The sequence below is a fragment of the Pseudomonas sp. BJa5 genome, from assembly GCF_030272875.2.
Classification (GTDB): Bacteria; Pseudomonadota; Gammaproteobacteria; order Pseudomonadales; family Pseudomonadaceae; genus Aquipseudomonas.
Genome location: NZ_JALRNG020000012.1, coordinates 1 through 54,868, shown reverse-complemented (window position 1 = coordinate 54,868; position 54,868 = coordinate 1). Strand labels below are relative to the sequence as shown.

Annotated in this window: 56 protein-coding genes, 2 tRNA genes and 1 pseudogene (1 of these 59 cut by a window edge); 39 read left to right on the top strand and 20 right to left on the bottom strand. The window is 63.3% G+C overall.

Annotation, left to right across the window (positions count from 1 at the left end; all coding sequences use genetic code 11):
• From pal to M2D63_RS09295, 5 genes are all read left to right on the top strand, one after another.
• On the top strand, positions 1-145 hold the 3' end of the coding sequence (gene pal, locus M2D63_RS09315; RefSeq protein WP_285862582.1) for a peptidoglycan-associated lipoprotein Pal. It extends 353 nt beyond the left edge of the window; 145 of the gene's 498 nt are visible here — the last part of the coding sequence; its start codon lies beyond the left edge, outside the window; the stop codon is at positions 143-145.
• A gap of 6 nt (positions 146-151) precedes the next feature.
• Positions 152-976 (top strand): tol-pal system protein YbgF, encoded by an 825-nt coding sequence (ybgF, locus tag M2D63_RS09310; RefSeq protein WP_285862581.1) that lies wholly within the window; start codon positions 152-154, stop codon positions 974-976.
• Between the two features lie 159 nt (positions 977-1,135).
• Complete coding sequence (queE, locus tag M2D63_RS09305; RefSeq protein ID WP_285862580.1) at positions 1,136-1,783, top strand: 7-carboxy-7-deazaguanine synthase QueE; 648 nt, start codon at positions 1,136-1,138, stop codon at positions 1,781-1,783.
• A gap of 14 nt (positions 1,784-1,797) precedes the next feature.
• Complete coding sequence (gene queC / locus M2D63_RS09300; protein WP_285862579.1) at positions 1,798-2,472, top strand: 7-cyano-7-deazaguanine synthase QueC; 675 nt, start codon at positions 1,798-1,800, stop codon at positions 2,470-2,472.
• 61 nt (positions 2,473-2,533) lie between these two features.
• Positions 2,534-2,609 (top strand) — tRNA-Lys (locus M2D63_RS09295).
• A gap of 227 nt (positions 2,610-2,836) precedes the next feature.
• Here the strand turns inward: M2D63_RS09295 and M2D63_RS09290 are convergent.
• Positions 2,837-5,050 carry a TonB-dependent siderophore receptor gene (locus M2D63_RS09290; RefSeq protein WP_285862578.1) on the bottom strand — a complete coding sequence of 738 codons (2,214 nt, stop codon included), beginning with the start codon at positions 5,048-5,050 and terminating at the stop codon, positions 2,837-2,839.
• A gap of 227 nt (positions 5,051-5,277) precedes the next feature.
• Between M2D63_RS09290 and M2D63_RS09285 the strand changes: the two genes are divergently transcribed.
• Positions 5,278-5,964: a peptidoglycan DD-metalloendopeptidase family protein gene (locus tag M2D63_RS09285; protein WP_285862577.1), complete on the top strand. Its 687-nt coding sequence runs from the start codon at positions 5,278-5,280 to the stop codon at positions 5,962-5,964.
• Position 5,965: 1 nt separating this feature from the next.
• Here M2D63_RS09285 and M2D63_RS09280 read toward each other — a convergent pair whose 3' ends face one another.
• The 5 genes from M2D63_RS09280 to M2D63_RS09260 all read right to left on the bottom strand — a co-directional run bounded on the left by M2D63_RS09280 (position 5,966) and on the right by M2D63_RS09260 (position 11,695).
• Entirely contained in the window at positions 5,966-7,366 is a 1,401-nt protein-coding gene (locus M2D63_RS09280; protein ID WP_285862576.1) for a DUF1254 domain-containing protein, read from the bottom strand.
• Between the two features lie 18 nt (positions 7,367-7,384).
• Complete coding sequence (locus tag M2D63_RS09275; RefSeq protein WP_285862575.1) at positions 7,385-7,780, bottom strand: hypothetical protein; 396 nt, start codon at positions 7,778-7,780, stop codon at positions 7,385-7,387.
• A gap of 108 nt (positions 7,781-7,888) precedes the next feature.
• Positions 7,889-9,184, bottom strand: a complete 1,296-nt coding sequence (locus M2D63_RS09270; protein ID WP_405309552.1) for an NAD(P)/FAD-dependent oxidoreductase — start codon at positions 9,182-9,184, stop codon at positions 7,889-7,891.
• 14 nt (positions 9,185-9,198) lie between these two features.
• Entirely contained in the window at positions 9,199-10,287 is a 1,089-nt protein-coding gene (locus tag M2D63_RS09265; RefSeq protein ID WP_285862573.1) for a polyamine ABC transporter substrate-binding protein, read from the bottom strand.
• A 49-nt stretch (positions 10,288-10,336) separates the two neighbouring features.
• Positions 10,337-11,695, bottom strand: coding sequence for a glutamine synthetase family protein (locus M2D63_RS09260; RefSeq protein ID WP_285862572.1), 1,359 nt, complete (start codon positions 11,693-11,695; stop codon positions 10,337-10,339).
• Between the two features lie 173 nt (positions 11,696-11,868).
• Here M2D63_RS09260 and M2D63_RS09255 point away from each other — a divergent pair, with 173 nt between their 5' ends.
• From M2D63_RS09255 to nadA, 4 genes are all read left to right on the top strand, one after another.
• Positions 11,869-12,774, top strand: a complete 906-nt coding sequence (locus tag M2D63_RS09255) for a helix-turn-helix domain-containing protein (RefSeq protein ID WP_285862571.1) — start codon at positions 11,869-11,871, stop codon at positions 12,772-12,774.
• Positions 12,775-12,866: 92 nt separating this feature from the next.
• Positions 12,867-13,736: an oxaloacetate decarboxylase gene (locus tag M2D63_RS09250; RefSeq protein ID WP_285862570.1), complete on the top strand. Its 870-nt coding sequence runs from the start codon at positions 12,867-12,869 to the stop codon at positions 13,734-13,736.
• 51 nt (positions 13,737-13,787) lie between these two features.
• A complete protein-coding gene (locus M2D63_RS09245) occupies positions 13,788-15,284 on the top strand; it encodes a YdgA family protein (RefSeq protein ID WP_285862569.1) in 1,497 nt (498 codons plus the stop codon).
• Positions 15,285-15,520: 236 nt separating this feature from the next.
• Positions 15,521-16,579: a quinolinate synthase NadA gene (gene nadA, locus M2D63_RS09240; RefSeq protein WP_285862568.1), complete on the top strand. Its 1,059-nt coding sequence runs from the start codon at positions 15,521-15,523 to the stop codon at positions 16,577-16,579.
• Positions 16,580-16,643: 64 nt separating this feature from the next.
• Here the strand turns inward: nadA and M2D63_RS09235 are convergent, their stop codons facing one another.
• Positions 16,644-18,086 carry a M48 family metalloprotease gene (locus tag M2D63_RS09235; RefSeq protein WP_285862567.1) on the bottom strand — a complete coding sequence of 481 codons (1,443 nt, stop codon included), beginning with the start codon at positions 18,084-18,086 and terminating at the stop codon, positions 16,644-16,646.
• Positions 18,087-18,195: 109 nt separating this feature from the next.
• Between M2D63_RS09235 and M2D63_RS09230 the strand changes: the two genes are divergently transcribed.
• Positions 18,196-18,435 carry a sulfurtransferase TusA family protein gene (locus M2D63_RS09230; protein ID WP_285862566.1) on the top strand — a complete coding sequence of 80 codons (240 nt, stop codon included), beginning with the start codon at positions 18,196-18,198 and terminating at the stop codon, positions 18,433-18,435.
• 20 nt (positions 18,436-18,455) lie between these two features.
• Positions 18,456-19,526 carry an AI-2E family transporter gene (locus tag M2D63_RS09225; RefSeq protein WP_285862565.1) on the top strand — a complete coding sequence of 357 codons (1,071 nt, stop codon included), beginning with the start codon at positions 18,456-18,458 and terminating at the stop codon, positions 19,524-19,526.
• 75 nt (positions 19,527-19,601) lie between these two features.
• On the opposite strand, the gene M2D63_RS09220 is transcribed toward M2D63_RS09225, so the two are convergent.
• Together M2D63_RS09220 and M2D63_RS09215 are read right to left on the bottom strand one after the other, a co-directional pair.
• Positions 19,602-20,075 (bottom strand): peroxiredoxin, encoded by a 474-nt coding sequence (locus M2D63_RS09220; RefSeq protein ID WP_285862564.1) that lies wholly within the window; start codon positions 20,073-20,075, stop codon positions 19,602-19,604.
• Between the two features lie 10 nt (positions 20,076-20,085).
• Positions 20,086-20,646 carry a glycine cleavage system protein R gene (locus M2D63_RS09215; protein WP_285862563.1) on the bottom strand — a complete coding sequence of 187 codons (561 nt, stop codon included), beginning with the start codon at positions 20,644-20,646 and terminating at the stop codon, positions 20,086-20,088.
• Between the two features lie 260 nt (positions 20,647-20,906).
• Here M2D63_RS09215 and dapA point away from each other — a divergent pair, with 260 nt between their 5' ends.
• The 8 genes from dapA (at position 20,907) to M2D63_RS09175 (ending at position 27,952) form a co-directional block, all read left to right on the top strand.
• Positions 20,907-21,794, top strand: a complete 888-nt coding sequence (gene dapA / locus M2D63_RS09210; RefSeq protein WP_285862562.1) for a 4-hydroxy-tetrahydrodipicolinate synthase — start codon at positions 20,907-20,909, stop codon at positions 21,792-21,794.
• A gap of 17 nt (positions 21,795-21,811) precedes the next feature.
• On the top strand, positions 21,812-22,927 hold the full coding sequence (gene bamC, locus M2D63_RS09205) for an outer membrane protein assembly factor BamC (RefSeq protein ID WP_285862561.1): 1,116 nt from the start codon (positions 21,812-21,814) through the stop codon (positions 22,925-22,927).
• Positions 22,928-23,686, top strand: coding sequence for an MBL fold metallo-hydrolase (locus M2D63_RS09200; protein ID WP_285862560.1), 759 nt, complete (start codon positions 22,928-22,930; stop codon positions 23,684-23,686).
• Positions 23,687-23,715: 29 nt separating this feature from the next.
• Positions 23,716-24,426: a phosphoribosylaminoimidazolesuccinocarboxamide synthase gene (purC, locus tag M2D63_RS09195; protein WP_285862559.1), complete on the top strand. Its 711-nt coding sequence runs from the start codon at positions 23,716-23,718 to the stop codon at positions 24,424-24,426.
• Between the two features lie 92 nt (positions 24,427-24,518).
• Positions 24,519-24,608, top strand: a tRNA-Ser gene (locus tag M2D63_RS09190).
• Positions 24,609-24,814: 206 nt separating this feature from the next.
• Positions 24,815-25,189 carry a type 1 fimbrial protein gene (locus M2D63_RS09185; RefSeq protein WP_285862558.1) on the top strand — a complete coding sequence of 125 codons (375 nt, stop codon included), beginning with the start codon at positions 24,815-24,817 and terminating at the stop codon, positions 25,187-25,189.
• Positions 25,190-25,470: 281 nt separating this feature from the next.
• Positions 25,471-26,910, top strand: coding sequence for a sodium:alanine symporter family protein (locus M2D63_RS09180; protein WP_285862557.1), 1,440 nt, complete (start codon positions 25,471-25,473; stop codon positions 26,908-26,910).
• A gap of 145 nt (positions 26,911-27,055) precedes the next feature.
• Complete coding sequence (locus tag M2D63_RS09175; RefSeq protein ID WP_285862556.1) at positions 27,056-27,952, top strand: LysR substrate-binding domain-containing protein; 897 nt, start codon at positions 27,056-27,058, stop codon at positions 27,950-27,952.
• A gap of 1 nt (position 27,953) precedes the next feature.
• On the opposite strand, the gene M2D63_RS09170 is transcribed toward M2D63_RS09175, so the two are convergent.
• The gene (locus M2D63_RS09170) at positions 27,954-29,354 is read right to left on the bottom strand and encodes an amino acid permease (protein ID WP_285862555.1); all 1,401 of its coding nucleotides are present in this window, start codon (positions 29,352-29,354) and stop codon (positions 27,954-27,956) included.
• 203 nt (positions 29,355-29,557) lie between these two features.
• Between M2D63_RS09170 and M2D63_RS09165 the strand changes: the two genes are divergently transcribed.
• Together M2D63_RS09165 and M2D63_RS09160 are read left to right on the top strand one after the other, a co-directional pair.
• The gene (locus tag M2D63_RS09165) at positions 29,558-30,361 is read left to right on the top strand and encodes a phytanoyl-CoA dioxygenase family protein (RefSeq protein ID WP_285862554.1); all 804 of its coding nucleotides are present in this window, start codon (positions 29,558-29,560) and stop codon (positions 30,359-30,361) included.
• Between the two features lie 130 nt (positions 30,362-30,491).
• Positions 30,492-31,133: a hypothetical protein gene (locus M2D63_RS09160; protein ID WP_285862552.1), complete on the top strand. Its 642-nt coding sequence runs from the start codon at positions 30,492-30,494 to the stop codon at positions 31,131-31,133.
• Between the two features lie 198 nt (positions 31,134-31,331).
• Here M2D63_RS09160 and M2D63_RS09155 read toward each other — a convergent pair whose 3' ends face one another.
• Entirely contained in the window at positions 31,332-31,556 is a 225-nt protein-coding gene (locus M2D63_RS09155) for a YdcH family protein (protein ID WP_285862551.1), read from the bottom strand.
• Between the two features lie 117 nt (positions 31,557-31,673).
• Between M2D63_RS09155 and M2D63_RS09150 the strand changes: the two genes are divergently transcribed.
• From M2D63_RS09150 to M2D63_RS09130, 5 genes are all read left to right on the top strand, one after another.
• Positions 31,674-32,039, top strand: coding sequence for a 5-carboxymethyl-2-hydroxymuconate Delta-isomerase (locus tag M2D63_RS09150; RefSeq protein ID WP_285862550.1), 366 nt, complete (start codon positions 31,674-31,676; stop codon positions 32,037-32,039).
• Positions 32,040-32,210: 171 nt separating this feature from the next.
• On the top strand, positions 32,211-33,848 hold the full coding sequence (locus M2D63_RS09145) for a phosphoethanolamine transferase (RefSeq protein ID WP_285862549.1): 1,638 nt from the start codon (positions 32,211-32,213) through the stop codon (positions 33,846-33,848).
• 119 nt (positions 33,849-33,967) lie between these two features.
• Positions 33,968-35,101 (top strand): ribonuclease D, encoded by a 1,134-nt coding sequence (gene rnd / locus M2D63_RS09140; protein ID WP_285862548.1) that lies wholly within the window; start codon positions 33,968-33,970, stop codon positions 35,099-35,101.
• Positions 35,098-35,391: a YcgL domain-containing protein gene (locus tag M2D63_RS09135; protein ID WP_285862547.1), complete on the top strand. Its 294-nt coding sequence runs from the start codon at positions 35,098-35,100 to the stop codon at positions 35,389-35,391. Before rnd ends, M2D63_RS09135 begins: the two co-directional genes overlap by 4 nt.
• A 78-nt stretch (positions 35,392-35,469) precedes the next feature.
• Complete coding sequence (locus M2D63_RS09130; protein ID WP_285862545.1) at positions 35,470-36,402, top strand: D-2-hydroxyacid dehydrogenase; 933 nt, start codon at positions 35,470-35,472, stop codon at positions 36,400-36,402.
• A 49-nt stretch (positions 36,403-36,451) separates the two neighbouring features.
• Here M2D63_RS09130 and M2D63_RS09125 read toward each other — a convergent pair whose 3' ends face one another.
• Positions 36,452-37,045 (bottom strand): nitroreductase family protein, encoded by a 594-nt coding sequence (locus M2D63_RS09125; protein WP_285862543.1) that lies wholly within the window; start codon positions 37,043-37,045, stop codon positions 36,452-36,454.
• 157 nt (positions 37,046-37,202) lie between these two features.
• On the opposite strand from M2D63_RS09125, the gene M2D63_RS09120 reads away from it, so the two are divergent.
• Both M2D63_RS09120 and M2D63_RS09115 read left to right on the top strand, forming a co-directional pair.
• Complete coding sequence (locus M2D63_RS09120) at positions 37,203-37,652, top strand: YcgN family cysteine cluster protein (RefSeq protein WP_285862542.1); 450 nt, start codon at positions 37,203-37,205, stop codon at positions 37,650-37,652.
• A 55-nt stretch (positions 37,653-37,707) separates the two neighbouring features.
• Entirely contained in the window at positions 37,708-38,922 is a 1,215-nt protein-coding gene (locus M2D63_RS09115; protein WP_285862662.1) for a hypothetical protein, read from the top strand.
• Between the two features lie 11 nt (positions 38,923-38,933).
• Here M2D63_RS09115 and M2D63_RS09110 read toward each other — a convergent pair.
• The 3 genes and pseudogenes from M2D63_RS09110 to M2D63_RS09100 form a co-directional block, all read right to left on the bottom strand.
• Positions 38,934-39,131, bottom strand: a pseudogene (locus tag M2D63_RS09110) (DUF2892 domain-containing protein); the annotation flags it as partial.
• Positions 39,132-39,160: 29 nt separating this feature from the next.
• Positions 39,161-39,631 carry an RNA methyltransferase gene (locus M2D63_RS09105; RefSeq protein ID WP_285862541.1) on the bottom strand — a complete coding sequence of 157 codons (471 nt, stop codon included), beginning with the start codon at positions 39,629-39,631 and terminating at the stop codon, positions 39,161-39,163.
• Between the two features lie 72 nt (positions 39,632-39,703).
• Complete coding sequence (locus M2D63_RS09100) at positions 39,704-40,075, bottom strand: YajD family HNH nuclease (protein ID WP_285862540.1); 372 nt, start codon at positions 40,073-40,075, stop codon at positions 39,704-39,706.
• A gap of 119 nt (positions 40,076-40,194) precedes the next feature.
• Between M2D63_RS09100 and M2D63_RS09095 the strand changes: the two genes are divergently transcribed.
• Entirely contained in the window at positions 40,195-40,473 is a 279-nt protein-coding gene (locus tag M2D63_RS09095; protein WP_285862539.1) for a hypothetical protein, read from the top strand.
• 98 nt (positions 40,474-40,571) lie between these two features.
• On the opposite strand, the gene M2D63_RS09090 is transcribed toward M2D63_RS09095, so the two are convergent.
• Positions 40,572-42,623, bottom strand: a complete 2,052-nt coding sequence (locus M2D63_RS09090; RefSeq protein WP_285862538.1) for a S9 family peptidase — start codon at positions 42,621-42,623, stop codon at positions 40,572-40,574.
• Between the two features lie 84 nt (positions 42,624-42,707).
• Here M2D63_RS09090 and M2D63_RS09085 point away from each other — a divergent pair, with 84 nt between their 5' ends.
• Genes M2D63_RS09085 through M2D63_RS09075 form a run of 3 tightly spaced genes read left to right on the top strand, consistent with a single transcriptional unit; the run spans position 42,708 to position 44,528 of the window.
• Positions 42,708-43,199: an MFS transporter gene (locus M2D63_RS09085; RefSeq protein ID WP_285862537.1), complete on the top strand. Its 492-nt coding sequence runs from the start codon at positions 42,708-42,710 to the stop codon at positions 43,197-43,199.
• A 23-nt stretch (positions 43,200-43,222) separates the two neighbouring features.
• Positions 43,223-43,996 (top strand): class II glutamine amidotransferase, encoded by a 774-nt coding sequence (locus M2D63_RS09080; RefSeq protein WP_285862536.1) that lies wholly within the window; start codon positions 43,223-43,225, stop codon positions 43,994-43,996.
• 10 nt (positions 43,997-44,006) lie between these two features.
• A complete protein-coding gene (locus M2D63_RS09075) occupies positions 44,007-44,528 on the top strand; it encodes a DUF2937 family protein (RefSeq protein WP_285862535.1) in 522 nt (173 codons plus the stop codon).
• On the opposite strand, the gene M2D63_RS09070 is transcribed toward M2D63_RS09075, so the two are convergent.
• On the bottom strand, positions 44,525-45,436 hold the full coding sequence (locus M2D63_RS09070; RefSeq protein WP_285862534.1) for a LysR family transcriptional regulator: 912 nt from the start codon (positions 45,434-45,436) through the stop codon (positions 44,525-44,527). The genes M2D63_RS09075 and M2D63_RS09070 overlap by 4 nt on opposite strands.
• A gap of 142 nt (positions 45,437-45,578) precedes the next feature.
• Between M2D63_RS09070 and M2D63_RS09065 the strand changes: the two genes are divergently transcribed.
• From M2D63_RS09065 to M2D63_RS09050, 4 genes are read left to right on the top strand one after another with little or no spacing between them, the layout of a single operon-like run.
• On the top strand, positions 45,579-46,865 hold the full coding sequence (locus tag M2D63_RS09065) for an MFS transporter (RefSeq protein ID WP_285862533.1): 1,287 nt from the start codon (positions 45,579-45,581) through the stop codon (positions 46,863-46,865).
• 25 nt (positions 46,866-46,890) lie between these two features.
• Positions 46,891-47,643, top strand: coding sequence for a 5-oxoprolinase subunit PxpA (locus M2D63_RS09060; RefSeq protein WP_285862532.1), 753 nt, complete (start codon positions 46,891-46,893; stop codon positions 47,641-47,643).
• Positions 47,640-48,344 carry a 5-oxoprolinase subunit PxpB gene (pxpB, locus tag M2D63_RS09055; RefSeq protein WP_285862531.1) on the top strand — a complete coding sequence of 235 codons (705 nt, stop codon included), beginning with the start codon at positions 47,640-47,642 and terminating at the stop codon, positions 48,342-48,344. Before M2D63_RS09060 ends, pxpB begins: the two co-directional genes overlap by 4 nt.
• On the top strand, positions 48,341-49,264 hold the full coding sequence (locus tag M2D63_RS09050) for a biotin-dependent carboxyltransferase family protein (RefSeq protein ID WP_285862530.1): 924 nt from the start codon (positions 48,341-48,343) through the stop codon (positions 49,262-49,264). The genes pxpB and M2D63_RS09050 overlap by 4 nt, the downstream gene beginning before the upstream one ends.
• A gap of 58 nt (positions 49,265-49,322) precedes the next feature.
• On the opposite strand, the gene M2D63_RS09045 is transcribed toward M2D63_RS09050, so the two are convergent.
• From M2D63_RS09045 to M2D63_RS09035, 3 genes are all read right to left on the bottom strand, one after another.
• The gene (locus M2D63_RS09045) at positions 49,323-50,501 is read right to left on the bottom strand and encodes a VWA domain-containing protein (RefSeq protein ID WP_285862529.1); all 1,179 of its coding nucleotides are present in this window, start codon (positions 50,499-50,501) and stop codon (positions 49,323-49,325) included.
• A gap of 17 nt (positions 50,502-50,518) precedes the next feature.
• Entirely contained in the window at positions 50,519-51,364 is an 846-nt protein-coding gene (locus M2D63_RS09040) for a MoxR family ATPase (protein ID WP_285862528.1), read from the bottom strand.
• Positions 51,365-51,503: 139 nt separating this feature from the next.
• On the bottom strand, positions 51,504-52,577 hold the full coding sequence (locus tag M2D63_RS09035) for a DUF748 domain-containing protein (protein WP_285862527.1): 1,074 nt from the start codon (positions 52,575-52,577) through the stop codon (positions 51,504-51,506).
• Positions 52,578-52,708: 131 nt separating this feature from the next.
• On the opposite strand from M2D63_RS09035, the gene cysK reads away from it, so the two are divergent.
• Both cysK and M2D63_RS09025 read left to right on the top strand, forming a co-directional pair.
• Positions 52,709-53,683, top strand: a complete 975-nt coding sequence (cysK, locus tag M2D63_RS09030; protein WP_285862526.1) for a cysteine synthase A — start codon at positions 52,709-52,711, stop codon at positions 53,681-53,683.
• Positions 53,684-53,835: 152 nt separating this feature from the next.
• On the top strand, positions 53,836-54,771 hold the full coding sequence (locus M2D63_RS09025) for an aspartyl/asparaginyl beta-hydroxylase domain-containing protein (RefSeq protein ID WP_285862525.1): 936 nt from the start codon (positions 53,836-53,838) through the stop codon (positions 54,769-54,771).
• Positions 54,772-54,868 lie beyond the last annotated feature (97 nt).

The window sequence follows — 54,868 nt, the reverse complement described above, 5'->3', positions numbered from 1 at the left end:
GAAAGCCGTTCAGCGCTACCTGGTCCTGCAAGGCGTTTCTCCTGCCCAGCTGGAACTGGTTTCCTACGGCGAAGAGCGTCCAGTTGCTACCGGCAACGACGAGCAGTCCTGGGCTCAGAACCGTCGCGTCGAACTGCGTAAGTAATTCGATATGCGAATTTGCCGTCGTGCTGTAACCGTCCTGGCGCTCAGCCTGCCCCTGGTGGCATTGGCTGAGGTTCCTGTTGTTGATGACAACGCTGGCTATAGCGGCGCAAGCAGCTATCCGCCATCGGGTTATGGTACGAACGGCGCCTATGCCGGGGGAGGGGTTACGGCCCCTGCCTCGGCACAGGGTCAGCTGTTCCTGCAACTGCAGCAGATGCAGGAGCAGATTGCGCGTCAACAAGGCATCATCGAAGAGCTGCAGAATGATGTCGCCCGCATGAAACAGGAAAGCCTGGAGCGATACCAGGACCTGGATCGGCGTATTGGAAGCGGTGTTGCACCTGCCGCCACTCCTACCAATTCTCCTGCCGGTGGCGAAGCCGCCGGTGCCGCTGCAGGCGCGGCTGCCGGTGCTGCCGCCGGCCAAGCTGCCGCCAGCAGCGAACCTGGCGATCCGGCCAAAGAAAAGCTCTACTACGATGCAGCTTTCGACCTGATCAAAGCCAAGGATTTCGACAAGGCCAGCCAGGCGTTCAACGCCTTCCTGCGTAAGTATCCCAATAGCCAGTACGCCGGCAACGCCCAGTATTGGCTGGGTGAAGTGAACCTGGCCAAAGGCGACCTGCAAGCTGCAGGGCAAGCCTTCGCCAAGGTCAGCCAGCTGTATCCCAAGCACAACAAGGTGCCGGATTCGCTGTACAAGCTGGCCGATGTGGAGCGCCGCCTGGGGCATACCGACCGGGTCAAGGGCATCCTGCAACAAGTGGTCACCCAGTACCCTGGTACCTCGGCCGCCCAGCTGGCCCAGCGTGACCTGCAGAAGCTCTGATCCCGCCGTTTGAAAGAAACCCGCGCTTGTCGCGGGTTTTTTCGTTAGAATCACTGCCCTTTTTATTGATACACGCTGTATCGAACTACGCGATGCCGGGTTCGCTACAGTGCCTGACGGAGGCGGACAGCCTGTTTAGCTGTTACGCCCGTGGCGACTATGCAAGACACATTACGTATTACCGAAGTTTTTTACTCGTTGCAGGGTGAAACGCGTACCGCTGGGCTGCCCACGGTATTTGTCCGTCTCACCGGCTGCCCGCTGCGCTGCCAGTATTGCGACAGCGAATACGCCTTCAGCGGCGGCAGCATCCGCACCCTGGATTCCATCCTCGAGCAGGTCGCCGGCTTCAAGCCGCGCTATGTCTGCGTGACCGGGGGTGAGCCGCTGGCCCAACCCAATGCCATCCCGTTGCTCGAGCAGCTGTGCGATGCCGGCTACGAGGTCTCGCTGGAGACCAGTGGCGCCCTGGACATTTCCAGGGTGGATGCCCGGGTCAGCCGCGTCGTCGACCTGAAGACGCCAGGCTCCGAGGAAGCGCACCGTAACCGTTACGAGAACATCGAGCTGCTGACCCCGAACGATCAGGTCAAATTCGTCATCTGTTCTCGCCAGGACTATGACTGGGCGGTGTCCAAACTCATTCAGTACGGTCTGGAAAAGCGCGCAGGCGAAGTGTTGTTCTCGCCAAGCCACCATCAGGTGAGCGCCACCGACCTGGCCGACTGGATTGTCGCCGATAATTTGCCCGTTCGTTTCCAGATGCAGCTGCACAAGCTGTTGTGGAACGACGAACCGGGGCGCTGACAGGAGTGAATGCAATGACTGAGAAACGTGCGGTAATCCTGCTTTCCGGTGGCCTGGACTCGGCCACGGTGGTCGCCATGGCCAAGGCCGAGGGCTATAGCTGCTACACCATGAGTTTCGACTACGGCCAGCGCCATCGCGCCGAGCTCAATGCCGCTGCGCGGGTCGCCCGCGACCTGGGCGTGGTCGAGCACAAGGTCATCGGCCTGAACCTGGACGGCATCGGTGGCTCGGCCCTGACCGACAGCAGCATCGATGTACCTGAAGGGCCGACTGAAGGCATACCGGTTACCTACGTGCCAGCACGCAACACGGTGTTCCTGTCCCTGGCCCTGGGCTGGGCCGAAGTACTGGGCGCGCGGGACATCTTCATCGGTGTGAATGCCGTGGACTATTCCGGCTACCCCGACTGCCGTCCGGAGTTCGTCGAGGCCTTCGAGCGCATGGCCAACCTTGCCACCAAGGCCGGTGTCGAAGGCCAGGGCTTCCGTATCCAGGCGCCGCTGCAGAACCTGAGCAAGGCCCAGATCGTCCAGGCGGGCGTGGCCCGTGGCGTGGACTACAGCCTGACCGTTTCCTGCTACCAGGCCGACGATGATGGCCGTGCCTGCGGTAAATGCGACAGCTGCCGCCTGCGCGCCGAAGGTTTCAAAGCGGCCGGTGTCGAGGACCCGACTCGATATTTTTAATTTTTTTTGCGATGGGGTGTTGATTTCCTCTTAGAAATCAGTATTATACGCCTCATCCAACGGGTCGTTAGCTCAGTTGGTAGAGCAGTTGGCTTTTAACCAATTGGTCGTAGGTTCGAATCCTACACGACCCACCATATGCAGTAAGAAGAAGCCCGCGTCCTGAGAAGGACGCGGGCTTTTTCGTTTGCGCCTGTAGCCGCTGCCGAGGAACGAGGCTGCGATCGACTGCGCAGCAGTCGCACTCCGGTCACTTCGTTGTACTTGAGGTAAGGAGGTGGCCGGGTTTGCGGCCGTTTCACGGCCGATCGCAGCCTGGCGGCAGCTCCTACAGGGGGCCTGCAGGAGCTGCGGTGATGTTGACTTAGAACGCGTAGGTGGCCGACAGGATCGCCGAACGCGCATCGCCATACTCGATGGCCGACGAACGAGCATCGGTACCGTTCTGCTGACGCACACGCTCGACATAGTCCTTGTCGAACAGGTTGTTGACGTTCAACTGCAGGTCCAGGTGCTCGTTGACCTGGTAGGCGACCATGGCGTTATGCACCCAGTACTCATCCAGTTTGGCGGTGGTGCTGGAGGTCACGTTGCGCTCGCTGACGTAGCGTGCACCGTAACCGAGGGTCCAGCCCGCCGGCAGCTCGTAGGTGGTCCAGAGGTTGAGCGAGCGCGGCGGGGTGTTGCCCAGCGCCTGGCCTTCACGGGCGATGCCGGTAGCCGTGTCGGCGGCCTTGAGGGTTTCGCTATCGAGGAAGGTGTAGTTGGCGAACACGTCCCACTGATCGGTGATGTGACCGGTCACACCCACTTCCACACCTTGCACGCGTTGCTTGCCGGCCAGCTGGGTGGAGCCGTCGGCCATGGTTTCGCGGGCGTTGGTCTTCTCGACGCGGAACAGCGCGGCATCCAGCTCCAGGCGCTTGTCCAGCAGTTCCCACTTGGTGCCCAGTTCCCAGGTCTCGTTCTTCTCCGGGGACAGGTCTTCGGTGGCTGCGGTCAGGCCGCCGCCGCTGGAGGCCAGGCTTTCAGCCGACGGGTTGAACGAGTTGCCCCAGGCCAGGTAGATGCGCCCGTTGTCGGTCGGTTTGTAGACCAGGCCGGCGCGGCCGCTGAGCTTCTCGTCGGTGGACTCGAAGTCGGAGGTCTTCACGTGGTCGGCGGAGTAGCCCTTGGCTTCGCCTTTGAACTTGTCGTAACGCAGCCCCAGGTTCAGGTCCCACTGCTCGTGCAGGGCGATGGTATCGAACAGATACAGCGCCTGGTCGGTCAGTTCGGTGTCGGTATAGCTGGTGGTGGACTTGTTGGCCGGGCCCGACCAGTGGCCTGGCGGGTTGCTCAGGTCGTAGCCGTTGCTCGGGTACAGGGCGTTGCTCAAGCCGTAACCGTAGGTCTTCAGGTCCATGGTCTCGCGCGAGACTTCCATGCCGGCGATCAGGTCATGGCGCATGCCCAGTACATTGAAGTTGCTGATCAAGTTGGTCTGGTTGATCCACATTTCGGTGGTGGCGTCGCGGCCATAGCCTTGCGGACCGGCAGGGCGGTAGCGACCCGCAGGGACACCGGTGGTGTTGACATGGGAGGCCGAGACCACGGTGTCGCGGGCAATGTGGCTGTAGCGCGTGAGGTTCTGCAGGCGCAGGTTGTCGTTGAAGTCGTGTTCGAAGTTGGCAGTGAACGCGCTCTGCTCGATTTCCTCCTTGTCGAGGTTCTTCCAGCCGAAGTAGTCCTCGCGGCTGACGCCACCGAGTTTCTTGCCGTCCAGGGCCGGTACGCCGTAGTCGGGCAGGTTGTCGTCGACCTGGTGGAAGGCGCTCAGGGTCAGGCGCGTGGCGTCGTTCAGGCCCAGGCGCAGGGACGGGGCGACACCCCAGCGTTCGCGGTCGATTTCGTCGCGGCCGGGCACATCGTTCTGATGACCCATGAGGTTGATCCGGAACGCGCTGTCGTCACCCACGCCTTCCAGTGGCTGGTTGCTGTCCAGGGTCATGCGGTAGTAGTTGTCGGTGCCCACGCTGCCACCCAGGCGGGTGAAGGCCCGGTCCTGCGGCTGCTTGCTGATGATGTTGATGCTGCCGCCGGTGGTGCCGGCACCGCCGAACACCGAGTTGGGGCCCTTGATGACTTCGACCTGTTCGATGTTGAAGGTGTCGGTACGGCTGGTCTGGGCGCTGTCGCGCAGGCCGTCGATCTGGATGTTGCTGTTGGCCGAGAAGCCGCGAATGTTGATGCTGTCACCGGAGCCGCCGCCACCTTCACCGGCGTTGAAGGTAATCCCGGACACGTTGGACAGTACCTGGCGCAGGCTCAGTGCCTGCTGCTCCTGGATGATCTGGGCAGGGACCACGGTAATGGTCTGCGGGGTATCCAGCAGCGGCGTGGCGATCTTGCCGGAAGCCGAGCGTTCAGTCTTGTAGGTGCTTTCGGGCTTGGCGTCGACGTTGATGTTGTCCAGTTGCAGGGGCTTCTGGCCGGTTTGTTCGGCGAGCGCCAGGCTTGTGGAGGACGCAACGGCAAGGCCAAGGGCGGACAGCATCAGCGGGCGGGAGGAGCGGATAGGGACGAGCGGGGTTGTCATGTGGAGGGCGACCTGATGAGACCAGATTTCGGTTGTTATTGAGAAGCGCTAGCAATAATACGCCTGCTCATCAGCAACTGAGAATTGTTTGCAGGTGTTACAAATGTCAGTAAATGTTGCAAATCATTCGCAAGGGGAGAGACGTGCAGTGTTCGCCTGCCTGGGCAGCCACGGAGTGATTTATAGTAGCGGCCTCGTCAATGGCGTCCCCGGGCAAAGGAAGTGGTGTGTTTTTCAGGTTTATTGTGATCGCCGTTTTGCTGGCGATATCCGCGTGCAGTTCCCATCCACCCAGCCCTGGCACTTCAGCCAACAAGGTCGCCAGTGGCACCTACAAGGTAAAGCGTGGCGATACCCTGTACTCGATCGCCACGCGCCACGGTTGGGAGTTCAAGGAGCTGGCGCGCTACAACCGCATCAGTCCGCCCTATGCGGTGAATGTGGGGCAGACCATCCGCTTCGGCGCAGGCACAGGCTCCGCACCGGCCAGAACCGCTACCACGGCCGCCAGCAAGCCTGTGTCCAGCACCAAGATGACCTTGCGCGGCTGGGATTGGCCGTTGAAAGGGGGGACGGTAATCGGTCGTTATTCGGCAGCCGACAAACTCAGCAAGGGCATTCGCATTGCCGCCACCCAGGGGCAGCCGGTCTATGCCAGCCTGGGCGGCAAGGTGGCGTTCGCGACCAATATCCGTGGCTACGGCAACCTGATCATTCTTCAGCACGGCACGTCGCACGCCAGTGTCTATGGCCACAACAGCAAGTTGCTGGTCAAGGAAGGGCAGACCGTCAGCAAGGGCCAGAAGATCGCCGAGGCGGGCGACCTGGATGCCGACCGCGTGCAGCTGTATTTCGAGATCCGCCAGAACGGCAAGCCGGTCGATCCGCTGAGCGTGCTGCCGGCGGCAGGTTGAGTCACTTGGTCGCGGGCGTCAGCGCTGGCTGTTTCCATTGCCCGCTGGCGACCTGGGGGCCGGGCATGTACAGGCGCAGGACGCCGTAGAAGCGCCCTTCAGGCGCCGGCAGCCAGTTGCTCTGCAGATCTTTGCCCGGGGCGTCGTGTTGCAGGTGGAGGGTCAGACCTCCGTCGGCGTCCTTCTTCAGTTGATCGAGCATCCGGGAGGTGATCTGGTAGCGCTCCAGGGAGTTGTCCACCAGCTGCTGGCTGGCGCCGTCATACAGCGTCAGTGACCAGAAGGCCCTGGCCGGGGGCAGCTGGCCCTTGGCGAAGTGCAGGGTGTAGGTGTGCTTGCCGGCATCGAGCGGCTGGCCAGTGGCATCGGTGAGGTAAGCCATTTCGGCAGCCTCCTCGACGGAGTTGCCGAACAGGCCCAGCCTGGCCCCGGCATAGCGGTACAGGTAATTGCCGTTCAGGCGATCCGGGCTGCCATACAGGTCGGCGCGGCTGACCTGGTGGGTGGCGATGTCGATGTTCCTGAGCTCGGTAAAGGCGGCTTCACCGTCTTCTATGCCTGCCTGCAAGGCCCGTCGCTGGCTGTTATCCAGGCTGATTTCTTCAAAGGGTTTGTCGGTGTCGATGCCGATCTTCCTGAAGCGCTGCAACAGTTCGCTTTCACTGTCCAGCGGCGGGGCGAAGGCCATCATGAAATTCAGGTAGCGAAACAGCGCCGGGCTGCCGCTGACGTTGCCCTCGGGCCTGATCCAGGCCACCGCCGGCAGGACGGGGGGCGGCGATTGCTCAAGAAAGCTGCTCAGTGGCTCGACGCCGTAGCCCTGTTGAATCTGCTCGACGTTGTGCAGGTCGGCTGCGTCGAACAGCTGGGTGCTGTAGCGCCCGTAGACGATCTGGCTCTGGCTGTGGATGACCTTGTCGACACCGTCCGGCACCGGGCCTTGCCAGTCAGGTCCGGCAATCATGTAGTGGCCACCCTGGTTACCGCTGCTGCGCGTGCCCAGGTAGGCGAAGTTCTGGCTGTAGAGGTCGATCAGTTGTACCGCGTAGTAGCGGTCGGGCGCGATGGCCGGCAGGGTCAGCACCAGCGGTTCGCTGCGCAGGTCCATCCACAGGTACGAGTCGGCCATGTCCGGGTTGGGTGTGGCGACGCCGGTGTCTTTCGGGGTGAAGACCCTGGCGCTGTTGCCGATCTGGTTGAACGGCGCCTTGAAGCCCGGGCTGCCACGGTCCACGGCCTGGGTGAAGAGCACCTTGTAGGTCTCCACCACCGGATAGCCATAGAGGTAGGCCTCCGTGGCGATCTGCCTGGCCTCGTCGAGACTGGCGTTGAATTCGGCCCGGGCGCCGCCGGCACACAGCGCCAGCAGCAAGGCAGACAGCACAGTGACCGGATGGCTCATGACCTGCTCGCATTCGCGCTACTGGTATTTGATGACGATGCCCTTGAGCTTGCGCCCGTCGATGGCGTGTACATCGCGGCTCCACAGGGGACCGCTGACATAGGCAGAAACCGGGGCGATGCCGTCGTAGACCACCACCACCGCATCACCGCCGATAGTGGCGGCTTCGGTGCGCAGTTTTTGTTCGACGTCGCTGATCGGCGGTGCCGGATCGATGCTGGCATCGACGACGATTTCGCCCAGGCGGGTGTGGGGGCGTAGGGGCTCGCGGCGCAAAACCTCGACATTGGCGGCATTGGTAGGCGCGGCGTGGGGCACGCCGACATACTCGGTGGTGCGCGCGTCGATGCTGGTGCATCCGGCCAGCGCCAGCAGCAGTGCCGCCGATAGCACGAGCTTGTACGTTGTCGCCATCGTTCGATCTCCCTGAAGCCCGTTGCACAGTGCAACCCGGACATAACTGACAGTAGCTGCAATTGCCGTGCTGGCAAGCGGGCCCGGGGGAGGCGAAGGACGCCAGGATCAGCCCAGCGCCTCGCGCAGCCGGTACCACAGCATCCCCAGTGCCAGCAGCGGCGAGCGCAGGGCCTTGCCGCCGGGGAAGGTCATGTGCGGCACGGCGCTGAACACGTCCATGCCCTGGCTGTGCCCGGCATCGATCGCCTCGGCCAGCAGGCGGGCGGTCCAGTGGGTGACATTCAGGCCATGGCCGGAATAACCCTGGGCGTAGAACACGTTGGGGTGCTGGGACAGGCGCCCGACCTGGGGAAAGCGATTGGCGGTGATGCCGATCTTGCCGCCCCACTGGAACTCGATGCGGGTGTCGGCCAGTTGCGGGAACACCTTGAGCATCTTCGGTCGCATGTAGGTGGCGATATCCAGCGGATCACGCCCGGAGTAGTGACAGGCGCCGCCGAACAGCAGGCGCCGGTCGGCACTGAGCCGGTAGTAGTCCAGGCCGACCTTCTGGTCGCACAGGGCCAGGTTCTGCGGGATCAGCGCCTTGGCCTGGGCTGGCGACAGTGGTTCGGTGGCGATGATGTAGCTGCCGGCCGGCAGCACCTTGCCGCTCAGGCGCGGCTCCAGCTCGTCCAGGTGGGCGTTGCAGGCCAGCACCAGGCTGCCGGCGCGGACGCTGCCATGGGGGGTGCGCACCTGCACGCTGGTGCCGTGAGTGATCTCCAGCACCGGGCTGTGTTCGAACAGGCGCACGCCCAGGGACGCAGCGACGCGGGCTTCGCCCAGCACCAGGTTGAGCGGGTGCAGGTGGCCCGAGCCGCGATCGATCAGGCCGCCGGCATAGGCCGTGGACGCGACCACCTGGTGCATGTCGGCGGGGCTCACCAGTCGTGTTTCATGGCGATAGCCCAGTTCGGCCAGGCTCTCCTGCTCGGCGCGAAAGGCGGCGAACTGGGCCGGGGTGTTGGCCAGTTCGCAGAAGCCCCAGCGCAGGTCGCAGTCGATGGCGTGCTCGCGGACACGTTCGGCCACCACCTCGACCGACTCGATACCGGCCCGTTGCAGGTATTTGACCCCGTCCTGGCCGACATAGCGGGCAAAGCCCTCGACCTCGTGGCCAATGCCGCGGATCAACTGGCCGCCATTGCGACCGCTGGCGCCCCAGCCGATGCGCCGCGCTTCGAGGAGGATCACCGACAGCCCGCGCTGGGCCAGTTCGATGGCGGTGTTGACGCCGGTGAAGCCGCCGCCGACCACGCAGACATCGGCCGTCAGCTCGCCGGTCAGGGCTGGATGTTCGGGCATCGGTCCGGCCGATGCCCGGTAGTAGGAACTGGCGTGTTGTGCCGCAGGATTCATGATGGCTTCCCGGTTCATTTGTTCGACTTCACTTTGCTCCAGGAGCGGGTCATCACGCGCATGATCGCCGGCGTCGGGGTGTTGGAGACATACAGCTTGTCCAGCACCGCCTGGGGCGGATAGACCTCGGGGTTGTCGACCAGCTCGGCATCCATGTACTGCTTGGCCGCCGGGTTGGCGTTGGCATAGCCGACGGTGGCACTGACCTTGGCGATCACTTTCGGATCGAGCAGGTAGTTGATGAAGGCGTAGGCCTGTTGCGGATTGCTGGCATCGGCCGGGATCGCCAGCAGGTCGAACCACAGGTTGCTGCCTTCCTTGGGAATGGAATAGGCGACGTTGACGCCGTTGTTGGCCTCCTTGGCCCGGTTGGCCGCCTGGAACACGTCGCCGGAGTAGCCGAAGGCCACGCAGATATCGCCGTTGGCCAGGTCCGAGACGTATTTGGAGGAGTGGAAGTAGGTGATGTAGGGGCGCAAGGTCAACAGCTTGGCCTCGGCCTTCTTGTAGTCCTCGGGGTTGCTGCTGCGCGGGTCCATGCCCATGTAGTTGAGCACCGCCGGGAACAGCTCGTCGGGCGAGTCCATGAAGGACACACCACACTGGCTGAGCTTCTTCAGGTTCTCCGGTTCGAACATCACCGCCCAGGAGTCGATGCGGTCGATGCCCAGCACCTGCTTGACCTTGTCGACGTTGTAGCCGATGCCGTTGGTGCCCCACAGGTAGGGCACCGAGTGCTGGTTGCCGGCATCGTTCTCTTCCAGGGCCTTGAGCAGCAGCGGGTCGAGGTTCTTCCAGTTCGGCAACTGCGCGCGGTCGAGCTTGAGGAAGGCCCCGGCATCAACCTGGCGGGCGAGGAAGTGGTTGGAAGGCACGACCACGTCGTAGCCGGTGCGACCGGCCAGCAACTTGCCTTCCAGGGTTTCGTTGGAGTCGAACACGTCATAGATGACCTTGATACCGGTGCTGCCCTGGAAGTCCGCCAGGGTGGTGTCACCGATGTAGTCGGTCCAGTTGTACACGCTGACACTGGGCTGGGCCTGGGCCGCGGCGCTGACCAGCAGCGCCAGGGTTGCACTTGCAACTGTTTTCAATGAACGCATATCGACACCTCTTGGAATTGTTTTATCGATGTTTACTGCGCGGCAGGGCTCAGACGCTGAGCAGCAGGAACTCACGCTCCCAGGAACTGATCACCCGCTTGAAGTTCTCGTGTTCGGCGCGCTTGACCGCCACATAGCCACGGACGAACTTGCTGCCCAGGTGCTGTTCGATGCTCGGGCAGTCTTCCATGTGTGCCAGGGCGTCTTCGATGGTGATCGGCAGGCGCAGGTTGCGTCGTTCGTAGGCACGGCCCTGGACCGGGGCGCTGGGATTGATCTTCTCGACCATGCCCAGGTAGCCGCACAGCAGGCTGGCGGCGATGGCCAGGTAGGGGTTGGCATCGGCCCCCGGCAGGCGGTTTTCCACGCGCATGGCATCGGGGCTGGAGGTCGGCACGCGCAGGCCCACGGTGCGGTTCTCTTCGCCCCACTCGACGTTCACCGGTGCCGAGGTGTCCGGCAGGAAGCGGCGGAACGAGTTGACGTTGGGGGCGAACATCGGCAGCACCTTGGGGATGTACTTCTGCAGGCCACCGATGTGCTGCAGGAACAGCTCGCTCATCTGCCCGTTGTCGTCGACGAAAATCGGCTTGCCGGTGGCGATGTCGACCACGCTCTGGTGCAGGTGCATGGCGCTGCCCGGCTCGTCGGCCACAGGCTTGGCCATGAAGGTGGCGGTGACGTTGTGCTTGAGCGCGGCTTCGCGCAGGGTGCGCTTGAACACGGTGATCTGGTCGGCCAGGTCCAGGGCATCGCCATGACGGAAGTTGATCTCCATCTGCGCCGGGCCGTCTTCGTGGATCAGGGTGTCGAGGTCCAGGCCCTGGGCTTCGCACCAGTCGTAGACGTCTTCGAACAGCGGATCGAATTCGTTGGCGGCATCGATGGAGAACGACTGCCGTCCGCTTTCAGCGCGACCGGAGCGGCCCAGTGGCGCTTGCAGGGGCAGGTCGGGGTCTTCGCAGCGCTGGGTCAGGTAGAACTCCATTTCCGGGGCGACGATCGGCTGCCAGCCCTTGTCGGCGTACAGCTTGAGAACCTTTTTCAGGACGTTGCGTGGCGACAACTCGATCGGGTTGCCGTACTTGTCGAAGGTGTCGTGGATGACGATGGCGGTGGGTTCCAGGGCCCAGGGCACCATGTACACCGCGGCCGAGTCCGGGCGGCAGACCATGTCGATGTCGGCCGGGTCGAGCAGGTCGTAGTAGATGTCGTCGTCGACAAAATCCCCGGTTACCGTTTGCAACAACACACTTTCCGGCAGGCGCATGCCTCGCTCATGCAGGAACTTGTTGGTGGGTGCGATCTTGCCGCGGGCGATTCCGGTCAGGTCACTGACCACGCACTCGACTTCGGTAATCTTGTGTTCTTTCAGCCACGCAGAAAGCTGATCGAAAGGGGCATTCATAAAGACCTCGTTATTGGTTTTATTCCGCGCCAGGACCGGCCTCCCAGGCCGGTGTGCCGCCTGGACGACTTCCCCTGCAGCGCGTTGAGGGCTATCTTGGGCGACACTTGCGTCTCCATCTATCCACTTTCGCCAGGATAAAGCGCACCAAAAGAGTGCGTAATGAGCAGCTCATGACAGCGCCCACTCCGTTCCAGGTCCAGGCTTTCAGCACTGCCGATGTCGGCGAACAGGTGCGTGCCACGCCCAGCTGGACCCAGCACTACCAGCAGATGTCACCCGGGCATTTCGCCGGCCAGGTCCGTTGCCTGGACCTGCAGGGTGTCGAGGTGTACGAAGAGTGCATGAACACCCGGGTCGAGCAGAACTTCAGTGCGCCGCCCGGTGCCCTGGCGTTCTGTTTCGACCGCACCGACAACAGCCTGTACCTGCTCAACGGCGAGAGCCGCAATATCTGGATCACCCCGGAGAACTACCAGGAAGTGGCAGTGGTGTTCGGTCCGGAGTTCGTCCGCCGTCACCGCCTGGACATCGCCCGCCTCGAAGGCCTGTTCATGGCGCCGCTCAACTCGATGCAGAACGCGCTGTTCGGCCGCTGGCTGAGCGGCACCCTGACGCGCCTGGGGCAGGCGATCGATACGCCGAGCCGTGACGCCCTGGCCGAACAACTGCTCGAAGACTGCCTGTTCATCCTCGACAACGCCTGCGTGCGCCTGGACCGCGGCGCCCTGGGCAAGCGGGCCGAAGAGCGCACGATCATGCGCAGGGTCGGCGAGTGGGCCGCCGACTGCCCCGAAGACACTCTCAACCTGCTGGAACTGGCCGAGGTGGCCGGGGTGTCCTTGCGCCAGTTGCAGCAGGCGTTCAAGGCCTTTACCGGCATGACTCCGGCGCACTGGCTGCGCCTGCGCCGGCTCAACAGTGCGCGTCGCGAGCTGCAAGGCAGCCGGGGCAGTACCGTGGCCGAAGTGGCCATGCACTGGTCGTTCTGGCACTTGGGGCGGTTCTCCAGCAGCTACCAGCAACTGTTCAAGGAGTTGCCCAGCGAGACCCTCAAACGCGCGCAGCGGCGCAGCTGAGCGAGCAAAAGCCGTCTATCTGACCCTGTCGGCGACAGGGGCTGCGGTGGTATGTTCTGTCCAATAAATGAAGTCGATATGTTGGAAAGACCATGCCAAGAGCCTCCCACCAAGACCTGCGTCGCGCGTTTCGTAAACTCCTTGCTTCTCCTGCCTGTTATCACACGGCTTCCGTGTTCGATCCAATGTCGGCGCGTATCGCCGCCGACCTGGGTTTCGAGGTGGGTATCCTGGGTGGTTCGGTCGCTTCCCTGCAGGTGCTGGCCGCACCTGATTTTGCCCTGATCACCCTGAGCGAGTTCGCTGAGCAGGCCACGCGCATCGGCAGGGTGGCGCAGTTGCCGGTGATCGCCGACGCCGACCACGGCTACGGCAACGCCCTGAATGTGATGCGCACGGTGACCGAGCTCGAACGCGCCGGGATCGCCGCGCTGACCATCGAGGACACCCTGCTGCCGGCGCAGTTCGGGCGCAAGTCCACGGACCTGGTGAGCATCGCCGAAGGCGTCGGCAAGATTCGTGCGGCGCTGGAGGCGCGGGTCGATCCGGAGCTGGCGATCATTGCCCGCACCAACGCCGCACTCATTCCGGTGGAAGAGGTGATTGCCCGCACGGTGGCCTACCAGAATGCCGGCGCCGACGCCCTGTGCATGGTCGGCATCCGCGACTTCGAACACCTTGAGCAGATCGCCGCGCACCTGAGCGTGCCGCTGATGCTGGTGACCTACGGCAACCCGCAGCTGCACGACGATGCGCGCCTGGCGCAACTGGGCGTGCGCATTGCCGTGGACGGTCACGGCGCCTACTTCGCGGCGATCAAGGCCACCTACGACTGCCTGCGCGAGCAGCGCCGGATCACCAGCAGTGCCTCGGACCTCAGCGCCACGGAACTGACCCATACCTACACCGTGCCGGGCGACTACATTGTCTGGGCCCGTGAGTTCATGGACGTCAACGAATAGGCCGTGGGCCGCGCTGCAACAACCCCAACCAATGGACAAGCGGATCATTTCATGAAGAAAACAGTGGGTGTACTTTCAGGGTTGGTGGTGGCCGTGGCCGCCGTCAGTACGGCGGGTGCCTGGTACACCGGCAAGCAATTGCCCGAGGTACTCAAGCAGGCCATGTTGCAAGCCAACGCCCAGCTCCAGCAGTCGGCCGGGACGGGCGCCAGTGTGACCCTGGAGCTGGCGTCGCTGGAGTCGCATTTGTACTCGAGTACCGCGCATTACCGGGTCAAGGTCAAGGACATGATGGTCGGCGACGAGCCACAGAGCTTCGAGCTGGCCTTTGTCGACCGCATCGAGCACGGCCCGTTGCCCTGGAGCCGGTTGAAGGCGTTGAAGCTCATGCCGGTGATGGCTGCCAGCAACTATGCCCTGGAAAAGGACGCGCTCACCAGCGAGTGGTTCGCCATCAGCGGCGGTGTGCCGCCGGTGTACGGCCAGAACAGCCTGGGCTACGACGGCTCGACCGACGGCACGCTGATCATCCCGCCGATGGAAGTGACCGAGGCGGGCTCGCACATCACGTTCTCGGGCCTCACGATCCAGGCCTCCGGCACCAAGGATGCCGAGCAGATCAAGTTCAGTGGCGGTTCGGCCAGCCTGGGCCTGGATCTGGTCGATGCCGACAGTGCGCCGCTGAAGCTTGAGTTCAAGGGGATCAATCTGCTCGGCGACATGAGCAAGACCGATTTCGGCTTCTATGTCGGCACCATGAACATGGGCCTGGACGAGGTCAGTGCGACCCTGGGCGAGCAGCAGAAGGTGCTGCTGATGAAGCATGTGGAGCAGAACAACGCGTACCGTGCCGACGGTAACAAGTTCTCCGGCACCATGGTCTACAAGGTCGGGGATATCAACTTCGACGGCAAGCCGGTGGGTGCCGGTGAAATGACCTGGAGCGTGAAGAACATCGACATCCCGGCGACCCAGGCGCTGGTCACCCTGTACCAGGGCTACCTGCCCGAGCTGGAACAAGCCTCGGCCCAGGGCGAGGGCATGCCGGCGCTGCCGATGAGCGAAGCCGAAACCGCGCAGATGCACGCCAACCTGCAGCAGGTGCTGGCCGGCAAGCCGCAGATTGCCCTGGACAACTTCTCGTTCAAGACGGCCAATGGCGAAAGCCGCTTCAGCCTCAGCGTCGACCTGGCCAAACCGGCTTCGCTGCAATTGCCGGCCGATGAGCTGTACCGGCAGATGGTGGCGCAGGTGCAGAGCAAGGTCTCGCTGTCCAAGCCCATGATCGGTGACCTGGCAGTCCTGCAGGCTCGCCTGGAAGGGCAGAGCGATGCCCAGGTGCTGGCCCAGCAAGCGTCCCAGGCCGGTGAGATGGTCGGCATGATGGCGCAGCAGAGCCAGATGGCCACGGTCAAGGGCAACGATATCCTCGCCAGCCTGCACTACGCCGACGGCATGGTGGAGTTCAACGGCCACAAGATGACCGTCGAACAGTTCGCCAGCCTGATCCAGGCGAATCTCGGGGCCATGCAGCCGAGCGAGGGTTGATGACGGTTCCCCGGGGCGGCAAGCCTGTCGCCCCGGGGGGAGTTACTAAAAAAACCTTTTGAATTCATCCGATTATCTGTAGCCTTCGGCATCCCATAAAAACCCGAGGCCGCAGAAGGTCTTTGGCTCTGCCCGCAACGCCGTTCAGCGCATTGCCCGCAGATCCGGTAACCGATTTGCCAGGGCTCGGTGATACACTCGACTTACGCGCTCAAGCGCCTGCAGGTCCAGCGATCATGACCCAGATTTCCGAACGCCTTTTGGTCCAAGCCCACCTCGATGCCAAGCAGCCCAAGCCGCTGACGCCTGAGCAAGAGGCCGACTACCGCACCGCCATCGCCGCCGAACTCAAGGCGCGCGACGCCGTGCTGGTTGCCCATTACTACTGTGACCCGGTGATCCAGGCCCTGGCCGAGGAAACCGGTGGCTGCGTGTCCGACTCGCTGGAAATGGCCCGCTTCGGCAAGAACCACCCGGCCAAGACCGTGGTGGTCGCTGGCGTGCGTTTCATGGGCGAAACCGCAAAGATCCTCACCCCGGAAAAGCGCGTGCTGATGCCGACCCTGGAAGCGACCTGCTCGCTGGACCTGGGTTGCCCGGTAGATGAGTTTTCCGCGTTCTGCGACAAACACCCGGAACGTACCGTGGTGGTCTATGCCAACACCTCGGCGGCGGTCAAGGCCCGTGCCGACTGGGTGGTGACCTCCAGCTGCGCCCTGGAAATCGTCGAAAGCCTGATGGACAACGGCGAAACCATCATCTGGGGGCCGGACCAGCACCTGGGCCGCTACATCCAGAAGCAGACCGGCGCCGACATGCTGCTGTGGGACGGTGCCTGCATCGTTCACGAGGAGTTCAAGTCGCGCCAGCTGGCCGACATGAAGGCGCTATACCCCGATGCGGCGATCCTGGTGCACCCCGAATCGCCGGAAGCGGTGATCGAACTGGCCGACGCCGTCGGCTCCACCAGCCAGTTGATCAAGGCTGCGCAGACCCTGCCGAACAAGACCTTCATCGTCGCCACCGACCGCGGCATCTTCTACAAGATGCAGCAGCTGTGCCCGGACAAGGTCTTCATCGAAGCGCCTACCGCCGGTAACGGCGCGGCGTGCCGCAGCTGTGCCCACTGTCCGTGGATGGCCATGAACACCCTGGAGCGCACCCTGCAGTGCCTGCGTGAAGGCACCAACGAGATCTTCGTCGAGCCGGCGCTGATTCCCCAGGCGATCAAGCCGCTCAATCGCATGCTCGACTTCACCCAGGCGGCGCGGATCAAACTGTCCGGTAACGCTTGAGGTCCCTCTCGCGGGGCAAGCCCGCTCCCACAGCCGGTGGGAGCGGGCTTGCCCCGCGAAGCGTTCAGGCGAGAGAGCGCATCATCTCCATGACCCACCGCAGCTGCGCCAGCAGCTCGCGCTGACGCGCATCGATCTTCGACGCCAGCACGAAGTTGTTGCCTGCCCGCTGCTTGGCGTAATCAAGCTGCTGCAGGGCCTGGTCGAAATCGCCCACCAGGGCAAAGTACTCGGCCCGGGCCTGGTGCAGGCCGATGGTGTTGCCGGACAGGCCGCGCACCTCTGCCACGTCGTACCACACGTCCGGATCGTCCGGGCGGTTCTTGAGCAAGGCATCCAGGGCCTTTTCCGCTTCGGCCGGACGGTTCTGCTTGAGCAGCAGGTCAATTCGCGCCTGCTGCAGCGGGTAGTTCGCCGGGTACAGCGAGCGCATGCGCTCGACCCGCTGCTGGGCATCGGCCAGGCGGTTGTTGGTGATGTCCAGGTCGACCTGCGCCAGGTTGTAGGTGATGTCGTTCGGCGCCTTGTCCAGCAGAGGCTTGAGTGCGTCACGCGCCTCGTTGAGGCGGCCACCCTTGATCAGGGCGATCGCCAGGCCATAGCGGGCCGAGTCGAGCTTGGGGTTCTCGTCCAGCTGGGCGCGGAAGCGCTTGGCAGCCATCCCCGGCGTGCCTTCGTAGATCAAGGCCACGCGGGCACGGATCAGTTGATAGCGGGCGCTGTCCTCGGTGCCACCCTTGGGCGCCTGCTCGGCGCGGTTGCGGGTGTCGGCGATACGCGATTCGGTCACCGGGTGAGTCAGGAGGAATTCCGGCGGCTTGGCATCGTAGCGGTACTGGCGCATCAGGCGTTCGAACATGCTCGGCATGTTGCGCGGGTCGTACCCGGCCTTTTCCAGGTTGAGGATGCCGATGCGGTCGGCTTCCTGTTCGTTCTGCCGGGAGAAGCGTCGTTGCTCCTGGATCGCGGCGGCCTGGGAGCCGGCAATCGCGGCGATACCGGCATCACCGGCACCGGCTGCGGCGGCCACGATACCGGCCAGCATCGCCGCCATCATCGGCAGCTGCATGCGCTGCTGGGCCTCGACACCACGGGCAAAGTGGCGCTGCGACAAGTGCGCCAGTTCGTGGGCCAGTACCGAGGCGTATTCGCCTTCAGTCTGGGCGTTGAGGAACAGGCCGCCGTTGACCCCGATAATCCCGCCCGGGGCAGCAAACGCGTTGAGCTCGCGGCTGTCGATGAGGATGAATTCCAGGCGCCGGTCCTGCAGCTGGCTGGTTTCCGCCAGGCGATAGACGCTGGTCTCGACATAGTCCTTGAGCTGGGGATCGTTCAGTTGATTGACATTGCCCCGCAGCAGGCTGAGCCAAGCGCGGCCCAGCTGGTTTTCCTGCTGGGGGGAAACAATGGCAGAACTGGCGTCGCCGAGTGACGGCAGGTCGTCGGCATGGCTGGGGAACGCCATCAAACAGGCCAGCGTCAGCAGGGTAGGGCGCAGTAAATTCATGCACGAAGCTCTGGTCGACAAAGAACCTTACTGTAGCTGGCTCACACGTCGGCGACCAGTGGCGGTATTCTACGAGACTTGTTCGAACCCGCCTGCCTGGAGACCCCTGATGAGCGACACCCTGACCATTGATTCCGAACTCGATGCCAGTGGCCTGAACTGCCCGTTGCCGCTGCTCAAGGCGAAGATGGAGCTCAATCGCCTGGCCAGTGGCGCGGTGCTCAAGGTGGTGGCCACCGATGCCGGATCGCAACGCGATTTTCGCACTTTTGCCAAGTTGGCCGGTCATACCCTGCTGCGCGAAACCGCCGAGGACGGTGTGTACACCTACTGGCTGCGCAAGGCCTGAGTTTTTTCTAAGGATCGTCAATGTTCAAGGTGCTTCGCGACTGGATGCAACGCTACTTCTCCGATGAAGAAGCAGTGGTGCTGGCGGTCTTGCTGTTTCTGGGATTCACCGCCGTCCTGACCCTGGGCGGCATGCTGGCGCCGGTGCTGGCGGGGATGGTCCTGGCGTTTCTCATGCAGGGGCTGGTCAACGCCTTGGAGCGCCTGCGGGTGCCGACCCGCTATGCCGTCGGCCTGGTCTTTACCCTGTTCATGGGCGCCTTGGGTGTCTTCCTGCTGGTACTGGTGCCGTTGCTCTGGCATCAGCTGATCACCCTGTTCAACGAGCTGCCGGGCATGCTCGGCAAATGGCAGTCGCTATTGCTGCTGTTGCCCGAGCGTTACCCGCACCTGGTCTCCGACGAGCAGGTGCTGCGGGCCATCGAGGCCATGCGCGGGGAGATCGGCAAGTTCGGCCAGTGGGCCCTGACGTTTTCGCTGTCGAGCCTGCCGCTGCTGGTCAACATCATGATCTACCTGGTGCTGGTGCCGATCCTGGTGTTCTTCTTCCTCAAGGACCGCGAACTGATCGGCCGCTGGGTCAGCGGCTACCTGCCGCGCGAGCGGGCGCTGATGACCCGGGTGGCCGAGGAGATGAACCGGCAGATCGCCAACTACATCCGCGGCAAGGGCATCGAGATCCTGATCTGCGGCGTGGCGACCTACATCGCTTTCATCGCCCTGGGGCTCAACTACGCGGCCTTGCTGGCGCTGCTGGTGGGCTTGTCGGTGGTGGTGCCTTATGTCGGCGCGGTGGTGGTGACCGTGCCGGTCACCCTGATTGCCCTGTTCCAGTGGGGCTGGGGCGATCAGTTCATCTACCTGATGGCGGTCTACGCGATCATCCAGGCCCTGGACGGCAACGTGCTGGTGCCGCTGCTGTTCTCCGAGGCCGTGAGCCTGCACCCGGTGGCGATCATTTGCGCGGTGTTGCTGTTTGGCGGGTTGTGGGGCTTCTGGGGGATCTTCTTCGCCATCCCGCTGGCGACCCTGTTCAAGGCCGTGCTCGATGCCTGGCCGCGGCGGGAGCCGGCGGTGGCGCCGCTGCTCTGAACGCATCGCGGGGCAAGCCGGCTCCCACAGGGATCACCGATACCCTGTGGGAGCGGGCTTGCCCCGCGATGGATTTCAGGCCTTGTTCAGCGCCTGCGCCTCGGCCAGTACCGCATCCACATGCCCTGGCACCTTCACGCCACGCCATGCCTTGCGCAGCACGCCGTTCCTGTCGATCAGGAAGGTACTGCGGTCCACGCCCAGGTATTCCTTGCCGTAGAGCTTCTTGAGCTTGATCACGTCGAACAGCTGGCACAGGGCCTCGTCCTTGTCGCTGATCAGCTCGAAGGGAAACGCCTGCTTGGCCTTGAAGTTCTCGTGGGACTTGATGCCGTCACGGGACACCCCGAACACCTCGGTGTCGGCCGCCTGGAAGGCCGCGTACTGGTCGCGGAAGCCCTGGCCTTCGGTGGTGCAGCCCGGGGTGCTGTCCTTGGGGTAGAAGTACAGCACCACCTGCTTGCCGGCCAGGCTCGCCAGGCTGACAGTCTGGCCGCTGGTGGCCTGGGCCTGGAAATCGGCGACGGGTTGGTCGAGTTCAACGGCCATGGGGGTTTCCTTACATTGGGTTCTGTGGGCGCCAGGGTTCGATCAGCGCATCCAGGTTCAGGGCATCGGCGAAGTCCAGGAACTGGTCGCGCAGCCAGCTGATCTGGGTGCCGGCCGGCAGGGTCACGGTGAAGGTGGCGTTGAGCATGGTGCCGCCGGTCTGTGGCGCCTGGTAGGTATCGCAGGTCAGGTTCTCGAGCTCGACATGGTGGTCGATGAAGAACTGGCACAGCTCGTTGATGATGTCCGGGCGATAGGCGGCGCTGACATAGGCCACGTACGGCAGGGACAGCGGGCGCACTTCAAGCTCGGCGCTGCGCACCACATTCACGGTGAAACCGTGCTTCTTGGCCAGGCCCGGCAGGGCCGCCTCGAAACGTGCCAGGGCGTCCCAGCTGCCGGCGACCTGCAACACCAGGGCACTGCATTCGCCATGACGGGTCAGGCGCGAGGTCACGACCGAGCAGCGATTGTCGTTGCCGGCCCGGCACAGGATGTTGGTCAGCTCCATGGGGTTGGGGCCCAGGGCGCTGATGACAAGGAATTGTTCGCGAACGGTGGGGGTGGACATGCAGCATTCCTAAAGCGATGAGCGGTCGGTACCTGACGGGTCGAAACGGCGGGTGGGCGTGGTCCCGGGGCTCAGGATCGAGGCTTTGGGCACTGCCTGCGCAGGTTGTCGGCAGCCCGGCGGGCCGCTGTGTACCGATCAAAGAGAGAAGGGTAGCGAAAATGGCCGCCGAGGGGAATGCTCCGCCCGCCTGCTTCGCTTGTGCAAGGCCGATGGCGCCAGTACCATTACCGCTCTCTTTTTCCGGCAGGAGCAGTTTCATGATTGCGGGCAGTATGGTGGCATTGGTCACACCCATGGATGCACAAGGGCGTCTTGATTGGGACAGCCTCGACAAACTTGTAGACTTCCACCTGGAAAACGGCACCCATGCGATCGTCGCAGTCGGCACCACCGGTGAGTCCGCGACCCTGGATGTCGAAGAGCACATCCTGGTCATCAAGCACGTGGTCGAGCGCGTCAAGCACAGCAAGAACCCGATCCCCGTGATCGCCGGCACCGGTGCTAACTCCACCGCCGAAGCCGTGCACCTGACCAAGAACGCCAAGAATGCCGGCGCCGACGCCTGCCTGCTGGTCGTCCCGTACTACAACAAGCCGACCCAGGAAGGCCTGTACCAGCACTTCAAGCACATCGCCGAATCCGTCGACATCCCGCAGATCCTCTACAACGTTCCCGGCCGCACCTCCTGCGACATGCAGGCCGAGACCGTAATCCGCCTGTCGACCGTGCCGAACATCATCGGCATCAAGGAAGCCACCGGTGACCTGCAGCGTGCCAAGGCCATCCTCGACGGCGTGAGCAAGGACTTCGTCGTACTCTCCGGCGATGATCCGACCGCGGTCGAGCTGATCCTGATGGGCGGCAAGGGCAACATCTCCGTCACCGCCAACGTCGCCCCGCGCGAAATGGCCGATCTGTGCGAGGCCGCCCTTGAGGGCAATGCCGAGAAGGCCCGCGCGATCAACGAAAAACTCATGCCGCTGCACAAGGACCTGTTCTGCGAGGCCAACCCGATTCCGGTGAAGTGGGCACTCGTTGAAATGGGCCTGATGCAAAAAGGCATCCGCCTGCCACTGACCTGGCTGAGCGAATCCTGTCATGAAAAAGTCCGTCAGGCCCTGCGCCAGTCGGGCGTGCTGGTTTAATTGAGGAAGTACACCGCATGAAGCGATTGGCTGGTCTTTCTGCCCTTGCCTTGATCATCTCGAGCACCAGCGGTTGCGGCTGGCTCTGGGGCGAAGAGGGTTACTTCCGTGACCGTGGCAGTGACTATCTCGAGGCTACTCAGAAAGCGCCGATGCAACTGCCGCCGGACGTGAGCAGCGCCAAGCGCCTCGACCCGCTGTTGCCGATCCCGCGTAACGTCGCCGACGACAACGTCAAGGGCGAGTTCGAAGTACCACGTCCGCAGCCCCTGAGTGCCGGTTCCGACATCAGCGACTTCAGCCTGCAGAAGAGCGGCAGCGCCCGTTGGGTCCTGGCCCAGCGCGCGCCGGCCGAAGTCTGGCCGGTGGCCCGGCAGTTCTTCGAAGACAACGGCTTCCGCATCGCCGAAGAGCGTCCGCAGACGGGTGAATTCAACACCACCTGGCAGCGCTTCGACGAGCTCTCCGCCTCCATGGCCCGCCGCCTGGCCAGCGCCTCGAGCAGCAGCGACAACGAAGTACGCGCACGCATCCGCATCGAGCCGGGCGTGCAGCGCAACACCAGTGAAGTCTACATCGTGACCGTCGAACGTCCGGCCGGCAGCACTGCCAACCAGGCGTTCCCGGAGCGTTCCGACAACGTCGGTGTCGACGCCATCCTGGTCGACGAAATGCTCGCCAGCATGACCCGCAGCGCCGAGAAGGGCGGTTCGGTGTCGTTGCTCGCCGCCCGCGATTTCGACGCGCCAAGCCGTGTCAGCCTGAGCGAAGACGGCAGCGGCAACCCGGTACTGAACCTGGGCGCCGACCTCGATCGCGCCTGGTCCAGCGTCGGCCGCGCCCTGGAGCAGGGCGACTGGCGTGTCGAAGACATCAACCGCAGCCTGGGCCTGTACTACATCAACCTGGCTGAGAAGGCCGATGCCAAGGACGAGGAGCCGGGCTTCTTCAGCCGCCTGTTCGGCAGCGCGCCGAGCAAGGAAGAGCGTGAGGCCCGCGCCGAGCGTTACCAGGTACGCCTGAGCAAGGTCGGCGACAGCGTCCAGGTCACCGTCGAGAAGAACATCAACACCGTGGCCCCGGCCGATGTCGCCCGCCGCGTGCTGAGCGTGATTCAGGACAACCTGGGCTAAGTGCGCTTCGCGGTACTGGGAAGTGGCAGCCAGGGAAATGGCACGCTGATCGCCAGTGACGATACCCTCGTCCTGGTCGACTGCGGTTTTTCCCTGCGCGAAACCGAGCGGCGCCTGGCGTTGCTCGGGGTGTCGGCCGATCAACTGAGCGCGGTGCTGGTGACCCACGAACATGCCGACCATGTGCATGGCGTCGGTTTGCTGTCGCGGCGCTACAATGTACCGGTCTACCTTAGCCGTGGCACCTTGCGCGGCATGCGCAAGCCGGTCGAGGCGGCGGGATTCCTGGCCGCAGGCGAAACCCTGCAGATCAACGGACTGGGCATCAGCGCGGTGGGTGTAAGCCACGACGCGCTGGAGCCGTTGCAGTATGTCTTCAGTGACGGCCGCCGGCGCCTGGGTGTATTGACCGACCTTGGCTCCTACGATGCCGGCCTGCTGGACAGCTACCGGGGCCTGGATGCCCTGGTGATCGAGGCCAATCACTGCCTCGACCTGTTGGGTCGGGGGCCGTACCCGCGGTTTCTCAAGTTGCGGGTAGGTGGCGACTACGGACATTTGAACAACCACCAGGCCGCGCGCCTGGTGTCGGAGTTGGACTGGCAGAACCTGCAGCATCTGGTGCTGGCCCATCTCAGCAGCAAGAACAACCAGCCACAGCTGGCCCGGCAGAGCTTCGTCGATACCCTCGGCTGCGATCCGGACTGGCTGCAGGTAGCCAATCAGGATTGCGGGCTCGACTGGCGCGAAATCGCCTAGCCCATCTTATTTAGCAAGCGGAGCCCATCATGGAAAAACGTGAAGAACTCTACCGCGGCAAAGCCAAGTCGGTTTACAAGACCGACGACGCTGACCGCTTGATCCTGCTGTTTCGCAACGACACCTCGGCGTTCGACGGCAAGCGTATCGAACAACTCGATCGCAAGGGCATGGTGAACAACAAGTTCAACGCCTTCATCATGCAGAAGCTTGAAGAAGCCGGCATCCCGACCCAGTTCGACAAACTGCTGGGCGACAACGAGTGCCTGGTCAAGAAGCTCGACATGATCCCGGTCGAATGCGTAGTGCGTAACTATGCTGCCGGCAGCCTGGTCAAGCGCCTGGGCGTGGAAGAGGGCATCAAGCTGGAGCCTTCGACCTTCGAACTGTTCCTCAAGAACGACGAGAAGGGCGATCCGTTCATCAACGAATCCCACGTCGTCGCCTTCGGCTGGGGCACCGCCGAGCAACTGGCGAAGATGAAAGCCCTGTCGCTCAAGGTCAACGAAGTGCTGAGCAAGCTGTTCGACGACGCCGGCCTGCTGCTGGTCGACTTCAAGCTGGAGTTCGGCGTATTCCACGGCGAGATCGTCCTGGGTGACGAGTTCAGCCCGGACGGCTGCCGCCTGTGGGACAAAGAGACCCGCAAGAAGATGGACAAGGACCGCTTCCGCCAGGGGCTGGGCGACGTGATCGAAGCCTACGAAGAAGTCGCCAAGCGCCTGGGCGTGCCGCTGTAACTGGCAAGTTCACGCAAGCGCCTGATACCACGCGAATTTTTTTCAAAATAGGCTTTGCCTTTCTAGAAACTGCTGGTATCATGCGCGCCACTGGAGAGATGCCGGAGTGGCCGAACGGGACGGATTCGAAATCCGTTGTACCTTCGCGGGTACCTAGGGTTCAAATCCCTATCTCTCCGCCATATATCGAAAAGCCCCTGAACCGCAAGGTTCGGGGGCTTTTTGTTTTCAAGCTCCAGTATCGCTAGCAGGTTTTGGCCCGCGCGCTGAAAAAATCTTCAATCTGCGACGCAGTTGGCATCGTGCGAATCGAGAGCCAAATCATCCTGAAAAACCCGCCGAGCTTGTCAACACTCAAGACAGGTACGTTCGCTTGTGGAGTATCAAGATGAGCGGGAAATTATCGGTATTCAGTACGGTCGCGTTGTTCAGTCTTAGTGCCCTGTGCCAGGGCGCGACACCCATGGCCCAGGGGGTGATCAGATTTTCCGGCAGTATCGTCGAGTCGTCCTGCACACTGTCGTCGCAAGCCGGTGGTTGGGGAATGGACGATTGCCCGACGCTGGCGCGGGGGGCAGACATCGATGTACGCCGGATAGCGCCACAGGCCTCGGTCAGTGCCCTGGATAACGCACCCGTGAAGGTCCGGCTGGTGGCCGACCGCACTTCGGGCCGCTATTACAATCAGCAGTATGCGCTGGTCGACAAGGCGGGAAATCCGGTGACTGCCGGTAACTACCTGATCACCCTCACTTCGCCATAGCGCAGCGGTTCGGGAAGCTGTCGGCGAGATCTGCTATCATATTGCCCCTCAACGCAACGGCCAGCGCATTTACCAATGCATGCTGGTCGATGGGAGCCCTGAGGCTCGACATCCTTCATCACGAAACCGGTGATGCCGAAGCGCCCTGCAGCACCTGCAGGCGTTCTCTCCTTGCTACAGGCCTTTCGCATTGAAAAAGGCACGAGTCGTCCTCTGCACCGGTTGCTTAACAGACTGAGCAAGGTCCTTCAGCGGCCCTGCGCTTTATTTGGGAACAGACAATGACAGCCGTGATCAACGCACTCAATACCTTCTTCTGGGGGTATGTCCTGATCTATGGCCTGCTGGCCGCAGGTATCTACTTCACTGTCCGCTTGGGCTTTATCCAGTTCCGTCATCTGCCTGAATTCTTCCGCTCGGTGCTGCGCGCACCGGCCAAGGATGCCAGCGGCATCACGCCGTTCCAGGCATTGTGCACCAGCCTCGCGTCGCGGGTCGGTACCGGTAACCTCGCGGGTGTGGCCGTGGCCATCACCCTCGGCGGGCCGGGTGCGGTGTTCTGGATGTGGGTGGTGGCCTCGCTCGGCATGGCCACGGCCTACGCGGAAAGCACCCTGGCGCAGTTGTACAAGGTGCGCAACAGCAACGGTGAGTTCCGTGGTGGCCCGGCGTTCTATATCGCCAGGGGCCTCAATGCTCCCTGGGCTGCGGCGATTTTCTCGGTCTGCCTGATCATCGCCTTTGGCCTGGTGTTCGGTGCGGTGCAGGCCAACTCCATTGCCGATGCCACCCAGGGTGCCTTCGGTGTGCCCAAGCTGACCACCGGTGTGGTGGTGGCGGTGCTGGCCGGGTTGGTGATCTTTGGCGGCATCAAGAAAATCGCCCGTATCGCCGAATTGATCGTGCCCTTCATGGCCGGTGCCTACTTGCTGGTGGCGGTCTATGTGATCGTGACCAACCTGGGTGAGGTGCCCGGGGTACTGATGACCATCGTCAAGAGCGCCTTCGGCCTGGAGTCGGCGGTGGGCGGTGTGGCCGGGGCCATGCTCAATGGCGTCAAGCGCGGCCTGTTTTCCAACGAGGCCGGCATGGGTTCGGCACCGAACATCGCTGCCGTGGCGACGCCCAACCCTCACCACCCGTCCTCGCAAGGTTTCGTGCAGGCCCTGGGCGTGTTCATCGATACGCTGCTGATCTGCACCGCCACCGCCATCATGATCCTGCTGTCCGGTGTGGTGCCTGGCCCAGAAATGACCGGCACGCCGCTGACCCAGGCGGCCATGAACGTGCACATCGGTTCGGCCGGGCAGTATTTCATTGCCGTGGCGATCTTCTTCTTTGCCTTCACCTCGATCATCGGCAACTACACCTATGCCGAGAACGCCATGGTGTACCTGAAGCTGAACACCCGCCTGGGCCTGACTGTGCTGCGCAGCGCCGCGCTGCTGATGGTGGTGTGGGGCGCCTATGAAAGTGTGGCCACGGTGTTCGATGCAGCCGATGCGGCGATGGGCCTGATGGCGACCATCAACCTGATTGCGATCTGCTTGCTGTCGGGTGTGGTGATCAAGCTGACCCGTGACTACTTTGCCCAGCGCGCGGTGGGTACGCCGGAGTTCAATGCCAGGGATTATCCGGAGTTGGCTGGCAAGATCGATGCAGAGATCTGGGGTGGGGCCGAGGGCTCCGAACAGCCGCTGCAGCCGGTGCAGGAGCGGTAGTAGATTGTTATAGCCCATCGCGGCGCAAGGCCGCTCCTACAGGGGCTGTGTAGGAGCGGCCTTGCGCCGCGATGGGTCGCGCTGGACTGCCAGGCACAACCGGCCATAATGGCCCGATTGTCCAATCACCTGTCGGGGCCGTGCGATGATCGGATTCACCTTGCGCCAGCTGGAGTATTTCGTCGCCGCCGCCGAGCAGGGCAGCGTCAGTGCCGCGGCGCGGGCCAAGCATATTTCCCAGCCGTCGGTATCCCTGGCCTTGTCGCAGCTGGAGGCGACCCTGGGCGAAAAGCTCTTTCACCGCCAGGTCAGTCGTGGCCTGGAGTTGACCCCGGCAGGGCGCAAGCTGCTGGAGCAGGCGCGGCAGATGCTCAACCTGGCCACCGCGATCAGTGGCCGCGGCGAGGAGCAGACCGAGGTGCGCGGTGCCCTGAGCCTGATCTGTTTCCAGGACCTGGGACCGTACTATGCGCCGCGACTGTTGAGCGGCTTTCGCCAGCGTTATCCCGAGGTCACCATCACCCTGTTCGAAGCTGACCTGGCCGAGGTCAACCGCCGGCTCGGCGATGGCAAGGCAGAGCTGGCGCTGACCTACGATGTCGGCCTGGATTCACCCATCGAGAAACACGTGCTGGCGCAGTTGACGCCCTATGCGCTGTTGCCTGCCGATCACCCTCTGGCCCTGCAGGACAAGGTCTCCCTGGTGGACCTGGCGGCCGAATGCCTGATCCTCGAAGACATCGCCAGGACCCGGGAGTACTTCCTTTCGCTGTTCTGGGCCCATGACCTGCAACCGGCTGCCTTGCAGCTGACCCAGACTTTCGAGATGCAGCGCGGGCTGGTTGCCCATGGCTACGGCGTGGCGCTGTCGTGCACGCGGCCGGTGAGTGATTGCAGCTACGACGGCAAACCACTGGCCTGCCGGCCGCTGCTCGAATGCGTCAGCCCGCAACCCGTGGTATTGGCCCAGTCCAGTGCCATGCGCCCCTCGGCGGCAGCGCAGGCTTTCCTGGACTGGGCAAGCCAGCAGTTTCCGGCCTGAGTCAGCTGGCCGGGTCGGCCACGGCCACCAGGGCCTTGCCCTTGCGTGCCACGCACAGCCAGTAGCCCAGCGACAGCAGGGCCAGCCAGCCGATGCCCACATAAAGCGCCATGCGGGTATCCGGGAACCAGGCCAGCACGCCGAAGATGAACAGCATGAACAGCGCTGCCAAAGCCGGGCCGACAGGCCAGAAGGGCACGGGGAAGTGCAGGGCGTTGACTTCGCTGGCGCTCATGCCGCGACGCATGACCATTTGCGACAGCAGGATCATCAGCCACACCCAGACGATCGAGAAGGTCACCACCGCAGCCAGGATCAGGAACAGGTTCTCCGGCGCCAGGTAGTTGAGCAGGACGCCGAACAGCAGCGCCACGGCCATCACCACCACGGTCATCCACGGTACCCCGAAGCGCGACAGCTTCGAGAAGCCCGAGGGCGCCTGGCCGTTCTGGGCCATGCCGTACATCATCCGCCCGGCGCTGAAGATATCGCTGTTGATCGCCGAGATCGCCGCCGAAATCACCACGATGTTGAGCAGGGTGGCGGCCGAGTCGATGCCCAGGCCACTGAAGATCTGCACGAACGGGCTGCCTTCGCTGCCGATCTTCGACCAGGGGTAGATCGACATCAGCACGAACAGGGTGAACACGTAGAACAGCAGGATGCGCAGCGGCACCGAGTTGATCGCCTTGGGAATGACCCGCTGCGGGTCCCGGGCTTCGCCGGCGGTGATGCCGATCATCTCGACCCCGCCGAAGGCGAACATCACCACGGTAAAGGAGGCGATCATGCCGCTCACGCCATTGGGGAAGAAGCCGCCGTGGCTCCACAGGTTGCTGACTGTCGCCACCTGTTCCGCCGTGCCGCCCAGCTGGATGCCGAACATCAGCACCGCACCACCGGCGAGGATCATAGAGACGATCGCAGTGACCTTGAGCAGTGACAGCCAGAACTCCAGCTCGCCGAATACCTTGACGCTGCACAGGTTCAGGGCGCCGATGAAGAACACGATGCCCAGTACCCAGATCCAGCGCGGCGTGTCGGGGAACCAGAAACTCATGTAGACGCCGAAGGCGGTGACGTCGGCCAGGCACACCACCAGCATGGAAAACGCATAGCTCCAGCCGGTCAGAAAACCCGGGAAACGCCCCAGGTACTGGCTGGCGTACTGGCCGAAGGAGCCGGACACCGGGTTGCGCACGGCCATTTCGCCCAGGGCGCGCATCATCATGTAGATGGCCGCGCCGCCAATCAGGTAGGCCAGCAACACGGAAGGGCCGGCCAGTTTGATGGCCGAAGCCGAGCCATAGAACAGCCCGGTGCCGATCGCCGAGCCAAGGGCCATGAAACGGATGTGTCGGGTACTCAGACCTCGCCGCAAGGCGCTGTTGTTGTCGTTCATCCCAGGTAACTCCTCATTGTTCTTGTTTTGAGTGGCAGGGTGCCGAAGGAGACAGGCAGGGCTATTAACCGGCCAACGGGCGGGGCTGACAATACGCCGGGTTATACAGAATGCTGATAGTGGCGAATAGGCAAAGTGTCGTTTACCGGCGGCGAACAGCGATCCAATACTTTCGGCCATTACAACAAGAGAGGTGGCCCCCGATGAATGCCGATATCGAACAGTTCCAGCGTGATGGTGCGATCGTGTTGCGTGGCGTGTTCCGCGACTGGATCGAGCCTTTGCGAGAAGGTTTCGAGCAGAACCTGGCGGCGCCCAGCGCCTTTGCCATCGAAAACGTCGGTAGCGGCGAAGGTGGGCGCTTCTTCGAGGACTACTGCAACTGGCAGCGGATTCCGACCTTCAAGGACTTCGTGCTGAACTCCCCGGCGGCGGCCATCGCCGGCGAGCTGATGCAGTCCCGGGAGGTGCAGGTGTTCCATGAGCACATCCTGGTCAAGGAACCGGGCACGTCCAAGCCGACACCCTGGCACCAGGACCTGCCGTACTACTGCGTGGACGGCCTGCAAACCGCCAGTTACTGGATCCCGCTGGACCCGGTCACCCGCCACAACACCCTGAGTGTGGTGCTGGGCTCACACCGCTGGCCCAAGCCGGTACGGCCGAAAAGCTGGGCCAGCAACAAGGATTTCTACGGTGCCCAGGATGCCGGCACCGGGGAGAGCCTGTTCATGGACATGCCGGACGTGGAAAACGGCGAATACCAGATCCTCTCCCCGGAACTGGAGCCGGGCGATGCGGTGGTCTTCGATTTCCGTACCGTGCATGGTGCGGCCGGCAATACGGGGGGCAATCGCCGCCGGGCGTTCTCGACCCGGTTCATGGGCGACGATGTGCGTTATGTACAGCGGCCGGGACGAACCTCGCCACCGTTTCCGGGGATTGATTTGAAAACCGGGGAGCGGATGCGCGAGGACTGGTTTCCGGTGGTGTGGACGCGGTCATAACGGATAACTGCAGAAGCGAGCTTGCCCCTCGATGGCAATCGCGGGGCTGGCTCTGGTATGAGCGGAATGTGAAAGCAATGTGCGTGACGTGTGTCGATCATCTGGTCGGGAATCCTCCTGGAGAGTCCGCATGTTTCCCGTATCTACCCATCCTGCTTCCACTCACTGGCAAAGTGACGCATCAAACCAACCTGATCCCGCTCCACTGAACCTGACACTGGAAACCTTTCAAGCCGTCCGGAGCGGTTTGCCTGACCTGAAGTTTCTACCCCCTTATGAGCTGCAGCTTGCCTTGGCAACGTACGATCCTGATCTTTTCAAAAACTATGTGGAGCTTGCGCTCGATGTGTGCGAATGCAAATCTCTCGATTCACTGGCTAATGCAACTTTCTGGGTGTTCACGGGGCAATACAAGCCAGTGGGTTTTGAAGCTGCTGTCAAGGAATTGATGGATTCAACGCAAGCAACGCTTTCATTGCCTGATTCGATCAAGGCCATCATTGACGTTGGCGCATTGATTACCTCTGCCCAACAATACCCGGGCCAGGCAATGAGCAGTCCTGAGGTACTGAGAATGCTGATCTTCGGCCTGGCCATGCGAGGTGCAGACACCGATCAGGGTGAAGCCTTTTGCGATGCAGTGGATCAACGGTACACGAATCTGATGTGTGGCAATGGCGGCGCAGAGGGACCTTCATTCACCGTCGTGTTCAACTACGAGCCCTCGACGGATAAACTCTGGAAGGAAATTGAAGAGATGGTGGCGGAATAAGCCGGAGCGGATGTTGGTGGGGTGTTGAACAGCCTGGGTGTGCAGCCTGACGGGGAAGGTGTTCCGGTCACGTACACAAATCGAACGCTGGGCAACTGACAGGTACCGATTGAAATATAAGCGGGCTTGCTTCGCGATGCGATATGGCTGGTAGATCGCAATCGCGGCTAAGCCCGCTTGTCAGGTGTTCGGCGGTGGTTATTTCAGATGGGCGACGATTTCGTCCTTGATCAGCAGACGTTTCTTGCGCAGCTGGGTGATCTGGTCATCGGTGGCGCTGCTGCTTTCCGCCTTGACCACCTCGACGTCGATGGCGTTGTACTTGTCGTGCAGCTCGCTGAGCCGCGTATCGGTTTTTTTCTTGGCGTCGAACGCCTCCCTGGTCATGTTCAGGTCTGCGAGCAAATCGTGCTTGACCGGCATTTCTTCACCTCTCCGGGGTTTGGGGTGGAAGTCATGAACTTAGAGAATAGTCGTCTTTGCCGGGTTCCGGGGGTGCGGTAGTCTGTCGCAACAATTCTGATCTCAAGGTTCTTTGCGATGCCTCACCTTCATGTGGAATACAGCGACAACCTGACCGGGCTGGACGTCGACCGCCTGCTGCTGCGCCTGAACCATGCCCTGGTGGGCAGCGGGCAGTTCGCCGATGAGCTCGACATCAAGAGCCGCGCTGTGGCCCAGGGGGCTTTCCGTGTGGGGGTGGCTCCGGCCGAGCGGGCCTTTGCCCACATCAAGCTGGCCATCCTCAGTGGCCGCTCCGCCGAGGTGAAGCGGCAGTTGTCGGCCAGCTTGCTGGAGGTGCTCAAGGAAACCATTGCCGCCACACCGGGGCTGGATATTCAACTCTGTGTCGAAGTGCTGGATATCGATCGTGATTCCTATTCGAAAATTCATCTGCCGGGATAGTCGTCCCAGGCATATTTAATGTGAAAAAAATGTAATGAAGAAGTTGGCGCCAATCCACCAATTGTTGGCGTCTTTTTCACGAAAAATTGATGGCGTGCTACTTAAAGTCCGGGCTGTTTAAAGGTGGTGCCGCAACGGCACCGTTCCCGACTCTTCATCAAGCGAAGCGCCATGTTCAAGGTCAAACCCCTGCGGACCGAATGGGTCACGTTGCTAGCCAGTCTTTACCTGTTGATCGGCTTTAACTCGGTACTGTGGAATCATTTGTCCGAGGTGGTCGCACCGGGTGTCCACGGCATCTTCCTGCGCCTGGCCTTTGCTGCGCTGATCTTCTGCGCCTTCAACTTGATCCTGACCCTGGTGGCCTTTCCTCGGGTGTTGAAACCGCTATTGATTACCTTGTTCATGGTCAGTGCCGGAGCGGCTTACTTCATGAATCAATACGGTATATTGATTGATGTGGGTATGTTGCGTAATACCGCCGAGACCAATGTTTCGGAAGTTCATGATTTACTGTCGCTGAAACTTTTCATCTATATCCTGCTGTTGGGTGTAGTGCCGTCACTGGTGCTTTATAAAACGCCGATCAGTTACCGCCGCTGGCATCGGGAGTTGCTCGGCAAGTTGTTCGCCGCTACTGCCACCCTGGGCATGCTCGGGGTGGTGGCTCTGGTCAACTACCAGGGGCTTGCCTCGCTGTTTCGCAACCATCACGAGATTCGCCTGATGCTGGTGCCGAGCAACGTGGTGGGCGCCTCCATCGGCTACGTCCGCGAACAGGTTGGAACTGCAGCCAAACCCTTCAGCAAAATCGGCGAAGATGCCCAGCGTGATCCGGCCTGGCAGCAGCATGCGCGCAAATCCCTGACTGTGCTGGTGGTGGGGGAGAGCGCCCGGGCGGAGAACTTCGGCCTGCTCGGCTATGGCCGTGATACCACGCCGGAACTGGGCAAGGAAGCAGGCCTGATCGCCTTCAGCGATGTGCATTCCTGTGGTACCGAGACGGCGGTGTCGGTGCCCTGCATGTTCTCCAACCTTACCCGCAAGGGCTACGAGGCCAGCAAGGCCAAGAACCAGGAGGGCCTGCTCGATGTACTGCAGCGCGCCGGGTTGGCGGTGCGCTGGCGTGACAACCAGTCCGGTTGCAAGGGCACCTGCGACCGGGTGCAGTTCGAGGACGTCAGCAACCTCAAGGACCCGGCGCTGTGCACCAGCAGCGAGTGTCATGACGAGATCCTCTTGCAGGGCCTGGCATCGATCATCGACAACCTGCAGCAGGACACCGTGCTGGTGCTGCACCAGATGGGCAGCCACGGACCGGAGTACTTCAAGCGCTACCCGATGCAATACGAGCGCTTTACCCCGGTGTGCCCGAGCAACGCCCTGAACCAGTGCAGTGAACAGAGCATCATCAACGGCTATGACAACACCCTGGTCTACACCGATCATGTGCTGGCCTCGTTGATCGATATCCTGCGCAGCAAGCAGGACAAGGTCGACACCGCCATGCTCTACCTGTCGGACCACGGCGAATCGCTGGGCGAGTACAACCTGTTCCTGCATGGCACGCCGTACATGCTGGCGCCGGAGCAGCAAAAACACGTGCCGATGCTGGCCTGGTTCTCCGACAACTACCGCAAGAGCTTCGCCATCGACACCGACTGCCTGAACAAGGCACGCAACGAGCCGTTGAGCCAGGACAACCTGTTCCACTCGATGCTCGGCCTGCTGCAGGTGCATACCGCGCTGTACCAGCCGCAGCTGGACATGTTTGCCGGTTGCCGCCCGGCGCTGTGGGGGCGGGCTTGACCCGCGATCGGGGACGGTCAGCCAGATTAAATCGCGGGGCAAGCCCGCTCCCACCGAGCGGTTTCCCGGCAATGGCCTGCGCCGTATATACTGCGCGCCATTGTTTGTGGGAGAGCCTTGTGGCCATCGATATTCACTGGATTTGCGACGACAGCAGCCTGGCCGCACACTGCCAGCAGTGGCGCAAGCTGCCCTTCGTGGCCCTCGACACCGAATTCATGCGGGTCGACACCTTTTATCCGATTGCCGGGTTGATCCAGGTCGGCGACGGGGCACGGGCCTACCTGATCGACCCGTTGCTGATCGGCAACTGGCAACCGCTGGCCGAACTGCTTGAAGACCAGCAGGTGATCAAGGTGCTGCATGCCTGCAGCGAAGACCTCGAAGTGCTGTCGCGCCTGACCTGCAGCCTGCCGACGCCGCTGTTCGACACCCAGCTGGCCGCCGGCTACCTGAACCTGGGTTTCTCCATGGGCTACTCGCGCCTGGTCCAGGAAGTGCTCGGCATCGAACTGCCCAAGGGCGAAACCCGTTCCGACTGGCTGCAGCGCCCACTGTCCGAGACTCAGGTCAGCTATGCCGCCGAGGATGCGGTGCACCTGGCCGAGCTGTACGAGCGCCTGCGCCCGCAACTGTCGGACGAGAAGCACGCCTGGGTGCTCGAAGACGGTGCCGAGCTGGTCGCCCAGCTGCGCCGCGAAACCGATCCCTACGAGCTGTACCGCGACGCCAAGCTGGCCTGGAAACTGTCCCGGGCGCAGTTGGCGGTGTTGCGTGAACTCTGCGCCTGGCGCGAACGCGAAGCCCGCGCCCGTAACCTGCCGCGCAACCGCATCGTGCGTGAAAACGCCCTGTGGCCCATGGCCAGGACCCAGCCGGACACCCTCGCGGCACTGGCGAAAATCGAAGACATGCACCCGCGCACCATCCGCCAGGACGGTGAGACTCTGCTGGCGCTGATCAAGCAGGCCGCCAGCGTGCCGCCCGCCGAGTGGCCGCCGGCGTTGCCCGAACCGCTGCCGATCGAGGCCTCGGCGTTGCTCAAGCAACTGCGCGCCATCGGTCAGGCCGAAGGCGAGCGCCTGAACATCGCCCCGGAACTGATGCTGCGCAAGAAAACCCTCGAATTGCTGCTCAAGAGCGGCTACCCCAAGGGGCCCTATCAACTTCCCGATTCGCTGCGCGGCTGGCGTCGCGAGCGCATGGGGCAAGCGCTGCTCGACTGCCTGGCCTGCGCTGGAGAACAACCATGAAACGCATCTGCTCGATCTACAAGAGCCCGCGCAAGAACGAAATGTACCTGTATGTGCTCAAGGCCGAGGGCCTGGAGCGCGTTCCCGAAGGCCTGCTGCCATTCTTCGGCACTCCCGTGCATGCCTTCGACCTGGTCCTGACCCCGGAGCGCAAGCTGGCCCGCGAGGACATCGCCAAGGTCCTGGAAAACCTCGACCAGCAGGGCTACCACCTGCAGATGCCACCGGCCGAGGACGAGTACATCGAACACCTGCCTGAAGAGCTGCTGCGCCGCAACGACCCGGTCTGATACCGGCCCGCCTGCCGTGATGCCGTCGGGGCCGATGCCCTGGCGGTCTTCGTTGTTACTGCCAAGGTTGTAAAGAACATGCGTGTTTTGATCGCTGAACAGGACCATGCCCTCTACGCTCGCCTGCTGGGCGAGGCGGCACCGGACCTGGAGGTGCTGACCAGTGGCGACTCGGCCGAGCTGGCCCGCCTTGCCGCCGATTGCCCTGTCTGGCTGGGCCAGCCCGACCTGCTGGCGAGCCTGTTGCGCCAGGGGCATCAGCCGCAGTGGCTGCAATCGACCTGGGCCGGCATCACCCCGTTGCTGGCCGACGGCCTGCAGCGTGACTACCGCCTGACCCGCGCGGTGGGCATCTTCGGCCAGGTCATGGCCGAATACGTGCTGACCTACCTGCTGGTGCACGAGCGTGAGGTACTGGCGCGCCTGGTCAGCCAGGTCGAGCGCAAGTGGGATGCCCGTCCCGGACGCAGCCTGGAAGGGCGGCGGGTGCTGATCGTCGGCACCGGTGACATCGGCCAGCGCGTGGCCGAGTTTCTCCTGCCCTTTGGCGTCAAGCTGTACGGTATCGCCAGCCAGGCCCGTGAGCAGGCCCCGTTCATCGAAGTGGCGGGGCTGGGCGAGTTGGGGCGCCTGGTCGGTGAGGTGGACTACGTGGTCAACCTGCTACCCGACACGCCGGCCACCCATGACCTGTACGACGCGGCGATGTTCGCCCGCTTCAACCCCGAGGCGCTGTTCATCAACGCCGGGCGCGGCGTGGCGGTGGTCGATGCGGCGCTGGTGGAGGCCTTGAAGCAAGGCCATCTGGCCGGTGCGGTGATCGATGTCTGCCGCCAGGAGCCGCTGCCGCTGCGCCATCCGTTCTGGACCGCGCTGGGCTTGCTGTTGACCGGGCACAGCTCGGCACCGACCTCGCCGACGGCGATGGTGCGCTTGTTCGTCGAGAATCTGCGGGCGTATCAGGCGGGCCAGGGGTTGCGTGGCGAAGTGGATTTCCAGCGCGGGTATTGACCGCATCGCGGGGCAAGCCCGCTCCTACGGACTTGCCCCGCGATCAATCTCACAAGGTGAAATCACCCTCGGCCGCCAGCTCGCTCAGCGAACGGCGCGGGCTCGGTACTTCGCGGGCCTGCAGGGCTTCGGCCAGGCTGGCCTTGTCGCCCAGCTTGCCCACCGCCACCACGGCATGCAGCGCGTAGCCGTCGGGAATCTTCAGCTCCTTGCGGGTCAGTTCCTGGTCGAAACCGGCCATGCCGTGGGTGTGCCAGCCGCTGAGGCTGGCCTGCAGGGCCAGGTGGCCCCAGGCCGAACCGGTATCGAAGGTGTGCCACAGGGCCGGGGTTTCTTCGCTGGCGCCGGGCGCTGCGAAGGTGGTCTTGGAGATCACGATGATCAGCGCCGAGGCGTGTTGCGCCCAGCTGCGGTTGAACTCGTTGAGCAGGCCCAGGTAGCGCTCCCAGTTCGGCGTGTCGCGGCGCGCATAGAGAAAGCGCCAGGGCTGCGAGTTGTAGGCCGACGGCGCCCAGCGCGCAGCTTCGAGGAAACTCAGCAGGGTGGCTTCGCTGATCGGTTCGGCGGTGAAGGCGCGCGGCGACCAGCGCTTGATGAACTGGTCGGAGATGGCATGTTCGGCTACGCGAGGGTTAGCACTCATGGTGAGTTCCTGAACAGGTGGAAAAGGTAGGTAACGACCGTCGGTCAAACTACTGGGTCGTGCCGACCCTGACAAGCGGTCTGGTATTGGCCGAAGACTGGCCCTAGACTGGCGCCGCCGCGCTGCGGCACATCGATTGAAACAGGATATTCGCGACATGATTGCCACCATCGACGCCTTCTGGAAGCGCAAGACCCTCGAACAGCTCGACCGCCAGGAATGGGAGTCGCTGTGTGACGGCTGCGGCCTGTGCTGCCTGCAGAAGCTCGAAGATGAAGACGACAACAGCGTCTACTACACACGAATTGCCTGCAAAATGCTGGACCTGAACACCTGCCAGTGCAGCGATTATCCGAACCGCCTCAAGCATGTGCCCGATTGCATCCAGCTGACGCCGGGCAAGGCCGACCAGTTCAAATGGCTGCCGACCACCTGCGGTTACCGCCTGGTCAGCGAAGGCAAGGATCTGCCGAGCTGGCACCACCTGGTGTGCGGCGATCGCAAACAGGTGCACAAACAACGTATTTCCCAGTCCGGGCGCATGCTCAGTGAAGAGAGCGTGGACGAGGACGATTGGGAAGACTATCTGATTTTCCGCGCCGGCTGACTGGCCCGGCGTGCCGGGTGTCGCGTCTGGGGGAGCAAGGAGTTTCTGTATGCGTGTGCGTTGCCATTGGCTCCTGGCTCTGGGCCTGCTGGCCAGTTCGCCGGCCTGGGCGAAGAAGGTCGACCTGGATTATCACGTGCGCTTGCTGCCCGAGAGCGAGCAGGCCGAGGTACGCCTGATCCTGGCCGACGGAGCGGCGGTGCGCAGCCTGGATTTCGACCTGGGCAAGGCGGGTGCCTACAGCGATTTCAAGGCCGACGGCCAGTGGCAACTGCAGGCCGACGCCCAGCGCGGGCGCTGGCAGCCGGCAGCGGGCAAGAGCGAGCTGAGCTACCGGGTGCGCCTGGCCCAGCGCTTGAAGAACGGCAGCTATGAAACCCGCATGACGCCGCAGTGGGCGCTGTTTCGCGGTGACGAGCTGGTGCCGCCGGCACACCTTGATCAGCAGGACGGTACCGAACTGGTGGCGCGCCTGAGTTTCGAGCTGCCCAAGGGCTGGAAGAGCGTCGAGACGCCCTGGCCGCGGATCGGCAAGCAGCGTTTTCGCATCGATAATGTCTCGCGCCTGTTCGATCGGCCGACCGGCTGGATGCTGGCAGGCACCGTCGGCACCCGGCGTGCGCGCCTGGGCGAGACCGAAGTCAGCGTCGCCGCACCTCAGGGCCAGGGTATGCGCCGCCTGGACAACCTGACCCTGTTGACCTTCGTCTGGCCGCAGTTGCAGGCGGTGTTCCCGCGCAATCCGCCAAAACTGCTGCTGGTCGGGGCCCGGGATCAGATGTGGCGTGGCGTGCGAGCCGGCCACAACTCCATCTACCTGCACAGCAGCCGGCCGCTGGTCAGCGAGAACGGTTCAAGCCCGTTGCTGCGCGAGCTGGTGCGCCTGTTTGCCCAGGTCAATGACCGCCAGGCCAGCGACTGGATCGGTGAAAGCCTGGCCGAGTACTACGCCACCGAACTGCTGCGACGCGCCGGGGGTATCACCGATGACCGCTACCAGGCTCTGCAGGCGAGCCTGGAACGCAACAGCGCCAAGGTCACCAGCCTGCGCGGTGAGCAGGTCGATAGTGCGGTCACGGCCCGTGGGGTGTTGCTGTTGCAGGCGCTGGACCGGGAAATCCGCCTGCACAGCCACAACCAGCGTTCGCTGGACGATGTCACCCGGGCACTGATGCGCCTGAACAGCGTCAGCACCGACGAGTTCGTCCAGCTCAGCGAAAGCGTGCTGGGGCGCCAGTCCGAGGTGTTGGCGAGCAAGCTGCTGCGCTAGCGCTTCGGACCTTTCAGCAGGCCGTGGCCGGCGATGCCGCGGGCCAGGATCACGCCGCCAATGGCCACCTGGACCAGGCCGAACAAGCCGCCACGGCGCAAGCCCTTGCCGACCATGAGTACACCGCCGGCCACGGAGCCGACGCGCTCCAGGCCCTGCACGCTGTGAGCGGGTTTGTCTTGGGCGGCGCGGATCACTGTCTTGGACATGCTGATTCTCCAGTACTGTTCCTTCGAGCTTACTTGAATTTCGGCCCCGAGCGGGTGTTGAGGCCTTTGGCCAGGCGATCGTAGAGCACCACGTTGACGGTGGCGGCGAGGTTCATGCAGCCGTTGGTCGGGATGTAGATGGTTTCTTCGCACCAGGCCCGCACGTCGGGGTCCAGGGAGCCGTCTTCAGGGCCGAAAATGTAGATCGCGCGGTCCGGGTGGGTGTATTCGGGCAGGGGGCGGGCGCCATCGACCAGCTCTACCGCCACCGGGGTGCAGCCCAGGGGGATGATCTTCTGCAGGTCGTCGATACCGATCAGCGGAATGTCGTAGTGCACGCGCTTGGTGTCGGTGACGAAATCCCGCGCCCGCTCGTAGCGCTTGCCGGTGTAGAACACCGAGTTGACGCCGTAGCAACCCGCCGCGCGCATCACTGAACCGACGTTCTCCGCTGACTTGGGGTTGAACAGACCAATGCAGCTGTACCGTTTGTTCGCCACGTGCCGGGGCCCTTCGCAAAAAAGAACGCGATTATACGGGCTTGCCGGCACCTGTGGGGCAGGGGATTGTCTTCAGTCCTTCTTCAGCAGGCTGGCCAGCCCGGCGAACGGGTTGTGGGTGGCCTTGGCGATGGTCGGCGTGCTGGTGGAGCCTTCGCTGAAATACTGCTGGTCGGTGTAGCGAGCGTGCTCGTTGTCGTGGCAGTACAGGCACAGCAACTCCCAGTTGGAACCGTCCTGGGGGTTGTTGTCGTGGTTGTGGTCGCGGTGGTGCACGGTCAGCTCGCTCAGGCGCTTGCCGGAGAACTCGCGGGCGCAACGGCCACAGACGTGGGGGTACATTTTCAGGGCCTTGTCGCGATAGCCCATTTCCTTGTCGCGCTTGGCGTCGGCGAGGATGCGGTCGAGCCGCGCGGTGGCGGAGGCGGAGGATGCCGAACTCATGGGATTACCTTTTTATCGGGCTTGTTACGGTTATGCCTCAAGTTTAGCCCGACGGCAGGCCTTTCGGACAGGCAAACCGCTATGCTTGGGAGTAGTCAGGTAATCCGAGGAGCCTGCCCATGCGCTACATGACCATGGCTGTGCTGATCTTTGCCAGCCTGCAAACGGCGGCGGCCGCCGACTTGCAGCCGCGGCCCATCGCCCCGGTACCCGGAGCACCCGGCACGGCGACCCCGACGCCTTATCCGCAAATCACCCCCAGCACGATACCGCGGGCCGGTGATGCGCGACCGGGGTCACCGCTGATGCCCGCCATGCCGCTGCCCACGCCGCCCAGGGACCAACCCCTGCCAGGCTTGACGCCGCAGGACAGCAAAAGCAAACCCAAAGCCGACTGAACAACAACTGTGGGAGCGGGCTTGCCCCGCGATAGCGATGTGTCAGCCACTTCGCCATCGCGGGGCAAGCCCGCTCCTACAGCGTTCAGCATTCGTTGTCAGACGACGCCCAGTACCTTGAACACGAACCCGTACTCCAGCGCCACATCGCGCAAGCCCTGGTAGCGCCCGCTCATGCCGCCATGGCCGGCGCCCATTTCGGTCTTGAGCAGCAACAGGTTGTCATCGGTCTTGGTCACCCGCAGCCGGGCCACCCACTTGGCCGCTTCCCAGTACTGCACGCGGCTGTCGTTGTAGCCGGCCACCACCAGCAGGGCCGGGTAGGCCTGGGCCTTGACGTTCTCGTAGGGCGCGTAGGCCTTGATCCGCTCGTACACCTCGGGTTCTTCAGGATTGCCCCATTCGTCGTATTCGGTGACGGTCAGCGGCAGCTCCGGGTCGAGCATGGTGTTGAGCACATCGACGAACGGCACTTCGGCGATCGCCGCCTTGAACAAGTCCGGACGCTGGTTGAGCACGGCACCGATCAGCAGGCCGCCGGCGCTGCCGCCGCTGATCGCCAACTGGTCGGCGCGGGTCACACCCTGGGCGATCAGGTGCTCGGCGCAGGCGATGAAGTCGCTGAAGGTGTTGTGCTTGTGTTCCTGCTTGCCGGCCCGGTACCAGGCTTCGCCCAGCTCGCCACCGCCACGCACATGGGCGATGGCGAAGGCCACGCCGCGCTCCAGCAGGCTCAGGCGCGCATGGGAGAACCAGGGGTCCAGGCTTTCGCCGTAGGCGCCATAGCCGTAGAGATACAACGGCACCGGCTTGCCCAGGTCGCCGCGGCGCTGGACCAGGCTGATCGGCACCTGGGTGCCATCGCTCGCGGTGGCCCACAGGCGCTGGCTGACATAGTCGTCGGCATTGAACGGGCCGAGCACCGGGGTTTCCTTGAGCACCTGCTGGGCGCCGTCGACCAGCTCCAGCTGGCGCACCTGGGCCGGGCGGTTCAGGGCCTGGTAGCGCAGGCGGATACGCGGGCTGACGAATTCCAGGCTGTCCTGCACGTACAGGCTGTAGGCCGCATCCGGCAGCTCGACGCGGTAGGCCGGCAACCCTTGCGGGTGGACTTCGATGATCGGCAGGCCGCCTTCGCGCAGGCTCAGGCTCAGGGCGCCGGCGTTGAGGCTCAGGCCTTCGAGCATGACCGTGTCGCGGTGCGGCACCAGCAGTTGCCACTGCTCGCGGCTGGGCACCTGCTCGCTGCCGGCCTGGTACAGGGCAAAGTTGATGCCGTCCTGGTTGGTGCGGATGAACCAGCGCCACTGGCCGTCGAGCTGGCCGTGGTCGGGGTAGTACTCGTGATGCTCGACCCGTGGCGCCAGGCAAGTGAAGTCGCCGTCCGGCTGCTCGGCGTCCAGCACCCAGGCTTCGCTGGTGGTCTTGCTGTTGAGCAGCAGGATCAACTGGCGCTCGGAGCTGGCGCGGTAGCAATGCAGGAAGAAACGCCCGTCGCTTTCTTCGAACACGGTTTCGCAGCCTTCGCGACCCAGGCGATGACGCAGCAGCTTGTAGGGGCGGTGGGTGTCGTCCAGTTCGGTGAAGAACAGGGTCTGGTTGTCGTTGGCCCAGGTCATGCTGCCGTCGCAGTCCTCGAACGGCAGTTCTTCGATGGCGCCGCTGACCAGGTCCTTGACGTACAGAGTGTAGATTTCGTCGCCGCTGGTGTCCAGGCTGTAGGCCAGGCGCTGGTGGTCGGGGCTGACGTTGAAGGCGCCCAGGGACAGGAAGCCGCCGTTGGCCAGCGGGTTGGGGTCCAGCAGCAGCTCTTCGCGGCTTTCGTCCACGGTCACCGAGTCATCGGCCGGGCGCGGGCAACGGTAGTGGCGCGCATACTCTTCGCCGGCGGTGGTGCGGCTGTAGTACAGGTAGGGCCCCCAAGGCGAGGGCACCGACAGGTCGGTTTCCTGGATGCGGCCCTTGATTTCTTCGAACAACTGTTCCCGCAATTGCGCCTGGTCGGCCAGTTGCGCTTCCTGGTAGGCATTCTCGTCATTCAGGTAGGCGATGACCTCGGGGGTATCGCGTTCCTGCAGCCAGGCGTAGGGGTCAGCGCCTTCGGCCTTGCGGGCAATCGGGGCGCGGGGGGCGGTGGCATCTGCGGACATGCGGGGATCTCTTGGCTGGGGGGCGCCTGCGCGCTCAAATATGTTTATCATAAGCGTCTATTTGCCTAGCTTGCCACGGACACCATGACCGAGAACGACTATCTGCTCGCCTGGGGCCTCTACGCCCTGGCCGCCCTGGGTTGCCTGGCGGTGGGCTTTCGCCTGACCCGCTGGATGTGGCGCTGGCTGCGCGAACCTTTGCGGGTGGTGATGGCGGTGCTGCTGCTGACCCCGACCATCGTCGACCCGGTCAAGGACAAGTTCGCCCCGGCCATCGCCATCGCCGCCCTCGACCTGCTGTTCAAGGTCGGCAACAACGAATTGCGCGCCGCCGCCGACCTTGCCATGTACGGCATGATCGCCTTCGCCCTGTACGGTGTGTTCGTGCTGCTGCGCTGGCCCCTGGAAAAACGCGCCCGGGCTCGCCGCGAGCGTGCCGAAGCCGCGGCCAAGCGTGACGCTGAAGAGGTCCTGGCCGAAGAGTCGATTGCCGTCGACAGCCGCGACCGCTACCGCAATCCGCCACAACCACCGCAGGGCGGCAACCGTTCTTCGCGGGTCGAGCCGCGCTTGTAGGATTTGCCCGGGAGCAGCCAAGCATGTGTGAACTACTGGGTATGAGCGCCAATGTACCGACCGACATCGTCTTCAGCTTCACCGGGCTGATGCAGCGCGGTGGGCGCACCGGTCCGCACCGCGACGGCTGGGGCATCGGTTTCTACGAAGGCCGTGGCCTGCGCCTGTTCCAGGACCCGGCGGCCAGCTGCGAGTCGGAAGTGGCCAACCTGGTGCAGCGCTACCCGATCAAGAGCGAAGTGGTGATCGGCCACATTCGCCAGGCCAACGTCGGCAAGGTCTGCCTGTCCAATACCCATCCCTTCGTCCGTGAGCTGTGGGGGCGCAACTGGTGCTTCGCCCACAATGGCCAACTGGGTGAGTTCCAGGGCCAGGCGAGTTTCTACCGGCCCATCGGCGACACCGACAGCGAAGCGGCGTTCTGCGACCTGCTCAACCGCGTGCGCGCAGCCTTTCCGGAGCCGGTGGAAGTCGAAGCACTGCTGCCGGTGCTGGTCCAGGCCTGCGCCGAATACCGCGGCAAGGGCGTGTTCAACTGCCTGCTCAGCGATGGCGACTGGCTGTTCTGCTTCTGCTCGACCAAGCTTGTGCATATCACCCGCCGGGCACCGTTCGGGCCGGCACGGCTCAAGGATGTCGACATGATCGTCGACTTTCAGGCCGAAACCACGCCCAACGACGTGGTCACGGTGATCGCCACCGAGGCGCTGACCGAGAACGAGACCTGGCAGCGCTATGAACCCGGCCAGTGGGCGCTGTGGCGCCGTGGCGAATGCATCGCCCAGGGTCAAGGCTAAGGATCAGCCCATGTTCAGAAGTTACCTGCGCCTGCTGCTGTTCACCTTCGGTTTGCTGGTAGGGGTGCAGATACCTGGCCTGATCAACGCCTACGGCCAGCGGGTCGAGGCGCACCTGCTGGAGTCCCGCGAGGGCCTCAAGGGCTTCGAGGAAACCGCCCGGCGCTTCTTCAACGGTGACCTGCAGGCCCTGGTGCGGCATTACCGCAGCAGCGACGATCCGGTGTTCAACAGCGATGCCAACAGCATCGACAGCCTGCTGATCCGCAATCGCCTGTTCGAGCGTGAGTGGCAGATCCTCCAGGGCTCGTGGCTGGAGCGTACCTGGCATGTGCTGGTGCGCGCCGACAGCCAGCTGCGCGAAGAAACCCTCAAGGGCTACAGCTACCAGATCCTCCTGGCCCCCGAAGCGCTGGCCTGGGGCCTGAGCTGCGCGCTGTTGCTGGCCCTGGCGGTGGAAAGCCTGTTGCTGCTGCTCGGCTGGCTGGCGCTCGGTGGGCGGCGCAAGCCGGTGCCCGAGAGCTGGCGCTAGACCAGCACGATGCGCTCGGGGCCGGCGTTGGCGGCATAGCGTTCGAGCACGTTGCGACACAGCGCCACCACTTCATCCACCAGCTCCACACCGGTCTGCCAGGCCACCACCAGCTCCAGGCTCGGGGGCTGGCGGACCAATGGCAACTGGACCAGGTCGCCCCGGGCCAGCTCTTCGCTGACCAGCGCCGGCGGCAGGGCGCCGATGCCGAAGCCGTCGCGTAACAGGCGGGTGATGGCCGCCACCGAATTCACACAGTTGAGCCGCGGCGCACTGACGCCTTCGGCCTGCAGCAGGCTGAGCACTTCCTGGTGCGGCCGGGAGTTCTTCGAGAAGGTCACGATGCGCTCGCGGGCCAGTTCGGCGAGGGAGGCGTAGTCGCGGTTGTAGATCGACTGGCTGGCGACGATCCAGCCCATGGGGTAGCGCGCCAGGTCCAGGCTGCGGATCGATTCCTGGCGCAGCAGGTCGGTTTGCAGGATCACATCGAGAAAGCCTTTTTGCAGCTGTTCGCGCAAGTTAAGCGCGGTATCGGCGACCAGTTCGATTTCCACCTGCGGGTAGCGCTCCATCAGTTCCGACACCAGCGGGCTCATCCAGGTGTGGATCACTGTGTCCATCACCCCCAGGCGCACCCGGCCGACCTTGGCCCGGTCGCTGTCCAGCGATTGCTTGAGGGCCTTGGCGGTGTCGAGCATCTGCTCGGCGTATTCGAGCACCTTGCTGCCTTCGGGGGTCAGGCTCACCCCGCGTGAGTCGCGCAGCAGCAGCTTGACCCCAAGGTCCGCCTCCAGCGCGGCAATGCGGCTGGAGATCGAGGCCTGGGTGGTGAAGAGCTTTTCGGCGGTCAGGCGAAAACTCTTGAGCCGGGCGACCCAGACGAAGGTTTCGAGGAACTTGAGGTTCATGGCGCACTCACTGATCAATTTTTTCTTATGCCAGACCGCTGGTTTTTCTCGTTGGACGGCAATCCGCACCCATCGAAAAATGAAGGTCAGGCCACGACAAAGATCGTCGTCTTTAAAACAATACCAACAAGCTGAGGCAACCATGAACCCATCGGGCGTGCAGCACCAGGCCAAATCCAGTTCAGTGGCCGGTCCTTTCGACTGGTACCGCAACATCAACAAGCAGGAACGACGGACCTTCTGGAGCTGCAAGATCGGCTACGGCCTGGATGGCATGGACACCCAGATGCTCAGCTTCGTCATCCCCACCCTGATCGCCCTGTGGGGCATCACCACCGCCGAGGCCGGGCTGATCCACACCAGCACCCTGATCGCCTCGGCCCTGGGCGGCTGGATCGCCGGCATCCTCTCCGACCGCATCGGCCGGGTGCGCACCCTGCAACTGACCGTGCTGTGGTTCGCGTTTTTCACCTTCCTCTGCGGCTTTGCCCAGAACTACGAACAACTGCTGATCGCCCGCACCCTGATGGGCTTCGGCTTCGGTGGCGAGTGGACTGCCGGTGCGGTGCTGATCGGTGAAGTGATCCGCGCCCAGGACCGTGGCAAGGCGGTGGGCATGGTGCAGTCGGGCTGGGCCATCGGCTGGGGCCTGACGGCGATCCTGTACGCCGTGCTGTTCTCCGTACTGCCGCCGGAAGATGCCTGGCGCGCCCTGTTCCTGCTGGGCCTGGTGCCGGCCGTGTTCGTGATCTTCGTGCGTCGCCTGGTCAAGGATCCGGAAATCTACCGTGAGGCCAAGGCTGCGGAAAAAACCACGGCACCTTCGCATTTCTGGGAAATCTTCGCCCCGGGCATGCTCTCCACCACCATCCGCGCCTCGCTGCTGACCACCGGTGCCCTGGGTGGTTACTACGCCATCACCTCCTGGCTGCCGACCTTCCTCAAGAACGAGCGCGGCCTGAGCGTGCTGGGCACCGGCGGCTACCTGGCCATGGTGATCTTCGGCTCCTACATCGGCTATGTGATCAGTGCCTATCTGACCGACCTGTTGGGGCGCAAGAAGAACTTCATCCTGTTCGCCGTGGGCTCGTTCATCATCGTCCTGCTCTACACCCAGATGCAGGTCAGCGATGGCGTGATGCTGTGGCTGGGCTTCCCGCTGGGCTTCTTCGCCTCGGGCATCTTCAGCGGCATGGGCGCGTTCCTCACCGAACTGTTCCCCACCCGTATCCGTGGCTCGGGGCAGGGCTTCTGCTACAACATCGGCCGTGCCCTGGCGGCGTTCTTCCCGCTGCTGATCGGCATGCTCAGCCAGAAGGTGCCCCTGGGCCTGGGTATCGGCGGCTTTGCCGCGGTGTCGTACGGTGTGGTAATCCTGGCGGCCCTGAGCCTGCCGGAAACCCGCGGCAAACAACTTGAAGCCCGCTAAGGTCGAGCCTGAAGGAGTGTCAGACGTGAGCCGCCTGTTACTGAATTGCGATATGGGTGAAAGTTTTGGCAGCTGGACCATGGGCCTGGATGCCCAGGTCATGCCCTTTGTCGATTGTGCCAACATTGCCTGTGGCTTCCACGCCGGCGACCCGGGGATCATGCGCCAGACCGTGGCCCTGGCCGTGGCCAGTGGCGTGCGTGTCGGCGCCCACCCGGCCTATCCGGACCTGGCTGGCTTCGGCCGCCGTTCCATGGCCTGCAGCGCCGAAGAGATCCGCGACCTGCTGCACTACCAGATCGGCGCGCTGGACGGCATCTGCCGGACCCAGGGCACCCGTGTCGCCTACGTCAAACCCCATGGCGCGCTGTACAACGACATGATGGCCGACCCGCAAAAGCTGCGCGCGGTGCTCGAAGCGGTCGCCGCCTATGACCGGCAACTGCCGCTGATGCTCATGGCCACCGCCGACAACAGCGCCGCCCAGGCCCTGGGTGACGAGTATGGCGTGACCCTGTGGTTCGAGGCCTTCGCCGACCGCGCCTACGATGCCCGTGGTCATCTGGTGTCGCGGCGCCTGCCGGGGGCAGTGCACCATGACCCGGCCGTGATCGTCGAGCAGGCCCTGCGCCTGGCCCGTGGCGAGCCACTGGTCGCGGTGGATGGCAGCGAACTGCACCTGCAGGCGCACACCCTGTGCGTGCATGGCGACAACGACAGTTCGGTGGCGGCGGTTCAGCAAATTCGCCAGGCCCTCGATGCCCTGGTGGCGTCATGAGGTACCGCATTGAAACGGTGGCCATCGACTGCCTGATGGTGCGTATGTTCGACGCCATCGATGAAGCCAACATGCCCTGGATGCTGGCGGCCAGCCAGCGCTTGCGGACGGTGTTCGCCGATCGGCTGATCGACCTGGTGCCGTCCTACACCACGGTGATGGTGCATTTCGACCTGATGCAACTGGCGCCGGACCAGGCCTGCAGCCTGATCCGTGAAGCGCTGGAGCACCTGCAGCCGGATAACGGCAGCGGCGGGCGTCAGCACGAGATTCCGGTGTGGTACGACCTGAGCGTCGGCCCGGAGCTGAGCCTGCTGGCCGAGCGTTGCCGCACCTCGGTGGCCGATATCGTGCGCCGCCACAGCGAGCGCGAATACCAGGTGTTCGCCCTGGGCTTCGCCCCCGGCTTTGCCTTCATGGGCCTGGTCGAGGAAGCGCTGGCCGCCCCGCGCCTGGCCACCCCGCGCAAACGGGTGGCGGCAGGCAGTGTCGGCATCGCCGAGCGCCAGACGGCGGCTTACCCGGCGGTGTCGCCGGGCGGCTGGAACCTGATCGGGCGGACGCCGAGCAAACTGTTCGATCGCCAACGCGACGGCTACAGCCTGCTGCAACCCGGTGACCGGGTGCGTTTCGTACCTGTGGACCGGGCGACCTTCATCAACCTGGGCGGCGACGATACCCCGCTGGAGGTGCTGGCATGAGCCGCTTGTGGATCGAGGCCAGCACGCCGCTGTGCCTGTTGCAGGACGCCGGGCGCTTTGGCGTGCGGCACCTGGGCGTGACCCAGGGCGGGGCGCTGGACTGGGTGTCGATGCGTTGGGCCAACTGGCTGCTGGGCAATGCCGCCGATGCTGCGGTGGTGGAGATCGCCCTGGGCGGCTTCAGCCTGGTGGCCGAGGAAGAGTGTTGCCTGGCCCTGGCCGGCGCCGACCTGGACGCCCGCATCGATGGCCAGCCGCTCAAGCCCTGGTCGAGTTTTACCCTCGCCAAGGGCCAGCGTTTGCGCCTGAACCAGCCAGTGCAGGGCGCCCGGGCGTACCTGGCGGCGCCGGGGGGCTTTGCGGCGCCGCAGGTGCTGGGCAGTTGCGCCAGTGTGGTGCGTGAAGAACTGGGTGGGCTGGATGGGTGTGGATCGCCCTTGGCCAAGGGGCAGCAACTGAGTTACGGCGGTGAGGCTTGCGGGCTGCGGGAAGTGCCGTTGGCGCTGCGCCCCGACTTTAGTGCCAATGCACCGCTGGACCTGGTGCTGGGCGCGCAGATCGGCGACTTCAGTGGCTTGAGCCTGTTCGATGCGTTCAACCGTGACTGGACCCTGGACAGCCGCGCCGATCGCATGGGCATTCGCCTGCTGGGACCGGCCTTGCAGTACCAGGGGCCGGCGATGATTTCCGAAGGCATTCCGCTGGGCGCGGTGCAGGTGCCGCCGGACGGGCAGCCGATCGTGCTGCTCAATGATCGCCAGACCATAGGTGGTTATCCGCGGTTGGGGGCGTTGACGCCGCTGGCGCTGGCGCGCCTGGCGCAGATGCTGCCGGGGAGTGTGGTGCGGTTCAGGCCGGTGGTGCAGGCGCTGGCCTGGCAGGAACAGCGGGATTATCTGGGGCGGTTTGTCGAGGCTTAGGGCCTGATCGCGGGGCAAGCCCCCTCCGACGGTAGGAGCGGGCTTGCCCCGCGATGGCTTACTTGGACAGAAACCGCATCCCTTCCTCAAGCCCACGCAAGGTCAGCGGATACATCCGGTCCTCGATCAGCTCGCGCACGATGTTGGTCGAGGCGGTATACCCCCAGGTGTCCTTGGGATAGGGGTTGATCCAGATAAGCTTCTTGTACTTCTCCATGAAGCGCTGCATCCACACATAGCCGGCTTCTTCGTTCCAGTGCTCGACGCTGCCACCGGGCTGGGTGATCTCGTAGGGCGCCATGGCCGCATCGCCGACGAACACCACTTTGTAGTCGGCGCCGTACTTGTGCAGCAGGTCCATGGTCGAGGTGCGTTCCGAGGTGCGGCGCAGGTTGTTCTTCCACACCGACTCGTAGACGAAGTTGTGGAAGTAGTAGTACTCCAGGTGCTTGAACTCGGTCTTGCAGGCCGAGAACAGCTCTTCGCAGATCTTCACATGGGCGTCCATCGAACCGCCGATATCGAACAGCAGCAGCAACTTGACGCTGTTGCGCCGTTCCGGACGCATCTGGATGTTGAGCAGGCCGGCATCGCGGGCGGTGTGGTCGATGGTGCCGTCGATGTCCAGCTCCTCGGCCGCGCCCTGGCGGGCGAACTTGCGCAAGCGGCGCAGGGCCAGCTTGATGTTGCGCGTGCCCAGTTCGACCTGGTCGTCGAGGTTCTTGTATTCGCGCTGGTCCCAGACCTTGACCGCCTTGCCCTGGCGCTTGCCGGCATCGCCGACGCGGATGCCCTCGGGATTGAAGCCGCCCGAGCCGAACGGGCTGGTGCCGCCGGTGCCGATCCACTTGTTGCCGCCGGCATGGCGTTCCTTTTGCTCTTCCAGGCGCTTCTTGAACTCTTCGATGAGCTTGTCCAGACCGCCCAGTGACTGGATCTGCGCCCGTTCCTCATCGGTCAGCGAACGTTCGAACTCCTTGCGCAGCCAGTCTTCGGGAATCAGCGCTTCCAGGTGCTGGTTGAGGTTCTCCAGGCCCTTGAAGTAGGCGGAGAAGGCCCGGTCGAACTTGTCGAAATGCCGTTCATCCTTGACCAGGATCGCCCGCGACAGGAAGTAGAACTCGTCCATGTCGGCAAAGGTGACGCCCTGCTTGAGCGCATTGAGCAGATCAAGCAGCTCGCGCACCGACACCGGCACCTTGGCCGCGCGCATTTCATTGAACAGATTGAGCAGCATGGCAGTTGCCTCCCGGCTCAGCGGTTGCCGCGACGGCTCATGAAGGCCAGGCGCTCAAGCAGTTGCACGTCCTGTTCGTTTTTCACCAGGGCGCCGGCCAGCGGCGGGATGGCCTTGGTCGGATCACGCTCGCGCAGTACCGCTTCGCCGATGTTGTCGGCCATCAGCAGCTTGAGCCAGTCGACCAGCTCCGAGGTGGAAGGCTTTTTCTTCAGGCCCGGCACCTTGCGCACGTCGAAGAACACGTCCAGCGCTTCGCTGACCAGGTCCTTCTTGATGTTGGGGTAGTGCACGTCGACGATCTGCTGCAGGGTGTCGCGGTCGGGGAAGGCGATGTAGTGGAAGAAGCAGCGGCGCAGGAAGGCGTCCGGCAGCTCTTTCTCGTTGTTGGAGGTAATGATGATGATCGGGCGCTGCTTGGCCTTGATGGTCTCATCGGTCTCGTAGACGTAGAACTCCATCTTGTCCAGTTCCTGCAACAGGTCGTTGGGGAACTCGATGTCGGCTTTGTCGATCTCGTCGATCAGCAGGATGACCCGCTCTTCGGACTCGAACGCCTCCCAGAGCTTGCCTTTCTTCAGGTAGTTGCGCACGTCGTGGACCTTGTCCACGCCCAGTTGCGAGTCACGCAGGCGGCTGACCGCGTCGTACTCGTAGAGACCCTGGTGGGCCTTGGTGGTCGACTTGATGTGCCAGGTGATCAGCTTGGCGCCAAAGGATTCGGCCAGTTGCTCGGCGAGCATGGTCTTGCCGGTGCCCGGCTCGCCCTTGACCAGCAGTGGCCGCTCCAGGGTGATCGCCGCGTTGACCGCCAGTTTAAGGTCGTCTGTGGCGACGTATGCGCTGGTGCCTTCGAACTTCATGAACCGATCCTCTAACGTTGCGCCCGGGGGTACATCGCCCCCGGCAAAAAAATTGTCATGCACGACTATAACGCGGGCTCCGGCCGACTGGGAACGCAGACGGGCCATTCAGTCTCTGAATGGCCCGTCACTTGGTGACTCAGTCAGACTTGGGCGCGGGTTGCTCGTAGCGTGCATTGAACGCCTGAATGAAGCCATTGCGCAGGATCTGCAGGAACGCCTCGAAGCCGCTGATATCGCGTTTGTGTACGCTGCCGCGCAGTTCCACACGGGTGGCGAACTGGTTCTTGCGCTGGTTTTTCAGTGCCGTTTCGCCACCGCCGATCAACGCTTCCCAGATCGAACGGAAAAGGCCCTTTTCTTCATCCTTGACGTCCTGCTGCCAGTTGAATACATCGACATCGCGCAGCAGAGGCTTGATATAGCCGGTAAGCCGGCCATTGCTCGCCTGGGCCTCGATCACCAGGTCGCCGTGGCCGGCATTGAAGTCGAACTTGCCATAGGCATTGGCAAAATCATTGAGCTTGCGCAGCTGGAGGTCGGTGGCGCGCAGGCGGAACTGGAAGTTGTCGAAGTCGCTGAACGGGTCGAACGTGGCGTTGCTCTCCACGGCGGCATCGCCGAGCAGCCGGGCCTTGCCGTCAAAGCGGGCATCGCGCCGGCCCTTGAGGTCCTCGACGTTGGTCAGGTTGCGAATGCTGGCATCGAGCCGGGTGGCCTTGAGGTTGACCTGGGGCCTGGCGTTGAAGTTGCGAAAACTCAAGGTGCCGTTGTCGATGCGCACTTCATTGAGGGTAATGGGCAGCAGTTTTTCCAGTTGCTGGCGCCAGTCGGTGCCCTGGCCGGTCTGCGAGCTCTGCTTGCTGGCGCCGTCGACGAAATTCAGCGTGGGGCGTACGAACACCACTTCGGCAACCACGGCATGGTCGTACCACAGCGATCGCCAACTGACCGACAGATCGATCAGGGGCGCCTCAAGCAACGGCACCGGTACCTTGCCGCTGGTCTTGACGATGGTCATCCCATTGATCTTGTAGGCACCCCGCCACCAGGCCAGGTCCACGTCGGTGATCCGTCCCCGATAGTCACCCATGTCGGCCAGCCGGTCGTTGAGGTAGTCGCGCACGAGCCAGGGCAGGGCCAGGTGCAGGCCGATCAGCAACAGGGCAATCCCCAACAGCCCCCCGAGGGGCCAGCGATAGCGGCGTTTCATCGGTCGGGTTTCCAGCAGGGGTATAGATCGGTTGACCCTTGCCGTTGGCGTCGGTTCGCTGCTTGTGGACGCACCGACGCCGCAGGCTTACCCTTGAAGTTTTCCGTCCGCAGTCCAAAAGGACCCCTGCCATGAGCCGTATTTTTGCTGACAACGCGCACTCCATCGGTAATACACCGCTGGTGCAGATCAACCGCATCGCCCCGCGCGGGGTGACCATCCTGGCCAAGATCGAAGGGCGCAACCCGGGCTATTCGGTCAAGTGCCGGATCGGTGCGAACATGATCTGGGACGCTGAAAGCAGCGGCAAGCTCAAGCCGGGCATGACCATCGTCGAGCCCACCTCGGGCAACACCGGTATCGGCCTGGCCTTTGTCGCCGCGGCCCGTGGCTACAAGCTGCTGCTGACCATGCCGGCGTCCATGAGCATCGAGCGGCGCAAGGTACTCAAGGCACTGGGCGCCGAGCTGGTGCTGACCGAGCCGGCCAAGGGCATGAAAGGCGCGATCGACAGGGCCGGCGAAATCGTTGCCAGCGATCCGGCCCGGTACTTCATGCCGGCCCAGTTCGACAACCCGGCCAACCCGGCGATCCACGAGAAGACCACCGGCCCGGAAATCTGGAACGACACCGATGGCGCCGTCGATGTACTGGTAGCCGGCGTCGGCACCGGCGGCACCATCACCGGTGTGTCGCGCTACATCAAGCAGACCCAGGGCAAGGCGATCCTGTCGGTGGCGGTCGAGCCGATTACCTCGCCGGTGATCACCCAGACCCTGACCGGCCAGGAGGTCAAGCCCAGCCCACACAAGATCCAGGGCATCGGCGCCGGTTTCGTGCCCAGGAACCTCGATCTGTCGATGGTCGACCAGGTCGAGCTGGTCAGTGACGAAGAGGCCAAGGCCATGGCCCTGCGCCTGATGCAGGAGGAGGGGATCCTCAGCGGGATCTCTTGCGGCGCGGCGATGGCGGCGGCGGTGCGCCTGGCGGAGAAGCCGGAGATGCAGGGCAAGACCATCGTGGTGATCCTGCCTGACTCCGGCGAACGCTACCTGTCGAGCATGCTCTTCAGCGACCTGTTCACCGAGCAGGAGAACCAGCAGTAACACGACCTGGAGCAAGGGGCGGTACACGACTTTATTGCACAATCGTCAATACTGAATGCCGGTCTCGGTTGTTTTTACCGGGGCCGGTTCAGTTTATGATGGCTTTTTGATCCGGCAGTGATGGCCTGGACTGCAATTCCAAGGAGTGTTGAATGACCTTTTCCTTTGCCGCCAAGGCGGGTGTCTTGTTGCTGTTTTTCGGCAGCACACTGTTCGTTCACCTGCGCGGCAAGGCGCGCCTTCCGATGCTGCGCCAGTTCGTCAACCACTCGGCGCTGTTCGCTCCTTACAACGCCTTGATGTACCTGTTCTCCGGCGTGCCGTCCAAACCCTACCTCGATCGCAACCGCTTTCCCGAGCTCGATGTGCTCAAGGACAACTGGCAGGTGATCCGCGAAGAGGCCATGCACCTGTTCGACGAGGGTTATATCCGCGCCGCCGAGAAGGATAACGACGCCGGCTTCGGTTCGTTCTTCAAGAAGGGCTGGAAGCGTTTCTACCTGAAGTGGTACGACAAACCGCTGCCATCGGCCGAAGCGCTGTGCCCGCGCACGGTCGAGCTGGTCAACAGCATTCCCAACGTCAAGGGCGCGATGTTTGCCCTGTTGCCCGGTGGCAGCCACCTCAACCCGCACCGCGACCCCTTCGCCGGTTCCCTGCGCTACCACTTGGGCCTGTCGACACCCAACTCCGACAACTGCCGGATCTACGTCGATGGTCAGGTCTATGCCTGGCGCGACGGCGAAGACGTGATGTTCGATGAGACCTATGTGCACTGGGTCAAGAACGAAACCGAAACCACCCGGGTGATCCTGTTCTGCGACGTCGAGCGTCCGCTGAGCAGCCCGTTGATGACCCGCATCAATCGCAAGGTCAGCGCCTTCCTCGGTCGCGCCACCGCGCCGCAGAACACCGACGACGAGCGCGTGGGTGGGATCAACCAGGCCTATGCCTGGAGCAAGCGCTTCAGCACGGTCATCAGTGGGCGGGTCAAGCAGTTCAAGCGTGCCAATCCCAAGGCATACCGGGTGTTGCGTCCGGTGCTGGCGGTGGTGGTGGCCTACCTGCTGTATCGCTGGTTGTTCTGACACCCTATCGCGGGGGGGGGCCCCCCCCAAAAGGTGGGGGGGCGGTGCCACCCCGAGAGAAAACCAACAAAAAAAACCCACAAAAAAAAAAACAAAA

Bases quoted from the DNA above. Each gene is read 5' to 3' on its own strand.
- M2D63_RS09150 (WP_285862550.1), top strand. From the start codon at position 31,674: ATGCCTCACCTTCATGTGGAATACAGCGACAACCTGACCGGGCTGGAC.
- M2D63_RS09075 (WP_285862535.1), top strand. From the start codon at position 44,007: ATGTTCAGAAGTTACCTGCGCCTGCTGCTGTTCACCTTCGGTTTGCTG.
- M2D63_RS09225 (WP_285862565.1), top strand. From the start codon at position 18,456: ATGTTCAAGGTGCTTCGCGACTGGATGCAACGCTACTTCTCCGATGAA.
- M2D63_RS09130 (WP_285862545.1), top strand. From the start codon at position 35,470: ATGCGTGTTTTGATCGCTGAACAGGACCATGCCCTCTACGCTCGCCTG.
- M2D63_RS09065 (WP_285862533.1), top strand. From the start codon at position 45,579: ATGAACCCATCGGGCGTGCAGCACCAGGCCAAATCCAGTTCAGTGGCC.
- M2D63_RS09265 (WP_285862573.1), bottom strand. From the start codon at position 10,287: ATGCGTTCATTGAAAACAGTTGCAAGTGCAACCCTGGCGCTGCTGGTC.
- M2D63_RS09145 (WP_285862549.1), top strand. From the start codon at position 32,211: ATGTTCAAGGTCAAACCCCTGCGGACCGAATGGGTCACGTTGCTAGCC.
- M2D63_RS09245 (WP_285862569.1), top strand. From the start codon at position 13,788: ATGAAGAAAACAGTGGGTGTACTTTCAGGGTTGGTGGTGGCCGTGGCC.
- ybgF (WP_285862581.1), top strand. From the start codon at position 152: ATGCGAATTTGCCGTCGTGCTGTAACCGTCCTGGCGCTCAGCCTGCCC.
- M2D63_RS09160 (WP_285862552.1), top strand. From the start codon at position 30,492: ATGTTTCCCGTATCTACCCATCCTGCTTCCACTCACTGGCAAAGTGAC.
- M2D63_RS09095 (WP_285862539.1), top strand. From the start codon at position 40,195: ATGCGCTACATGACCATGGCTGTGCTGATCTTTGCCAGCCTGCAAACG.
- M2D63_RS09250 (WP_285862570.1), top strand. From the start codon at position 12,867: ATGCCAAGAGCCTCCCACCAAGACCTGCGTCGCGCGTTTCGTAAACTC.
- M2D63_RS09275 (WP_285862575.1), bottom strand. From the start codon at position 7,780: ATGGCGACAACGTACAAGCTCGTGCTATCGGCGGCACTGCTGCTGGCG.
- queC (WP_285862579.1), top strand. From the start codon at position 1,798: ATGACTGAGAAACGTGCGGTAATCCTGCTTTCCGGTGGCCTGGACTCG.
- pxpB (WP_285862531.1), top strand. From the start codon at position 47,640: ATGAGGTACCGCATTGAAACGGTGGCCATCGACTGCCTGATGGTGCGT.
- M2D63_RS09215 (WP_285862563.1), bottom strand. From the start codon at position 20,646: ATGTCCACCCCCACCGTTCGCGAACAATTCCTTGTCATCAGCGCCCTG.
- cysK (WP_285862526.1), top strand. From the start codon at position 52,709: ATGAGCCGTATTTTTGCTGACAACGCGCACTCCATCGGTAATACACCG.
- M2D63_RS09255 (WP_285862571.1), top strand. From the start codon at position 11,869: ATGACAGCGCCCACTCCGTTCCAGGTCCAGGCTTTCAGCACTGCCGAT.
- M2D63_RS09155 (WP_285862551.1), bottom strand. From the start codon at position 31,556: ATGCCGGTCAAGCACGATTTGCTCGCAGACCTGAACATGACCAGGGAG.
- purC (WP_285862559.1), top strand. From the start codon at position 23,716: ATGGAAAAACGTGAAGAACTCTACCGCGGCAAAGCCAAGTCGGTTTAC.
- M2D63_RS09235 (WP_285862567.1), bottom strand. From the start codon at position 18,086: ATGAATTTACTGCGCCCTACCCTGCTGACGCTGGCCTGTTTGATGGCG.
- M2D63_RS09080 (WP_285862536.1), top strand. From the start codon at position 43,223: ATGTGTGAACTACTGGGTATGAGCGCCAATGTACCGACCGACATCGTC.
- M2D63_RS09165 (WP_285862554.1), top strand. From the start codon at position 29,558: ATGAATGCCGATATCGAACAGTTCCAGCGTGATGGTGCGATCGTGTTG.
- M2D63_RS09175 (WP_285862556.1), top strand. From the start codon at position 27,056: ATGATCGGATTCACCTTGCGCCAGCTGGAGTATTTCGTCGCCGCCGCC.
- M2D63_RS09025 (WP_285862525.1), top strand. From the start codon at position 53,836: ATGACCTTTTCCTTTGCCGCCAAGGCGGGTGTCTTGTTGCTGTTTTTC.
- M2D63_RS09085 (WP_285862537.1), top strand. From the start codon at position 42,708: ATGACCGAGAACGACTATCTGCTCGCCTGGGGCCTCTACGCCCTGGCC.
- M2D63_RS09070 (WP_285862534.1), bottom strand. From the start codon at position 45,436: ATGAACCTCAAGTTCCTCGAAACCTTCGTCTGGGTCGCCCGGCTCAAG.
- M2D63_RS09120 (WP_285862542.1), top strand. From the start codon at position 37,203: ATGATTGCCACCATCGACGCCTTCTGGAAGCGCAAGACCCTCGAACAG.
- M2D63_RS09220 (WP_285862564.1), bottom strand. From the start codon at position 20,075: ATGGCCGTTGAACTCGACCAACCCGTCGCCGATTTCCAGGCCCAGGCC.
- M2D63_RS09045 (WP_285862529.1), bottom strand. From the start codon at position 50,501: ATGCTGCTCAATCTGTTCAATGAAATGCGCGCGGCCAAGGTGCCGGTG.
- queE (WP_285862580.1), top strand. From the start codon at position 1,136: ATGCAAGACACATTACGTATTACCGAAGTTTTTTACTCGTTGCAGGGT.
- M2D63_RS09035 (WP_285862527.1), bottom strand. From the start codon at position 52,577: ATGAAACGCCGCTATCGCTGGCCCCTCGGGGGGCTGTTGGGGATTGCC.
- M2D63_RS09090 (WP_285862538.1), bottom strand. From the start codon at position 42,623: ATGTCCGCAGATGCCACCGCCCCCCGCGCCCCGATTGCCCGCAAGGCC.
- M2D63_RS09270 (WP_405309552.1), bottom strand. From the start codon at position 9,184: ATGAATCCTGCGGCACAACACGCCAGTTCCTACTACCGGGCATCGGCC.
- M2D63_RS09040 (WP_285862528.1), bottom strand. From the start codon at position 51,364: ATGAAGTTCGAAGGCACCAGCGCATACGTCGCCACAGACGACCTTAAA.
- M2D63_RS09170 (WP_285862555.1), bottom strand. From the start codon at position 29,354: ATGAACGACAACAACAGCGCCTTGCGGCGAGGTCTGAGTACCCGACAC.
- bamC (WP_285862561.1), top strand. From the start codon at position 21,812: ATGAAGCGATTGGCTGGTCTTTCTGCCCTTGCCTTGATCATCTCGAGC.
- M2D63_RS09135 (WP_285862547.1), top strand. From the start codon at position 35,098: ATGAAACGCATCTGCTCGATCTACAAGAGCCCGCGCAAGAACGAAATG.
- M2D63_RS09100 (WP_285862540.1), bottom strand. From the start codon at position 40,075: ATGAGTTCGGCATCCTCCGCCTCCGCCACCGCGCGGCTCGACCGCATC.
- M2D63_RS09180 (WP_285862557.1), top strand. From the start codon at position 25,471: ATGACAGCCGTGATCAACGCACTCAATACCTTCTTCTGGGGGTATGTC.
- M2D63_RS09260 (WP_285862572.1), bottom strand. From the start codon at position 11,695: ATGAATGCCCCTTTCGATCAGCTTTCTGCGTGGCTGAAAGAACACAAG.
- M2D63_RS09050 (WP_285862530.1), top strand. From the start codon at position 48,341: ATGAGCCGCTTGTGGATCGAGGCCAGCACGCCGCTGTGCCTGTTGCAG.
- M2D63_RS09280 (WP_285862576.1), bottom strand. From the start codon at position 7,366: ATGAGCCATCCGGTCACTGTGCTGTCTGCCTTGCTGCTGGCGCTGTGT.
- nadA (WP_285862568.1), top strand. From the start codon at position 15,521: ATGACCCAGATTTCCGAACGCCTTTTGGTCCAAGCCCACCTCGATGCC.
- M2D63_RS09125 (WP_285862543.1), bottom strand. From the start codon at position 37,045: ATGAGTGCTAACCCTCGCGTAGCCGAACATGCCATCTCCGACCAGTTC.
- M2D63_RS09290 (WP_285862578.1), bottom strand. From the start codon at position 5,050: ATGACAACCCCGCTCGTCCCTATCCGCTCCTCCCGCCCGCTGATGCTG.
- dapA (WP_285862562.1), top strand. From the start codon at position 20,907: ATGATTGCGGGCAGTATGGTGGCATTGGTCACACCCATGGATGCACAA.
- M2D63_RS09230 (WP_285862566.1), top strand. From the start codon at position 18,196: ATGAGCGACACCCTGACCATTGATTCCGAACTCGATGCCAGTGGCCTG.
- M2D63_RS09185 (WP_285862558.1), top strand. From the start codon at position 24,815: ATGAGCGGGAAATTATCGGTATTCAGTACGGTCGCGTTGTTCAGTCTT.